At 66.2% G+C, this 57,115-nt stretch carries 46 protein-coding genes (1 of these 46 cut by a window edge); 22 read left to right on the top strand and 24 right to left on the bottom strand.

Going from position 1 to position 57,115, the window contains the following annotated elements; all coding sequences use genetic code 11:
- Positions 1-186: 186 nt before the first annotated feature.
- Both ACFPU0_RS17190 and ACFPU0_RS17195 read right to left on the bottom strand, forming a co-directional pair.
- Complete coding sequence (locus tag ACFPU0_RS17190) at positions 187-951, bottom strand: VacJ family lipoprotein (protein WP_377694452.1); 765 nt, start codon at positions 949-951, stop codon at positions 187-189.
- The gene (locus ACFPU0_RS17195) at positions 944-2,239 is read right to left on the bottom strand and encodes a serine/threonine protein kinase (protein WP_377694453.1); all 1,296 of its coding nucleotides are present in this window, start codon (positions 2,237-2,239) and stop codon (positions 944-946) included. Before ACFPU0_RS17195 ends, ACFPU0_RS17190 begins: the two co-directional genes overlap by 8 nt.
- 261 nt (positions 2,240-2,500) lie before the next feature.
- Between ACFPU0_RS17195 and ACFPU0_RS17200 the strand changes: the two genes are divergently transcribed.
- Complete coding sequence (locus tag ACFPU0_RS17200; RefSeq protein WP_377694454.1) at positions 2,501-2,884, top strand: hypothetical protein; 384 nt, start codon at positions 2,501-2,503, stop codon at positions 2,882-2,884.
- 135 nt (positions 2,885-3,019) lie between these two features.
- Here the strand turns inward: ACFPU0_RS17200 and ACFPU0_RS17205 are convergent, their stop codons facing one another.
- Together ACFPU0_RS17205 and ACFPU0_RS17210 are read right to left on the bottom strand one after the other, a co-directional pair.
- Positions 3,020-4,570 (bottom strand): glycosyl hydrolase family 17 protein, encoded by a 1,551-nt coding sequence (locus tag ACFPU0_RS17205; RefSeq protein ID WP_377694455.1) that lies wholly within the window; start codon positions 4,568-4,570, stop codon positions 3,020-3,022.
- Between the two features lie 100 nt (positions 4,571-4,670).
- A complete protein-coding gene (locus tag ACFPU0_RS17210) occupies positions 4,671-4,895 on the bottom strand; it encodes a DUF2061 domain-containing protein (RefSeq protein ID WP_377694456.1) in 225 nt (74 codons plus the stop codon).
- A gap of 224 nt (positions 4,896-5,119) precedes the next feature.
- Between ACFPU0_RS17210 and ACFPU0_RS17215 the strand changes: the two genes are divergently transcribed.
- The gene (locus ACFPU0_RS17215) at positions 5,120-5,428 is read left to right on the top strand and encodes a DUF485 domain-containing protein (protein ID WP_377694457.1); all 309 of its coding nucleotides are present in this window, start codon (positions 5,120-5,122) and stop codon (positions 5,426-5,428) included.
- The gene (locus ACFPU0_RS17220) at positions 5,428-7,086 is read left to right on the top strand and encodes a cation acetate symporter (protein WP_377694458.1); all 1,659 of its coding nucleotides are present in this window, start codon (positions 5,428-5,430) and stop codon (positions 7,084-7,086) included. The genes ACFPU0_RS17215 and ACFPU0_RS17220 overlap by 1 nt, the downstream gene beginning before the upstream one ends.
- A 64-nt stretch (positions 7,087-7,150) precedes the next feature.
- Here the strand turns inward: ACFPU0_RS17220 and ACFPU0_RS17225 are convergent, their stop codons facing one another.
- The gene (locus tag ACFPU0_RS17225; protein WP_377694684.1) at positions 7,151-7,303 is read right to left on the bottom strand and encodes a DUF3309 family protein; all 153 of its coding nucleotides are present in this window, start codon (positions 7,301-7,303) and stop codon (positions 7,151-7,153) included.
- Between the two features lie 138 nt (positions 7,304-7,441).
- Between ACFPU0_RS17225 and ACFPU0_RS17230 the strand changes: the two genes are divergently transcribed.
- The 5 genes from ACFPU0_RS17230 to cls all read left to right on the top strand — a co-directional run bounded on the left by ACFPU0_RS17230 (position 7,442) and on the right by cls (position 11,410).
- Positions 7,442-7,810 (top strand): DUF2784 domain-containing protein, encoded by a 369-nt coding sequence (locus ACFPU0_RS17230; protein ID WP_377694460.1) that lies wholly within the window; start codon positions 7,442-7,444, stop codon positions 7,808-7,810.
- 104 nt (positions 7,811-7,914) lie between these two features.
- Complete coding sequence (locus ACFPU0_RS17235; protein ID WP_377694461.1) at positions 7,915-8,727, top strand: SDR family oxidoreductase; 813 nt, start codon at positions 7,915-7,917, stop codon at positions 8,725-8,727.
- Positions 8,728-9,002: 275 nt separating this feature from the next.
- Positions 9,003-9,431 (top strand): hypothetical protein, encoded by a 429-nt coding sequence (locus ACFPU0_RS17240; protein ID WP_377694462.1) that lies wholly within the window; start codon positions 9,003-9,005, stop codon positions 9,429-9,431.
- A gap of 46 nt (positions 9,432-9,477) precedes the next feature.
- Entirely contained in the window at positions 9,478-9,810 is a 333-nt protein-coding gene (locus ACFPU0_RS17245) for a YnfA family protein (protein WP_377694463.1), read from the top strand.
- Between the two features lie 205 nt (positions 9,811-10,015).
- Positions 10,016-11,410 (top strand): cardiolipin synthase, encoded by a 1,395-nt coding sequence (gene cls, locus ACFPU0_RS17250; protein WP_377694464.1) that lies wholly within the window; start codon positions 10,016-10,018, stop codon positions 11,408-11,410.
- Positions 11,411-11,451: 41 nt separating this feature from the next.
- Here the strand turns inward: cls and ACFPU0_RS17255 are convergent, their stop codons facing one another.
- Positions 11,452-11,748, bottom strand: a complete 297-nt coding sequence (locus ACFPU0_RS17255) for a hypothetical protein (protein WP_377694465.1) — start codon at positions 11,746-11,748, stop codon at positions 11,452-11,454.
- A gap of 869 nt (positions 11,749-12,617) precedes the next feature.
- Between ACFPU0_RS17255 and ACFPU0_RS17260 the strand changes: the two genes are divergently transcribed.
- Complete coding sequence (locus tag ACFPU0_RS17260; protein ID WP_377694466.1) at positions 12,618-14,078, top strand: multiheme c-type cytochrome; 1,461 nt, start codon at positions 12,618-12,620, stop codon at positions 14,076-14,078.
- 121 nt (positions 14,079-14,199) lie between these two features.
- Here ACFPU0_RS17260 and ACFPU0_RS17265 read toward each other — a convergent pair whose 3' ends face one another.
- From ACFPU0_RS17265 to mnmC, 7 genes are all read right to left on the bottom strand, one after another.
- Positions 14,200-14,430, bottom strand: coding sequence for a YheU family protein (locus ACFPU0_RS17265; RefSeq protein ID WP_377694467.1), 231 nt, complete (start codon positions 14,428-14,430; stop codon positions 14,200-14,202).
- Positions 14,431-14,480: 50 nt separating this feature from the next.
- Positions 14,481-17,258: a hybrid sensor histidine kinase/response regulator gene (locus ACFPU0_RS17270; RefSeq protein WP_377694468.1), complete on the bottom strand. Its 2,778-nt coding sequence runs from the start codon at positions 17,256-17,258 to the stop codon at positions 14,481-14,483.
- A gap of 63 nt (positions 17,259-17,321) precedes the next feature.
- Positions 17,322-18,515: an osmoprotectant NAGGN system M42 family peptidase gene (locus ACFPU0_RS17275; RefSeq protein ID WP_377694469.1), complete on the bottom strand. Its 1,194-nt coding sequence runs from the start codon at positions 18,513-18,515 to the stop codon at positions 17,322-17,324.
- A 143-nt stretch (positions 18,516-18,658) separates the two neighbouring features.
- Complete coding sequence (ngg, locus tag ACFPU0_RS17280) at positions 18,659-20,398, bottom strand: N-acetylglutaminylglutamine synthetase (protein WP_377694471.1); 1,740 nt, start codon at positions 20,396-20,398, stop codon at positions 18,659-18,661.
- A 4-nt stretch (positions 20,399-20,402) separates the two neighbouring features.
- Positions 20,403-22,172: an N-acetylglutaminylglutamine amidotransferase gene (locus tag ACFPU0_RS17285; protein WP_377694472.1), complete on the bottom strand. Its 1,770-nt coding sequence runs from the start codon at positions 22,170-22,172 to the stop codon at positions 20,403-20,405.
- A gap of 119 nt (positions 22,173-22,291) precedes the next feature.
- Complete coding sequence (locus tag ACFPU0_RS17290; protein ID WP_377694473.1) at positions 22,292-23,041, bottom strand: sulfite exporter TauE/SafE family protein; 750 nt, start codon at positions 23,039-23,041, stop codon at positions 22,292-22,294.
- Between the two features lie 2 nt (positions 23,042-23,043).
- Positions 23,044-25,011: a bifunctional tRNA (5-methylaminomethyl-2-thiouridine)(34)-methyltransferase MnmD/FAD-dependent 5-carboxymethylaminomethyl-2-thiouridine(34) oxidoreductase MnmC gene (mnmC, locus tag ACFPU0_RS17295; RefSeq protein ID WP_377694474.1), complete on the bottom strand. Its 1,968-nt coding sequence runs from the start codon at positions 25,009-25,011 to the stop codon at positions 23,044-23,046.
- Between the two features lie 168 nt (positions 25,012-25,179).
- Here mnmC and pap point away from each other — a divergent pair, with 168 nt between their 5' ends.
- Together pap and ACFPU0_RS17305 are read left to right on the top strand one after the other, a co-directional pair.
- On the top strand, positions 25,180-26,667 hold the full coding sequence (pap, locus tag ACFPU0_RS17300) for a polyphosphate:AMP phosphotransferase (RefSeq protein ID WP_377694475.1): 1,488 nt from the start codon (positions 25,180-25,182) through the stop codon (positions 26,665-26,667).
- 104 nt (positions 26,668-26,771) lie between these two features.
- Positions 26,772-27,956 carry a thiolase family protein gene (locus ACFPU0_RS17305; protein WP_377694476.1) on the top strand — a complete coding sequence of 395 codons (1,185 nt, stop codon included), beginning with the start codon at positions 26,772-26,774 and terminating at the stop codon, positions 27,954-27,956.
- A 188-nt stretch (positions 27,957-28,144) separates the two neighbouring features.
- Here ACFPU0_RS17305 and ACFPU0_RS17310 read toward each other — a convergent pair whose 3' ends face one another.
- Positions 28,145-28,354, bottom strand: a complete 210-nt coding sequence (locus tag ACFPU0_RS17310) for a DUF6316 family protein (protein WP_377694477.1) — start codon at positions 28,352-28,354, stop codon at positions 28,145-28,147.
- 216 nt (positions 28,355-28,570) lie between these two features.
- On the opposite strand from ACFPU0_RS17310, the gene ACFPU0_RS17315 reads away from it, so the two are divergent.
- Complete coding sequence (locus ACFPU0_RS17315; protein ID WP_377694478.1) at positions 28,571-29,539, top strand: DMT family transporter; 969 nt, start codon at positions 28,571-28,573, stop codon at positions 29,537-29,539.
- A 55-nt stretch (positions 29,540-29,594) separates the two neighbouring features.
- On the opposite strand, the gene ACFPU0_RS17320 is transcribed toward ACFPU0_RS17315, so the two are convergent.
- The 5 genes from ACFPU0_RS17320 to ACFPU0_RS17340 all read right to left on the bottom strand — a co-directional run bounded on the left by ACFPU0_RS17320 (position 29,595) and on the right by ACFPU0_RS17340 (position 36,983).
- Entirely contained in the window at positions 29,595-30,293 is a 699-nt protein-coding gene (locus ACFPU0_RS17320; protein ID WP_377694479.1) for a transglutaminase-like cysteine peptidase, read from the bottom strand.
- Between the two features lie 297 nt (positions 30,294-30,590).
- Entirely contained in the window at positions 30,591-30,890 is a 300-nt protein-coding gene (locus tag ACFPU0_RS17325) for a hypothetical protein (RefSeq protein WP_377694481.1), read from the bottom strand.
- A gap of 374 nt (positions 30,891-31,264) precedes the next feature.
- The gene (adeC, locus tag ACFPU0_RS17330) at positions 31,265-32,698 is read right to left on the bottom strand and encodes an AdeC/AdeK/OprM family multidrug efflux complex outer membrane factor (RefSeq protein WP_377694482.1); all 1,434 of its coding nucleotides are present in this window, start codon (positions 32,696-32,698) and stop codon (positions 31,265-31,267) included.
- A complete protein-coding gene (locus tag ACFPU0_RS17335) occupies positions 32,695-35,829 on the bottom strand; it encodes an efflux RND transporter permease subunit (RefSeq protein WP_377694483.1) in 3,135 nt (1,044 codons plus the stop codon). The genes adeC and ACFPU0_RS17335 overlap by 4 nt, the downstream gene beginning before the upstream one ends.
- Before the next feature lie 11 nt (positions 35,830-35,840).
- The gene (locus ACFPU0_RS17340) at positions 35,841-36,983 is read right to left on the bottom strand and encodes an efflux RND transporter periplasmic adaptor subunit (protein ID WP_377694484.1); all 1,143 of its coding nucleotides are present in this window, start codon (positions 36,981-36,983) and stop codon (positions 35,841-35,843) included.
- Positions 36,984-37,184: 201 nt separating this feature from the next.
- Here ACFPU0_RS17340 and ACFPU0_RS17345 point away from each other — a divergent pair, with 201 nt between their 5' ends.
- The 4 genes from ACFPU0_RS17345 to ACFPU0_RS17360 all read left to right on the top strand — a co-directional run bounded on the left by ACFPU0_RS17345 (position 37,185) and on the right by ACFPU0_RS17360 (position 42,676).
- A complete protein-coding gene (locus ACFPU0_RS17345; RefSeq protein WP_377694485.1) occupies positions 37,185-37,826 on the top strand; it encodes a TetR family transcriptional regulator in 642 nt (213 codons plus the stop codon).
- A gap of 418 nt (positions 37,827-38,244) precedes the next feature.
- On the top strand, positions 38,245-39,981 hold the full coding sequence (locus ACFPU0_RS17350) for a type I secretion system permease/ATPase (protein WP_377694486.1): 1,737 nt from the start codon (positions 38,245-38,247) through the stop codon (positions 39,979-39,981).
- Positions 39,982-40,047: 66 nt separating this feature from the next.
- Positions 40,048-41,331 (top strand): HlyD family type I secretion periplasmic adaptor subunit, encoded by a 1,284-nt coding sequence (locus tag ACFPU0_RS17355; RefSeq protein ID WP_377694685.1) that lies wholly within the window; start codon positions 40,048-40,050, stop codon positions 41,329-41,331.
- A 1-nt stretch (position 41,332) separates the two neighbouring features.
- The gene (locus ACFPU0_RS17360) at positions 41,333-42,676 is read left to right on the top strand and encodes a TolC family outer membrane protein (RefSeq protein WP_377694488.1); all 1,344 of its coding nucleotides are present in this window, start codon (positions 41,333-41,335) and stop codon (positions 42,674-42,676) included.
- A 127-nt stretch (positions 42,677-42,803) separates the two neighbouring features.
- Here ACFPU0_RS17360 and metR read toward each other — a convergent pair whose 3' ends face one another.
- The gene (metR, locus tag ACFPU0_RS17365) at positions 42,804-43,721 is read right to left on the bottom strand and encodes a transcriptional regulator MetR (protein ID WP_377694489.1); all 918 of its coding nucleotides are present in this window, start codon (positions 43,719-43,721) and stop codon (positions 42,804-42,806) included.
- Positions 43,722-43,830: 109 nt separating this feature from the next.
- On the opposite strand from metR, the gene metE reads away from it, so the two are divergent.
- Positions 43,831-46,137, top strand: a complete 2,307-nt coding sequence (metE, locus tag ACFPU0_RS17370; protein WP_377694490.1) for a 5-methyltetrahydropteroyltriglutamate--homocysteine S-methyltransferase — start codon at positions 43,831-43,833, stop codon at positions 46,135-46,137.
- Between the two features lie 150 nt (positions 46,138-46,287).
- A complete protein-coding gene (locus ACFPU0_RS17375) occupies positions 46,288-47,277 on the top strand; it encodes an alpha/beta fold hydrolase (RefSeq protein WP_377694491.1) in 990 nt (329 codons plus the stop codon).
- Positions 47,278-47,469: 192 nt separating this feature from the next.
- Here ACFPU0_RS17375 and glpD read toward each other — a convergent pair whose 3' ends face one another.
- Together glpD and ACFPU0_RS17385 are read right to left on the bottom strand one after the other, a co-directional pair.
- Positions 47,470-48,999, bottom strand: coding sequence for a glycerol-3-phosphate dehydrogenase (gene glpD, locus ACFPU0_RS17380; protein ID WP_377694492.1), 1,530 nt, complete (start codon positions 48,997-48,999; stop codon positions 47,470-47,472).
- A 135-nt stretch (positions 49,000-49,134) separates the two neighbouring features.
- Positions 49,135-49,893: a DeoR/GlpR family DNA-binding transcription regulator gene (locus ACFPU0_RS17385; protein WP_377694493.1), complete on the bottom strand. Its 759-nt coding sequence runs from the start codon at positions 49,891-49,893 to the stop codon at positions 49,135-49,137.
- A 102-nt stretch (positions 49,894-49,995) separates the two neighbouring features.
- Between ACFPU0_RS17385 and ybaK the strand changes: the two genes are divergently transcribed.
- From ybaK to ACFPU0_RS17400, 3 genes are all read left to right on the top strand, one after another.
- The gene (gene ybaK / locus ACFPU0_RS17390) at positions 49,996-50,466 is read left to right on the top strand and encodes a Cys-tRNA(Pro) deacylase (RefSeq protein WP_377694495.1); all 471 of its coding nucleotides are present in this window, start codon (positions 49,996-49,998) and stop codon (positions 50,464-50,466) included.
- Positions 50,467-50,490: 24 nt separating this feature from the next.
- Complete coding sequence (gene glpK / locus ACFPU0_RS17395) at positions 50,491-51,978, top strand: glycerol kinase GlpK (RefSeq protein WP_377694496.1); 1,488 nt, start codon at positions 50,491-50,493, stop codon at positions 51,976-51,978.
- A 153-nt stretch (positions 51,979-52,131) separates the two neighbouring features.
- Positions 52,132-52,914, top strand: coding sequence for a PhzF family phenazine biosynthesis protein (locus tag ACFPU0_RS17400; RefSeq protein WP_377694497.1), 783 nt, complete (start codon positions 52,132-52,134; stop codon positions 52,912-52,914).
- A 262-nt stretch (positions 52,915-53,176) separates the two neighbouring features.
- Here the strand turns inward: ACFPU0_RS17400 and ACFPU0_RS17405 are convergent, their stop codons facing one another.
- Together ACFPU0_RS17405 and argF are read right to left on the bottom strand one after the other, a co-directional pair.
- Complete coding sequence (locus ACFPU0_RS17405; RefSeq protein WP_377694498.1) at positions 53,177-54,286, bottom strand: ABC transporter ATP-binding protein; 1,110 nt, start codon at positions 54,284-54,286, stop codon at positions 53,177-53,179.
- The gene (argF, locus tag ACFPU0_RS17410) at positions 54,283-55,200 is read right to left on the bottom strand and encodes an ornithine carbamoyltransferase (protein ID WP_377694499.1); all 918 of its coding nucleotides are present in this window, start codon (positions 55,198-55,200) and stop codon (positions 54,283-54,285) included. The genes ACFPU0_RS17405 and argF overlap by 4 nt, the downstream gene beginning before the upstream one ends.
- A 429-nt stretch (positions 55,201-55,629) precedes the next feature.
- Here argF and ACFPU0_RS17415 point away from each other — a divergent pair, with 429 nt between their 5' ends.
- Positions 55,630-57,115, top strand: the 5' portion of a protein-coding gene (locus ACFPU0_RS17415) for a molybdopterin oxidoreductase family protein (protein ID WP_377694500.1). It continues 623 nt past the right edge of the window; 1,486 of the gene's 2,109 nt are visible here — the first part of the coding sequence; it begins with the start codon at positions 55,630-55,632; its stop codon lies off the right edge, out of view.

The following is a 57,115-nucleotide window of genomic DNA, read 5'->3' on the forward strand; positions in this document are numbered from 1 at the left end:
ACAGCGTACCCCGCTGCGTTGATGCGAACCCTCAAGTCCGAATCGGCGGAGCAGCCCTTGACACCGAGAGCTTCATAGAAGGGGCGAATTCATTCGCCAAGGGCAGCGCAGCTGCCCCCTGGGGCCTAGCAGGGCAGACCTGCGGCCTGCTTGGCGAATGAATTCGCCCCTACAAGAGCGGAGCCCTTACTCGGCGATCTGCAACCTGCGCGACTGGGTGTAGACGTAGCGCAGCTTCTCGTATTCGAAGGGGGAGTTGAGCTGGCCGTAGCGGAAATTGGTGGTGTAGCGCTTGTCCACCATGCGCAGGACGGTGATCTCCGGGTGGTCGCTGGCGACTTCCGGCACGTTGAGGAAGTTGATCTGGTAGTCGGCGACGTAATCCACTACCAGCCCGCCGGTATCCCGCAGGTTGGACGGTCCCAGGATCGGCAGCATCAGGTAGGGACCTTCGGTGAGGCCGTAGTAGCCCAGGGTCTGGCCGAAATCCTCGGTCTGCTTGGGCAGGCCCATGCGGGTGGCCGGGTCCCAGAGACCGACCACGCCAATGGTGGTGTTGAGCAGCAGGCGACCGGTGATTTCCATGGCGCGCCTGCCCTTGAACTGCAACGCGCTGTTCAGCAGGTTGGGCACGTCGCCCAGGTTGCTGAAGAAATTGCTCACGCCGCTGCGCACGAAGCGAGGGGTGACGTACCGGTAGCCGTGCACCACCGGCAGGAACACCCATTCGTCGAAGCGGTAGTTGAAGTGGTAGACGCGCCGGTTCCAGGACTCCAGGGGATCGTAGACGTTCAGCGCGTCCAGGGTGGAGCGCTCGAACTCACGCTGGTCCAGGCCGGGGTTGAACTTCAGGTCCTTGAGCGGCTGGGTGAAGCCGTCCTTGTCGGGATCCTGGGCCTGGGCCAGGTGGCTTGCCAGCAGCAGGGCGATCAAGAGTGCTTTCTTAGCCACGGAAGAACTCCAGCATGGCGTCGCCGTTGACGCGGTAGTTGAGGTTGCCGCAGTGCCCGCCATGGGGGTACAGGGTGAGCCGGTCGCCGAAGGTGCGGCGCAGGAAACCGAGATCGCCGGGGCCGAGGATGAGGTCGTCGGCGTTGTGCATCACGGCGATCTTGCCGTTCCCCTTGAGGTAGTCCTCCAGGGCGTAGAGGCTGACCTGGTTGATCAGCTGGGTCAGGCTGCCGCCGTCGTAGCGGGCGCGCCAGTAAGGAATCAGTTGCTCGGTGATGTAGCAGTCGAAGTCGCACTGCAGGGCGCGCTTGTAGAAGGGCGTCAGGCTGGTGCCTTCGTTGATCGGGTATTTCACCGGGGTGATCAGGCCGCGGCGGTTGATCAGGTCCGAGGTGAAGGCGATGTCCGAGGAGGAAAAGCGGAAGGCGGTGCCGATCAACATCGCCATCTGCTCGTTGGACAAGCGCTGCCTGGAGTCCTGGAAGTCGAACAGCAGGGCGTCGTTGAGGTCGATGTAGCCCTTCTGCTGGAAGTAGCGGGTCAGCTTGCCGAGCACCACCTGGTAGAAGGTGGTGGTGTCGTCGATGCCCTTGACCCGGGTCTGCACCAGGCGGTCGAGATTGGTCACCGAGGTGTACAGGTTCACCGGCGGGTTGAGCAGCAGCACGCGCTTGAAGTTGAAACTGCGGCGGGTCTCGTCCAGGTGGCTGACGAAGGCCGCCTCCAGGGCGCCCAGGCTGTAGCCGGTGAGGTAGAAGTCGGTGATCGGCAGGCCAGGGTGCTGGGCGCGCACCGCCTGCATCACCCGGTACAGGTCGTCGGCGTCTTCGGCCGAGAGCCCCGGCGTGGCGTGGCGTGAGGCGGCGGCCATGAAGTCGTAGCTGGTGGGCGAGGACAGCTGCACCACGTGGTAGCCGGCGCCGTAGAAAAGCTTCTTGAGATTCTCGGCGTGGCTGCTGGCGTAGTGGCCGCCGGTGCCGGCGATAACGAACACCAGGGGGGCCGGCCCCTTCTGACGGGCCAGGCGGTAGCGCAGCTTCTTCACCGACCAGAAGTTGTCGGGCAGGGCGTTCTCCCGCTCAGGGCGCAGTTTGAGGTCGTAGTCGGACTGGTCGATGTCATCGTCCGCCGGGACTTCGCTGCGCAGGTCCGGCGGCGTGGTGGCGATGGTCGCTTCGAAGGGGTTGGTGATCGGAAAGCCGTAGCTGTTCGCATCCAGGTCCGCGGCCAGCACTTGAGCGCAGAAGGTCAGGCTGCCCAAGAGGGCGGCGAGGCGAAGACGGAGCATAGGAAAGGGTTCCTGTTCGGTTCTGGCGGAGGCCCGGGTCCCCTTGCACGGGCACCAGCCATTTGCCTGGCATGGCTGTGGGGCCGCCGGTTCGCGTTCCTTATAAGTGAACGTCATGAGTGAATACCGAGGCTATGACAACTGCAAGCCCTTCGAGTGCGGGCCGTATGTCAGACCGGCGCACACCGGATCGGTGGAAGGTTCTTGCATGGCGCGAACGGGGGGGTATCCTTGGCGCCGCTTACCCATTCGGAGAAAACCATGTCCAGCCGTTCGTCCATCATCCTGCTGCTGATCCTGCTGCCGCTCTGGCTGGCCGCCAGCTACGGGGTCCGATTCGCCCTGATGGAAGACGGCCAGTGGGTCGGCCTGTGCGTCGACCAGGCAGAGCGCTGGGAGTGCCAGGTGCGTGCTGGCCTGGGCCTGCTGATCCACTTCCGCATCATTGCCTGGATCGCGCTGGTGGCTGCCCTGGCGGCGTTCTTCGTGCGTGGCCGCCCGGGTTGGCGCCTGGCCTTGCTGGCGCTGCTGTTCGCCCTGCCGGCCCTGGTGCTCTACACCGCGAGCCTCGCCGTATTCGCCTGCGTGATCGCCGGCCTGCGCCTGGTGCGCCGCCAGGCGGAGCCGGTTACCGCCCACGCCTGAGGTTTCGCCAGGCATGAAAAAAGGACGCATCGAGCGTCCTTTTTTGTTGGTGGGGCCTCCGTAGGGTGCGCTGCGCGCACCGGACGCCCTATGCCAAGCTGGTGCGCACGGCGCACCCTACCGTCGAATCCGTACTCAGGCCTTGACCCGCAGGCTGCGCCACAGTGCCGCCAGCAGCAGGGCGCTCACCGCGGCCCAGCCGATGGCCTGGACGTTGCCCAGGGTCTCTTCGTAGAGCTGCGGGGCGATACCCGCGCCGATGAGTACGGCCATCAGGGCGATTTCGCGGCGCGGGGCGGCCACCGGGCGGAACAGGTAGACCAGCGCCGGCAGCAGCAGGGCCGCGCTGGGGAAGCTGCGGTAGCGGGCATCGAACACCAGGGCCAGCATCAGCACCGCACCGGCGAAACCGGAAGCGGCCAGCCACCAGCCGCCACGGGCGTCCAGCCAGGCGAACAGGCGTTCGCGCAGGCCGCCGCGAGCGGAAAGCGCCAGGGCGCCATGGGCCAGGACGATCAGGTTGAGGCCCACCAGGAAGGCCGCCCAGAGCCATTCGCCGACGAAGCGGCTGGTGACCCGTGCCAATTCGCCCCAGAGACCGATGCAGGCGGCGCCGACGGCGGCCAGCAGGGGCAGCGCCAGGGCTGCGCGGGTCGAGGCCGGGCGACCGGCGAGCACCAGGGTGGCGAGGAAGATCAGGCCGGAGATGCCCAGCCACATGGGCCAGTAGGGCAGGTTGGTGACCGGGCCGGCGAGCACGCCTTTTTCCTGGCGGTCGGCGTCGAACAGGCCCCAGTAGCCGCCTACCGCGCCTTCGCTGGCACGCTTCCAGGGCTGGTCGAAGGCTTCGATCAGGTTGTAGCCCCAGCCGTTCTGCTCGGCCATGGCGACGAAGCCGCGGATGAAGCGGGCCTCGTTGACCCGGCTCGGCACGGCGGTTTCACGCTGGCGGCCTTCGCTGGGCCAGCCGGTCTCGCCGATGAAAATGTCCTTGGGGGCGAAGCGGTTGCCGAACACCTGGCGGATTTCGGCGACATGGCGCAGGGCCTGGTCGATGCCGGCGGGGTCGTCTTCCCAGTAGGGCAGCAGGTGAATGGTGAGGAAGTCCACCGCCGGCGCCACTTCCGGGTGCTGCAGCCAGAACTCCCAGACGTCGGCGTAGGTCACCGGCTGCTGCACCTGGGCCTTGACCTGTTCGATCAGCTTGGCCAGTTGGGCGCCCGTGACTTCCTTGCGCAGCAGGGTCTCGTTACCCACGATCACCGACTGCACCACGTCCGGGTTGGCATTGGCGGCCTTGACCAGGAGGTCGATCTCCTTCCGGGTATCCACCGGATTGCCGTTCACCCAGGCGCCCAGCATCAGCTTGAGGCCGTGCTTGCGGGCCAGCTCCGGAATGGCTTCCAGGCCGGTCATGGAGTAGGTGCGCACGCAGTGGAAACGGGTCGCCAGCAGGGCCAGGTCGGCGTCCATGCGCTCGGGACGCAGCACGAAGGGCTGGTCGAACGGCGACTGGTCCTTGTCGAAGGGGCTGTAGGAGGCGCATTGCAGCTTGTGGGTGGGCGTGGCGGCGTCCGGCAGGATCACCGGTTTGCCGAGGCCATACCAGAGGCCGGCGAGGGCGACGACGGCAACCAGGAAAGACAGCAGATAGGGGAGTGCAGGGAAACGGGCGTTCTGACTCATGTTCATGCGTGCTTGCGTGAGGGCAAAGCCGCGCATCTTAGCGGATTAGGTCCTCTCGCTCCTACGGCCCGCCGTGGAAAATCCGTACAGCGGGTTGCCGTCACGCATGGTGATGCAGCCAGGCATGCTTCGGGATCTCCGGCTTCGGCTCGTCGCCCTTCTCGAAGCGCTTCCAGATCTTCTCGTGGAAGTAGAAGCCCACCGAATTGCACAGCGGCTCGACCGCCGCCACCAGACCGCCCACCGCCACGCTGCCGGTCAGGGCATAGGCCACGCTGAAGGCGATGCAGAAGTGCATGATGGTGAAGGTCACGGTCTTGAGCATGGTGCACCTCGTTAATGAGAATGATTATTCGATGTGCTCAGCCTAGGGCTGCCGCTCCATACATGGAAATGCGCATCGGCCATAGTGCCGATAGATTCGCTGTATGGAATGACTACGACCTTGGTCGAGAATCGCCCGATGTACGACTAAGGTCGTCTGTTGTGCTTGTATGACGGTTCTATTGTTGGCTCCACCAGCAACCCGCGCTGTGGAGGACAACAACAATGAACGACAGCACCTACAAGCGGATTCAGGAGAATCCGCGCTTTCAGGAACTGGTTTCCAAGCGAGAGCGCTTCGCCTGGATACTCTCTGCCATCATGCTCGGCCTCTATCTGGCCTTCATTCTCCTGATCGCGTTCGAGCCGCAAGTGCTCGGCGCCCGCATCAATCCCGACTCTCCCATCACCTGGGGTATCCCGCTCGGTGTCGGCCTGATCCTGTCGGCCTTTGTGCTGACCGGTGTCTACGTGCGCCGTGCCAATGGCGAGTTCGACCGCCTGAACCAGGAAATCCTCAAGGAGGTCCAGTAATGATCGCGCGCATCCTTGCCGTGCTCGGCCTGATGGTCGTGGCACCCGCCCTCTGGGCCGCCGGTGCCATCGAGGGCGATGTCCAGCGCCAGCCGCTGAACACCTCCGCCATCGTCATGTTCGTCGCCTTCGTCGGCTTCACCCTCTACATCACCTACTGGGCCTCCAAGCGCAGCAAGTCGGCTGCCGACTTCTACACCGCCGGCGGCAGCATCACCGGTTTCCAGAACGGCCTGGCGATCGCCGGTGACTACATGTCCGCGGCGTCCTTCCTGGGTATTTCCGCCCTGGTGTTCACCTCCGGCTACGATGGCCTGATCTACTCCATCGGCTTCCTGGTGGGCTGGCCGGTGATCCTCTTCCTGATCGCCGAACGCCTGCGCAACCTCGGCAAGTACACCTTCGCCGACGTCGCCTCCTACCGCCTGAAGCAGAAGGAAATCCGCACCCTGTCCGCCAGTGGCTCGCTGGTGGTGGTGGCCTTCTACCTGATCGCCCAGATGGTCGGTGCCGGCAAGCTGATCGAGCTGCTGTTCGGCCTCAACTACCACGTCGCCGTGGTCCTGGTGGGTATCCTGATGGTGCTCTACGTACTGTTCGGCGGCATGCTGGCCACTACCTGGGTGCAGATCATCAAGGCCGTGCTGCTGCTCTCCGGCGCGTCCTTCATGGCGCTGATGGTGCTCAAGCACGTCAACTTCGACTTCGCCACCCTGTTCAGCGAGGCCATCAAGGTCCACCCGAAAGGCGAGGCCATCATGAGCCCCGGCGGCCTGGTGAAGGACCCGATCTCCGCGATCTCCCTCGGCCTGGCCCTGATGTTCGGCACCGCCGGCCTGCCGCACATCCTGATGCGTTTCTTCACCGTCAGCGACGCCAAGGAAGCCCGCAAGTCGGTGTTCTACGCCACCGGTTTCATCGGCTACTTCTACATCCTGACCTTCATCATCGGCTTCGGCGCCATCCTGCTGGTCAGCACCAACCCGGTCTTCAAGGACGCCGCCGGCGCGCTGCTGGGCGGTAACAACATGGCGGCGGTGCACCTGGCCAATGCCGTGGGCGGCAGCCTGTTCCTCGGCTTCATCTCCGCCGTGGCCTTCGCCACCATCCTGGCGGTGGTGGCCGGCCTGACCCTGGCCGGCGCCTCGGCCGTGTCCCACGACCTCTACGCTTCCGTGTTCAAGAAGGGCAAGGCGAGCGAGAAGGACGAGCTGCGCGTATCGAAGATCACCACCGTGATCCTGGGCGTCGTCGCCATCGGCCTCGGCATCCTGTTCGAGAAGCAGAACATCGCCTTCATGGTGGGCCTGGCCTTCTCCATCGCCGCCAGCTGCAACTTCCCGGTGCTGATCCTCTCCATGTACTGGAAGAAGCTGACCACCCGCGGCGCCATGATCGGCGGCTGGATGGGCCTGGTGACCGCGGTGGGCCTGATGATCCTCGGCCCGACCATCTGGGTGCAGATCCTCGGCCATGCCACCCCGGTCTACCCCTACGAGTACCCGGCGCTGTTCTCGATCCTGGTGGCCTTCGCCGGTATCTGGTTCTTCTCCATCACCGACAAGTCCGCCGCTGCCGACGAGGAACGTGCCCGCTTCTACCCGCAGTTCGTGCGTTCCCAGACCGGCCTGGGCGCCAGCGGTGCCGTAGCGCACTGATCCGATCCATCCACTTGCATGACTTGGGCAGCCTTCGGGCTGCCCTTTTTGTTGACGCGCCCGGCTAGATCCTGCCGAACAGGACCAGCACCACCACTATGACCAGGAGCATCCCGACCATGCTCGACGGGCCGTAGCCCCAGTTGCGCGAGTGGGGGAAGATCGGCAGGCCGCCGATCAGCAACAGGATCAGGATGATGAGCAGCAGAATGGTGATCATGAACGGTGACTCCTCGATGACTGTGGAGGCCCGGGCACGGCCGTCAAGGTCGACGGCGGCTTGATCATGCCTGTTGTTACCGACCGACCCCCTTTCGTGATGGTTCAAGGAAATGGACTCTATGGACGTTTCACCATGAGCTACCGGATCGCCGCCGACGCGGTGCTGCTACTGCATTTGGCCTTCATCCTCTTCGTGGTGGTGGGCGGGGTGCTGGTGCTGAAATGGCCGCGCCTGGCGCTGCTGCACCTGCCGGCGGTGGCCTGGGGGGCAACGGCGGAATTCCTCCACCTGATCTGCCCACTGACGCCCCTGGAGAACCAACTGCGCCGGGCGGCGGGAGAGCAGGGCTACAGCGGTGGTTTCATCGAGCATTACCTGCTGCCGCTGATCTACCCGGCGGGACTGACGCCGGGCATCCAGCTCTGGCTCGGGACCCTGCTACTGCTGCTCAACCTGGTGCCCTATTGCATGCTGGCCAGGCGCCTGATGCGGCGCCACTAGCCGTGTTTATCCCCATCATTCAGCACCGTGATTCAAGGGTGGTGGGACTATGGTCTTCGCTACACTGCGGCTCATCTACCGCACAAGCAGAAAGGCACCTCACCATGCACAACCGCATCATGATCACCGGCGCCGGTTCCGGGCTCGGCCGCGAAATCGCCCTGCGCTGGGCGCGCGAGGGCTGGAAGCTGGCCCTGTCCGACGTCAATGACGCCGGCCTGGCCGAAACCCTGAAGCTGGTCCGCGAGGCCGGCGGCGATGGCTTCACCCAGCGCTGCGACGTCCGTGACTACAGTCAGCTCACCGCCCTGGCCCAGGCCTGTGAAGAGAAGTTCGGCGGCATCGATATCATCGTCAATAATGCCGGGGTCGCCTCGGGCGGCTTCTTCGAGGAGCTGTCCCTGGAGGACTGGGACTGGCAGATCGCGATCAACCTGATGGGGGTGGTCAAGGGCTGCAAGGCCTTCCTGCCGCTGCTGCAGAAGAGCAAGGGCCGGATCATCAACGTCGCCTCCATGGCGGCGCTGATGCAGGGGCCGGCCATGAGCAATTACAACGTGGCCAAGGCCGGCGTGGTGGCCCTGTCCGAGAGCCTGCTGATCGAGCTGAAGGAAGAGGGCGTGGGCGTGCACGTGGTCTGCCCGTCCTTCTTCCAGACCAACCTGCTGGACTCCTTCCGTGGCCCGACCCCGGCCATGAAGCAGCAGGTGGGCAAGTTGCTGGAAAGCTCGCCCATCAGCGCCGCCGACATTGCCGACTACATCTTCCGGGAAGTGGCCGCCGGGGCCTTCATGATCCTGCCCCACGAGCAGGGCCGTATGGCCTGGGCACTGAAGCAGCAGAACCCGCAGGCGCTCTACGACGAGATGGCCGGCATGTCCGCCCGGATGCGCGCCAAGCACCAGGGCAGCGCCTGAGAGGGCTGATCGACCGGTCAGGCTTCGCATCTTTCAGGGGGGCGGCGGTGGACCGGGGGAGTAGGGGGTCTCCCCCGGCCTGACCCTCAACCTGGATAGACCCACCGTGAAGCCCCTGTTCCGCGCTGATGCTGTTCGCCGGTTACAGCCTGGCCAGACTCACACCCGTCCTCGCCGGTCTCGGCCGCGGCCGGCGCTGAGGACTTCGACGCATTTCCTTTTTCCCGTGGCGGTCCTGTGTTAGAAGGCTGCCACTGTTTTGCTGGAGTGCCTGCGTGGAGTCCGAATCCGTCGTCTATGGCTGCATCCGCTCCTGGCCGTCGCTCGACGGCCAGGAGCATCACCTGCGCCGCGAGACCAACCGCCGCGTTCTGGACCGCCTGCCCAGCGGCGAGGCCTGGCCCTTCCTCGGCCGCGAGATGTTCTCCTGCTGCGAGCAACCGGGGGCAGGCCTGTTCCGCACCCAGGTCATCCACTTCGGCGCCAGCTACCCGGCGGTGGAATACGAATGGAATCTCTGGGTCAGGGAATTCGAGGCCCTGCTCAAGCAGCTCTACTGGAGCAGCGCCGTGGTCCACCTGGAAACCGAACTCAACGGCATCCATACCTTCCGCTGGGAAAGCGAGCAGGGCCTGCACAGCCCTCGGGAAGACAACCTGCGCGTGCGCTGTGCCTGGGAGCGCGAAGGTGGCGTACGCGGCTGATCCGCCCTCGATTCACACTGTCTTTCAGGCCCAAGGGAATGCCTCGATGCTCAACTACCTCTGGTTCTTTCTTGCCGCGCTCTTCGAAATCGCCGGTTGCTACGCCTTCTGGCTCTGGCTGCGGATGGGCAAGAGCGCCTGGTGGATCGCCCCCGGGCTGCTCAGCCTGGCGCTCTTCGCCCTGCTGCTGACCCGCGTCGAGGCCGCCTACGCCGGGCGTGCCTATGCCGCCTATGGCGGTATCTACATAGTCGCTTCGCTGCTCTGGCTGGGCCTGGTGGAACGCACTCGCCCGCTGGCCAGCGACTGGCTGGGCGCCGCCCTCTGCGTGCTGGGCGCTACCGTCATCCTCCTGGGGCCGCGCTTCTCGCAGAGCTGACCCGATGCAAGGCGGCCCTGCTGGAGCCGGACGCGCTGCTGTGCGTCAGTCCGGGCAATAGCGCGGTGCTCGGACGGTAGGTACGGCAAATTCCCTCAACCATTCGCCAGGTGGTGCGGTCGAACTGGCATGACAGCCCGAAAGCAGCCGCCAAGCTGGCGACGTGCTTTCCAGGCACCGAACCTCCCGCTCAGGAGGATGCTGGATGAACCTGCCGTCATCAGGGACCGTGGCGCGTGTCCTGGTGGCGCTCTATTCATCGCTCCTCCTGGCCTGCACCTCGCTGCCGCGCATCAATCCCGACATGATCCATTCACCGGTCGCCCAGGTGCAGCTGGACGGCACCCACGGGCCGCTTCCGGAGGCGCGCAGCAAGGCGATTCTCGACCGCCTCAAGGTCCCGGGGATGCAGACCAACATCTTCGACCTGCACCTGGCGATCGAAGAAGCGCTGGTGGGCAGCCCGCTGACCGCTGGCAACAAGGTGGACCTGCTGCAGGATGGGCCGGATACCTACGCGGCCATGTTCGAGGCCATCGACGGCGCGCGCGATCACATCAACATGGAGACCTACATCCTCGAAGGCGATGAAGTGGGGCAGCGTTTCGCCGATGCGCTGATCGCCAAGCAGCGTGCCGGCGTGCAGGTCAACCTGATCTACGACAGTGTCGGCACGCTGGGCACGCCTCCGGCGTTCTTCGCACGGCTGCGCGAGTCCGGAATCCGGCTGGTGGAGTTCAATCCGGTCAATCCCATGACCGCCAGGGCCGGCTGGGATGTGAACCAGCGCGACCATCGCAAGCTGCTGATTGCCGACGGTCGCATCGCCATACTCGGCGGGGTGAACATCAGCAGTGTCTATTCCAGCGGTTCCGTCGCTTCGGGACGCCAGGGGCGACCACGCGGCGATTTGCCCTGGCGCGATACCGACATGCGCATCGAAGGCCCGGTGGTGGCGGACCTGCAAAAGCTCTTCATCACCACCTGGGATCGGCAGAAGGGCGGGCCCCTGGTGGCGCGCCACTACTTTCCGCCCCTGCAACGCAAGGGCAACGAGGTGGTGCGTGCCATCGGCAGTTCACCCGAGGAGCCCTACAGCCAGATCTACGCCACGCTGATCTCGGCGCTGAACAGCGCACAGAGTGAAATCTGGCTGACCAGCGCCTACTTCGTGCCGGATCCGCAATTGCTGGATGCCCTCAAGAAAGCCGTGGCCCGCGGTGTCGACGTGCGCCTGGTGATCCCCAGCAGCACCGATTCCTGGCTGGTGTTCCATGCCGGACGGGCCTATTACACCGAGCTGCTGGAGGCGGGGGTCAGGTTGTACGAACGCCGGGATGCCTTGCTCCACGTGAAGGCGGGGGTGATCGACGGCGTCTGGTCCACGGTGGGCTCCACCAACCTGGACTGGCGCAGCTTCCTGCATAACCAGGAGGTCAACGTGGTGGTGCTCGGCGCCGATTTCGGCCAGCGGATGCGTGAAGCCTTCCTGGAAGACGTGCAGGGCTCGGAAGAGCTGACCCTGGAAGGCTGGCAGCGTCGACCGATCCGGGCCCGCGTGAGCGAGCGGGTAGGGCGTGTCTGGGAATACTGGCTCTAGGTCGACGGGGGAGGGGCGGGGCATGGTGCCCGCCCCACCGCTCAGCCATTCGGCTCGCTCGACACCCGGGGTTGTTCTTCCTGCGCCCGCACGAATGCTGCCTCGTGCAGCGCGCGGGCGTCGGCCAGGAGCAGCCCGAGGGCCGCGGCGAGGCGGGCGGTTTCCTGGGGCAGGAAGGTGAAACGGGTGCCGTTCTCCAGCATCTGCAGCAGGTCGCCGAGGGCGGCCATGCGCTGGCTGGCGGCTTCGAAGAGGTGGGCCGAGGGAGCCCGGGTGTTGACGAAAAGGATGTCGTCGTAAGGCTGGGACTCTGGCGGGAGGGGTTTGAACTCGGTCATGGCCGGCCTCCGGGGTGACGCCGGCACGGGGCCGAATGGGGCGGGTAATGCATATCCTTGCTTCCTCGCGTGAAGGTGCGACCGCCACCGGCCTTTACGCAAGGAATGGGTGGCGGGCCGTGCAGGGGTCGCAAACCGGTCACGTGAGGAAACCCGGTAAGGCCGAGGCCTTCCCCGCACGGCCCGCCATGGACCTGAATAAGCATCCGGCAAACCGTGGCTCGCGTGAGTCCGGGTTGCGACACCCGGCCGCGGTTGTCACCGCGACGGCGCGACTCTAGCGAGGGACTTTGTAGGCGCTCAAGGCAAAAGCCGTGTACGAAACATCCTGTCAGACGGTGGTCATTTCGCTTGCACGGAAAGCGGATGCCGCAACCCGGGGAAGTTCCGGGAGATGCCCGGGTTAGAGCGGCTTCTTGAAAGTTCGGGGAAATTGCCGACGAATGGCTCGGGTTTTCCAGTGTTTTGTCATCCCTTCGTCATCTGGCGACTACACTCTGACAGCAGAGTCTATTGGTGCTCTGTGCTTTGTTTAGGTCGCCGTCTGGCGGCCTTTTTTGTGCCCGCCCGTTCGTCCGGCCAGGCTGTCGCTGGTACGGATTTATCGTCACTTCATCGCCTGCTTCGCCGTATCCCGAGATAGACAACTCCATTGAGTTCAAGCGGATAGCTTCGTTGTTCTGGCGCGGGAGGCTTGCGTCCGGGTTTTGACGCTGCCCTGCCTGGCATCTACTACTGACTAACACCCGCAGAAGCGGGGATCAGACCCCATTCCGGTCAGATGTGCTGAAGATGCAGGATTTTACCCGGATCTTGCGGGTTTCCTGCGTCTTCGGCTCGGCCAGCTCCATCCTGGCGAGGCAGCGAAAATGGATGATCCGGCACATCGGTCCACGGCTCGATCGAATCTCGGCCAATCGACTTTCCTGCTGCTTGCCTGCCTCCTGACCACCCTGCTGGTGGCGCGCAGCGTGCCGGCCGAAACGCCCCAGCTCGACGCCAAGTGGCTGGAGCCGGCGCGTTCCAGGCTCATGCAGGACCGCAGCGGGCTACCGTTCTTTCCCCACCGGGCCAACACGCCGAACAATGCCCTGCTCAATGCCGCGGACTTCGATGATGCCCAGGTCTGTGGAACCTGCCATACCGAGATCTACCAGCAGTGGCGTACCTCGATGATGGCCCACGCCTGGGAGGAGCCCATCTACCGGGCCCTGCTGCGCCACGCCAGCGAAGCCACCGAGGGGCGGGTGGACAACTTCTGCACCGGCTGCCACACCCCCATCGGCCTGACCACCGGACGCATCAACTCGGCGGTCAATCGCGCTTCGGTGGAGTTCACCGCCAGGAACAACCCCATGCCCGGCGTGGATTGCGAGACCTGCCACAACATCAGCGCGCGCACCGGGCTGGACAATGGGGCCTATGTGCTGAGCCCGCGTGCCCACGGCAAGCCGACCAAGTTCGGCCCGCGCGAGGATGGCGTTTCGCCCTACCACGACACCGTCTATTCCAGCCTGCATACCCGCTCGGACTTCTGTGCCACCTGCCACAACGTGACCCATCCCTTCAGCACCGTGGCCGTCGAGCGGACTTATGACGAATGGCTGGAGAGTCCCTACAGCTTCAATGGCCAGACGTGCCAGAGTTGCCATATGCCGGGCTTCGCCGGCAAGGCGGCGATCATGGGGCCGGATCGCGCCGACGTGGCCTCCCACTGGTTCACCGGGGCCAACGCGGCGGTGCTCGAGTATCTGGGGCAGAAGGAGGCGGCCCAGCGTGCGCGGGAGAACCTGGCGAAGGCGGCGGAGATCAGCTTCGAGTCGATCCCGGCGAACCTGCTGCCGGGCCAGGAGGTATCGGTGCGGGTGAAGGTCGCCAATGTCGGCGCGGGGCACAAGCTGCCCACCGGATTCCCTGAGGGCCGCGAGGTCTGGATCGATTTCCGCGCCGTGGATGGTGCCGGCCACGAGATCTACCGCCTGGGGGCGATCAAGGACGGCGCCACCGAACCGGATACGCGCAACTTCAAGGTGCACCTTGGCGACAAGGACGGCAAGGAACTGGATATCGAGGTGTGGAACGCCACCCAGATCCTTTCGGACAACCGCATCCTGCCCAAGGGCTATGACGTTCGCGAGTTCACCTTCGAGGTGCCGAAGGATGTCGTCGGCCCGGTCACCCTGACGGCGGAGCTGAATTACTGGCCCTTCTCGCAGCGCCTGGTGGATTACCTGCTGGGCAAGGACAAGCTGAAGGTGGAGGTCACGCGGATGGCCCACGTGACCCGGACGCTCGCCCTTGGGCAGCTGGCACAGGCGGCGGGGCGCTGAGGGTTCCGACTGGCGGCAGGGCGGGGCATGGTTGCTGTGGGGGCGATTGCAATCGCTGGGCGAACCGCAGGTTCGTCATTCGCTCCTCCACAATTATCGCCCCAAGGCATCCAGGGCTGGCCTATTCCTCCAGCCATTCCCTGGGCACGTCCAGCTTGAGCATGAGCTGGCACTGCTGGCTGTCGGGGTCGTAGACGATCACCGCCTCGCCCTTGCGGAGCGCCTTGCGTACCCGTTCGACGCGGGTTTCCAGGGGCGTGTCGTCGCCATTGTCGGTGCCTTCGCGGGTGACGAAGTCTTCGATCAGGCGGGTCAGGGTGTCGGCTTCGAGCAGATCAAAGGGAATCAACATGAAGGGGGTCTCCGGCAGCGGCGAGATGCTACAGCCGCCGGCGCACGCCGTCACCCGCCCACGCTCTGGCGCAGGATGAAACGCTCCAGGGTGCTGAACAGCAGGGCGCTGTCCAGGGGTTTGCCGAGGAAATCGTCCATCCCGGCGGCGGCACCGGCCTGGCGGTGTTCTTCGAGTATGTGCGCAGTGAGGGCGACTATGGGGACCGCCGGCCAGTTGCGGCTGCGCTCGAGCCGGCGGATCTGCCGGGTGGCCTCGAAACCGTCCATTTCCGGCATCTCGCAATCCATCAGGATCAGCTGGATGCCTTCCGGGTCGCGCTCGTACTCATCCACCGCCGCCACGCCATTGGCCACGGTGCGCACCAGGTAACCGCGCTTCCTGAGGAATCCCTGGACCACCATCTGGTTCACCGGGTTGTCCTCGGCCACCAGGATGCAGGGTGTGGCGCTGACCCGGCGGCGTTCTTCCTGCTGCTGGGTGCGTTCCTCCAGGCGGCGTTCGCGGTACAGCTCCTGCAGGGTTTCCCGCAGGCGTCCCAGGGTGAGCGGCTGGGCCATGGCGCGCAGGCGCAGGCCGGCCCCCGGCAGCAGCTGCTGGCAGTGTTCCGGCGGGCAGATCAGCATCACCCGCTGGCCGCGCTCCAGTCGCGGGCGCAGTCTCTCCAGCCAGTGCGCCGGCGTGCCGGGCCAGGGCGCCTGCAGCACCAGCAGCGGCGGTACGGCGAAGTCGTCCAGCTGTTCGAGCAGCCGCTCCGGGGCCTGGCAACGCTCGCAGCGCATGCCCCAGCGTCCGAGCAGGCGGCCGAGGGCGTCGAGGCCGTGGGCGTCCTCGCAGGCCAGCAAGGCAGTGCGGCCATCCAGCAGCTGGTTCAGGCCGTCGGTCTCGAACTCGCCCGGCTGCAGCGGGATATCGAAACTGAAGCGGGTGCCCTGGTTGAGGGTGCTCTGCACGTCGATGCGGCCGCCCATCATTTCCACCAGCTCCTTGCTGATGGCCAGGCCCAGGCCACTGCCACCGTAGCGGCGCGGAGTGCTGGAGTCGCCTTGGGCGAAGGAGTCGAACAATTGGGTCAGGGCCTCGGGACGGATGCCGATGCCGCTGTCGCTGACGCTGAACACCAGGTGCGCCACACCTTCGGCGTTGCGGCGCAGGCCGAGGTCGAGGGCGACGTGGCCCGCGGCGGTGAACTTGAGGGCGTTGCCCAGGAGGTTCATCAGCACTTGCTTGAGCCGCGTCGGGTCGCCCTGGATGCGCCGGGGAACGCCGGCGTCCAGGCTGAGGTGCAGGCCCAGGCGTTTGTCCATGGCCTGGGCGGTGAACAGGCCGAGGGTTTCGGAAACCAGGTCTTCCAGGTCGAACTCGATGTTCTCCAGTTCCAGCTTGCCGGACTCGATGCGGGCGAAGTCGAGGATGTCGTTGATCACCGCCATGAGCGCCGTGCCGGAGCTGGATATGGTGTCGACGTAGAAGCGCTGGCTGCGGTCCAGCGGGGTTTCCCTGAGCAATTGCAGCATGCCCAGCACGCCGTTGAGGGGGGTGCGGATCTCGTGGCTCATGGTGGCCAGGAAGCGGCTCTTGGCCTGGTTCTCGAAGTGGGCCTGCTCGGCCGCCTGGCGTGAGCGGAAGCCTTCTTCCTTGAGGGTGTTGATGCGGTCGGCGAGGCCGATGGAGAGGGTGATCAGTTCGATGGTGACGCCGATCTTCACCACGGTGGCGCCGAACAGCCCCAGTACTTCCACCCCCAGCGAACCGGTGGTGATCTGGATGAAGGCGAACAGCAGTACGCCCCAGGCCAGGATGTAGTAGGAGCCGTAGCGCAGGCCCTTGCGCCAGACATAGAAGCCGGTGAGCAGGAGGAAGGCGGAAATGCCCGACACCGTCAGGCTGGCCAGGATGTTCCAGGCCTGCAGGCCGATCAGTGGGAAGGAGAGAAAGGCCGCCAGGGTGGCGACCATCAGCCAGCGCAGCACCCGGTCCAGGCGCGGGAAGTGCAGGCCGGTGTGGAGGAAGTGCCGGCTGAACTGCACCGCGGCCAGGCAGTGCAGGTACATGAAGATGTAGATGGCAACCGACTGCAGGCCCACGTGTTCGGGCAGCAGCTTGAACAGCATGCCGTCGAAGCAGGCGGCGAGCAGGCCGACATTGAGGTTGTAGACCAGGTACCAGAGGTAGGCCGGTTCACGCAGCGACAGGTAGAGGAACAGGTTGTAGAAGAACATGGCGAACAGCACGCCATAGAAGGCCCCGTTGAACCCCATGAAGTTCTCCTGGGCGGCGGCGCTGGCGTCGTAGGTGCTGAACACCAGCGGTACGAAGAGCGTGCTGGTGCTCTCGACCCGCAGGAACAGGGTGCTCTGGCCCGGTTCGATGCCGAGGGGGAACCAGAAGTTGCGCACCTGCACCGGCCGTTGGGCGAAGGCGAAGTGGTCGCCGGTTTCCTGGGCCTGCACACGGCCGTCGGGGGTGAGGTAATAGACGCGGATATCGTCCAGCAGCGGATAGTTGGCTTCCAGGTAGCCGCTCAGGGCGTGGGGCCGGCTGTTGTCCAGGCGTACCTTGAACCACCAGACCGAGCGGTTCTTGCCGAGGTTGGCGTGCTCGCCCTTGACCGGCTGGAAGGCTGGATCGGGCAGTTTGCGCACCTGCGCCAGGTCGAGCACGCCCTGCGGATCTTCCAGGTAGCCGACCCACTGGCCCAGCGAAATTCGCAGTTGGTCACGGTCGAGCGGCGCCACCTCCAGGGCGAGGGCTGGCCTGCAGAGCCAGAACAGCAGAAAGGCCAGACCGAGTGCTGCAGTTTTCACACAGCCTGAAAGGTGAAGCATGGGCGACCACCCGTATTGTTATTGCGTCCCTGGGTGGCACTTTGCTCTTACATGTCGGACGCTTCAAGCGTTGCCTTCACCCTTTCCTACAAGACTTTCCACGGTCGGAACGCGAGTCTCGCTCTCCATCTGCGCGTCATGCTCCAGCTGGTGACTGAAGGGTTCCAGGGACTGCTGGCTGGAAACCGCGTCGGTGGCGAATACCGGCGGGCTCATCAGGTAGGCGCCGAGCAGGCGGCTCAGGGCTTCCAGGCTGTCGATATGGGTGCGCTCGTAGCCGTGGGTGGCGTCGCAGCCGAAGGCCAGCAGGGCGGTGCGGATGTCGTGGCCGGCGGTGACCGCCGACTGGGCGTCGCTGTGGTAGTAGCGGAACAGGTCGCGGCGCAGCGGGATGGCATGCTCCTCGCCGAGGCGCAGCAGGTGCCGCGAGAGGTGGTAGTCGTACGGGCCGCCGGAATCCTGCAGGGCCACGCTGACGGCATGCTCGCTGGATTGCTGGCCGAGGGCGACGGGGGCGATGTCGATGCCGACGAACTCGCTCACGTCCCAGGGCAGCGCGGCGGCCGAGCCCGAGCCGATCTCCTCGGTGATGGTGAACAGCGGGTGGCAGTCGATGGGCGGCACCAGGCGCGCTTCGGCTATGCCCTTGAGTGCGGTCAGCAGGGCCGCCACGCCGGCCTTGTCGTCCAGATGGCGGGCGCTGATGTGGCCGCTCTCGGTGAACTCGGGCAAGGGGTCGAAGGCGACGAAGTCGCCGACCGCCACCCCCAGGGTCTCGCTGTCGGCGCGCGTCGCGCAGTAGGCATCCAGGCGCAGCTCGACGTGGTCCCAGCTGATGGGCAGGCTGTCCACCTGGGTGTTGAAGGCGTGTCCCGAGGCCAGCAGGGGCAGCACGCTGCCCCGCAGCACCCCGTTGTCGCAGAACAGGCTGACCCGGCTGCCCTCGGCGAAACGGCTGGACCAGCAGCCCACGGGGGCCAGGGCCAGGCGGCCGTTGTCCTTGATCTCGCGGACGATGGCGCCGATGGTGTCCAGGTGCGCCGACACCGCGCGGTCCGGGCTGCTCTGGCGGCCCTTGACGGTGGCGCGGATGGTACCGCGGCGGGTGAGTTCGTAGGGAATGCCGATCTCGTCGAGGCGCTCGGCGACGTAGCGCACTATGGTGTCGGTGAAGCCGGTGGGGCTGGGGATGGCGAGCATCTCCAGCAGCACCCGCTGGAGGTAGGCGAGGTCGGGTTCGGGGAGTCTCTGGCTCATGGCGTCTCCTTCGATCGAGGGCCTGAGGTTGGCGCGTGATGGGTATCGCTCCGCTCCACCCATCCTGCGGGGCGAGAGGCCAACGCCGTGGATCGGCTGTGGGAGCGAATTCATTCGCGAATGAATTCGCTCCCACAGGCATGTCAGGGCGTGCGGCTCAGCGGGAACAGCAGGTCGATGAAGCGCTCCGCCGTGGGTTGCGGCTGGTGGTTGGCCAGGCCGACCCGTTCGTTGGCTTCGATCAGCACGTAGTCCGGCTGGTCGGCGCCGGGCACCAGCAGGTCCAGGCCCACTACCGGTATTCCCAGCGTCCGCGCGGCGAGGATGGAGGCCTCGGCCAGGGCCGGGTGCAGGGTTGCGGTGACGTCTTCCAGGGTGCCGCCGGTGTGCAGGTTCGCGGTGCGCCGCACGGCCAGGCGGGTACTGGCGGGCAGTACATCGTCATAGCCGTAGCCCGCCGCGCGCAGGGTGCGCTCGGTTTCACCATCCATGGGGATACGGCTTTCGCCCTGGGTGGCGGCCTGGCGTCGTCGGCTCTGGCGTTCGATCAGCTGGCGCAGGGTGCGATGGCCGTCACCCACCACCTCGGCGGGGCGGCGGATGGCGGCGGCCACCACCTCGTAGTTGATCAGCACCACCCGCAGGTCCAGGCCCTGGTGGCAGCTTTCCAGCAGCACGCGGCTGTCGAAGTGCTCGGCATTGGCGATGGCGGTCTTCACCTCGTCGAGGCTACGCAGGTCCACCGCCACACCCTGGCCCTGTTCACCATTCACCGGCTTGACCACCAGGCTGCCGTGCTCGGCGAGGAAGGCGGCATTGTCCTCGTCCGTGCCGGCCAGGCGCTGGGCCGGCTGGCGGATGCCGACCCGTTCCAGGGCACGGTGGGTCAGGCGTTTGTCCTGGCAGAGGGTCATGCTCACGGCGCTGGTGAGGTCGGAGAGGGATTCCCGGCAGCGGATGCGCCGGCCACCCTGGCTCAGGCTGAACAGCCCGCCTTCGGCGTCGTCCACCTGCACCTCGATGCCACGGCGCAGGGCTTCGTCGACGATGATGCGGGCGTAGGGGTTGAGCTTTTCTTCCAGGCCGGGGCCGAGGAACAGGGTCTGGTTGATGCTGTTCTTGCGCTTCACCGTGAAGGTGGCCAGGTCGCGGAAACCCAGCTTGGCGTAGAGCGCCTTGGCCTGGCGGTTGTCGTGCAGCACCGAGAGGTCGAGGTAGTTGAGCCCGCGACTCATGAAGTGTTCCACCAGGTGGCGTACCAGGGCCTCGCCGACGCCGGGACGGCTGCACTGCGGGTCCACCGCCAGGCACCAGAGGCTGGAGCCGCCCTCGGGATCGTCGAAGGCCTTGTGGTGGTTGAGGCCCATCACGGCGCCGATCACCTTCACGTCGCGCTCGTCTTCGGCCAGCCAGTAGACCGGGCCGCCCAGGCGGCGCGGCGTGATGGCGTCCTGGTCCACCGGCAGCATGCCGCGGCAGCGGTAGAGATCGTTGACCGCCTGCCAGTCGCTTTCGCTCAGGACGCGGCGAATGCGGAAGCCGCGAAAGGCCCGGTGCGCCGGGCGGTAGTCGGGAAACCAGAGGCGCAGGGTATCGGACGGGTCGAGGAACAGCTGTTGCGGCGCCTGGGCCAGCACCTGATGGGGGGCCGCGACGTAGAGGGCGATATCGCGCTCGCCGGGCTGCTCTTCCAGCAGCTCGCGGGCCAGGCTCTCCGCGTCGGGGAAGGTGTGGCCGAGGAGCAGGCGGCCCCAGCCGCAGTGGAGGATCTGCGGCTCTCCGTGGGGTTCGAGGTGACCCTCGGCCAGGCGCGCCTGGAGGCGCTGGTAGGAAGGCGTCTGGCCACGCAGCAGGCGCTGGCTGTGCAGGGTATAGGCTTTCATCGTTTCAGAGTCCCTGTTGATTGAGCCAGAGGTTGAGGGCGGCCATCTGCCAGAGCTTGGAGCCGCGCAGCGGGGTGATGTCCTCCGCTGGGCTCTGCAACAGGCGTTCGAGCATGGCCGGCTGGAACAGCCCGCGATCCTGGCTCGGGTCCAGCAGCAGTTCGCGCACCCAGTCGCGGGTGCGGCCGTCCAGATACTTGAGGCCGGGAACCGGGAAGTAGCCCTTGGGACGGTCGATAACCTCATTGGGGATGACCTGGCGGGCGGCGGCCTTGAGCACTTCCTTGCCGCCGTCCCCGAGCTTGAAGCGCGAGGGGATGCGCGCCGAGAGTTCGGCCACCCGGTAGTCGAGGAAGGGCACCCGCGCCTCCAGGCCCCAGGCCATGGTCATGTTGTCCACCCGCTTCACCGGGTCGTCCACCAGCATCACCGTGCTGTCCAGGCGCAGCGCCTTGTCCACCGGGTCGAGGGCGCCGGGGCGCTCGAAGTGCTGGCGCACGAAGTCGCCGGCCAGGTCGTCGGCGAGCCAGGCCGGTTGCACCGTGGCCTGGTACTCGGTGTGGCTGCGGTCGAAGAAGGCCGCGCGGTAGCTGTTGACCGGGTCGGAGGTATCGGCCAGTGGCGGGTACCAGTGATAGCCGCCGAACAGCTCGTCGGCGCCCTGGCCGCTCTGCACCACCTTGCAGTGCCTGGAAACCTCGCGGGAGAGCAGGTAGAAGGCGATGCAGTCGTGGCTGACCATGGGTTCGCTCATGGCGGCGAAGGCGGCCGGCAGTTGCTCCAGCACCTCGTGCTCGTCGATGCGCAGTTGCTGGTGGCGGGTGCCGTAGTGGCGGGCGATCAGGTCGGAGTATTCGAACTCGTCGCCGCGCTCGCCGCCGGCATCCTGGAAGCCGATGGAGAAGGTGGCCAGTTGCTCGATGCCGGTTTCCGCCAGCAGCCCCACCAGCAGGCTGGAATCCACCCCGCCGGAGAGCAGTACACCCACCTCGCGGGCGGCCCGCTGGCGAATCGTCACGGCAGCGCGCAGGCTGGCCAGCAGCAGGTCGCGCCAGTCTTCCAGGCCAAGCACCTGTTCGTCTTCGCGGGGCCCGTATTCCAGTTGCCACCAGGTGCCCTGGCTGCTGTTGCCGTCGGCGTCGATCTGCATCCAGCTGGCCGGCGGCAACTTCTCCACACCCTTCACCAGGGTTCGCGGCGCCGGCACCACGGCGTGGAAGTTGAGGTAGAAGTTCAGCGCCTCCGGGTCCAGCGAGGTATCCAGGTCGCCACCCTGGAGCAGGGCCGGCAGGCTCGAGGCGAAGCGCAGCCGCTGGTCGTTGCGTGACAGGTACAGCGGCTTGATGCCGAGGCGGTCGCGGGCGAGGAACAGGCGCTGGCGATCACGCTCCCAGATGGCCAGGGCGAACATGCCGTTGAGTTTCGGCAGCATGTCCTTGCCCCAGGCGTGCCAGGCCTTGAGCAGGACTTCGGTGTCACCGTCGGAATGGAAGCGATAACCCAGGGCCAGCAGCTCCTTGCGCAGTTCCGGGTAGTTGTAGATGGCGCCGTTGAACACCATGGCCAGGCCCAGTTCGGGGTCCAGCATGGGCTGCCCGGAGGCTTCGGCGAGGTCCATGATCTTCAGCCGTCGATGGCCCAGGGCGATCGGTCCCTGGCTGTGCAGGCCCCAGGCGTCGGGGCCGCGGGGGGCGAGGTGGTGGGTTATTCGGTCGAGGGCGGCCAGGTCGGCCGGTTGCTTGTCGAAGCGCAGTTCTCCAGAAATGCCGCACATAAGTCCTTACCGGTGTTGCCGTTGGGGAGTGGGTGCCTGGAAACAGCGCACCTAGGGGTCCGACCCCCGGGGGCTTCCGTGAGTTTTATATCGATTGGGTATATGGCGCGGTGCGATTGTCAGGCCAGCAGTTTCTGCGCTGCCAGGGACAGGCTCACCGCCACCAGCATCAGGGCGAACAAGCGTTGCAGGGTGGCACCGCGCAGTCGCACGGCCAGCAGGTTTCCGCAGAGCACGCCGATGGCTCCGCCGGCTGCCAGGCCGCCGAGCAGGGCCATGGGCGGTTGGGCGCCAGTGAGATAGAGGAGGAAGCCGCCGCCCGAGACCAGGGCGATCACGGCCATGGAGGTGGCGGTGGCGGCCAGCATCGACAGCGGGGTGTACCAGAGCAATGCCGGCACGACGAGGAAGCCGCCCCCCACGCCCATGACCCCGGACAGCAGTCCCACGCCGGCTCCAATGGCCACCAGGGGCGCGCTGCGCAGCGGGCCGCACTTGCCCTGGGGCAGTCCCGCCCCGCGCCACATGCGCCGGGCCGACCAGAGCACCAGCAGGCAGAAACCGAGGATCAACGCGAACTCGGGGATGAATCGCCCGAGCCACTGGCCAACGGCATTGCCCGGCAGGCCGGCCAGTGCCAGCAACAGCACCGGGCGCCAGGCCACCAGGCCCTGGCGGGCGCGGGGAATGGCGCCGATGGCGGCGGACAGCGCCACGGCACCGAGGCTCACGCCAATGGCGTCGCGCAGGGGCAGGTGCAGGCTGAGCAGCAGGGGCAGGGCCACCAGGGAGCCGCCGGCGCCGGTCAGGCCCAGCAACAGGCCGAGCACGGCGCCGATCGCCAGGGCCTCGATGAGCAGTAGTTCCATGGTCAGGCGTTCTGGCCGCGGATCAGGCGGCGCAAGGCGAAGCGGTTGGGGTGGCAGGCCTCGGCCACTGCGCGTGGCACGGGCAGCGGCTCGTTTTCCAGCCAGGCGGCCAGCAGTTCGCCCGACAGGGGCGCGGTGATCAGCCCGCGGGAGCCGTGGGCGCTGTTCACATACAGGCCGTGGAGCCAGGGGGCCGGCATGTCGGGTGCCTGGCGGGCGTCCTTGGCCAGCACGGCGTAGGTTTCGGCGAAGGCGCCGGAATCCGCCAGGGGGCCGACGATGGGCAGGTAGTCCGGGGTGGTGCAGCGGAAGGCGGCGCGGCCTTCCAGCCGGGCCGGGTCCAGCCCGGCGGCGTGCAGGCGATGGCCGAGGTCGGGGGATATTTCTTCCAGCAGCTGGAGGTTGCCGGCGTGCTCGGCGGCAGTGGGGTCCAGGTCCGTGCTGTGGAAGTCGAAGCTGGCGCCCAGGGTATGTTCGCCATCACGGGGTGGTGCCACATAGCCCTCGGCGCAGAGCACGGTGCCCAGGCCCGCGCTCCCGGCGGTGGCCGGCAGGCGGCTGATCTGCCCGCGAATGCGTTTGAGCTGGAGCCCGGCGGTCTGCGGGAAGCGCAGCACCTCGGCGGCGCCGGCCAGGACGGCCACCGGTGCAGCGGAGAGGCAGGTGTCGGCGGAGAAGGCACACCAGCGATCGCCCTCGCGGCGCAGCTCCAGGGCTTCGCTGTGGGGCAGCAGACGGATATTCGGATGATCGGCCAGCAGGCGGCAAAGCGCCGGCGGGTGGACCCAGCCGGCCTCGGGGTAGAACAGGCCGCCGGCCGGCAGGGCGACGTGGGCCAGGGCCTCGGCCTGGGCCTTGTCCAGGGGGTGCAGCAGATCGGCGGGGAAGGCTTCGGCCAGCTTTTCCTGGCGCTGCGCCTCCTTGGCGTCGAAGGCCAGCTGCAGCACGCCGCAGGCTTGCCAGTCATGGCCCTGTTCCAGCCGCTGCAGCAGCCGGCGGGTGTGGCCGAAACCGCTGAGGATCAGCCGCGACAGCGGCGTGCCATGGGCCGAAAGCTTGAGGTAGAGCACGCCCTGTGGATTGCCCGAGGCCTCGCGGGCCGGCGCGTCGTGGCGTTCCAGCAGGGTTACCTGCCAGCCGCGGGCGGCCAGGCTGGCGGCGCTGGCGCAGCCGGCCAGGCCGGCGCCTATCACCAGGGCTTCGCGGCGCTGCGGGACGAAGCGCGGGCGCGCGAACCAGGGTTTGCTGTCGTCTCGGGCCTCACCTTCGAACAGCCCGCGGCTCATCTCCCACTTCTTGCCGAAGCCCGGAATGCGCTTGATGGCGAAACCCACCTCTTTCAGGCCACGGCGCACGAAACCGGCAGCGGTGAAGGTGGCCAGGGTGGTTCCGGGGGCGGACAGCCGCGCCAATTGGGCGAAGAGGGCGGGGCTCCACATGTCCGGGTTCTTCGCCGGGGCGAAACCGTCGAGGAACCAGGCGTCGATGCATGCGTCCAGCTCCGGCAGGCAGTCCAGGGCATCGCCCAGCAGCAGGGTCAGCATCACGCGGCCACCGGCCAGGCAGAAGCGCTGGAAGCCGGGGTGGACCGCGACGTACTGGTCGATCAACTGGGCCGCCAGGGGCGCCAGTTCCGGCCAGAGCGCCAGGGCGCGCTGCAGGTCGTCACGGGTGAGGGGGAATTTTTCCACGCTGACGAAGTGCAACCGGGCATCGGCCGGCGCGCAGCGCTCGAACAGCTGCCAGGCGCAGAGGAAGTTCAGCCCGGTGCCGAAGCCGGTTTCGCCGATGGTGAAGCGCCCGCCCGCCGGCAGCTCGGCGAAGCGCCGGGCCAGGTCGTTGCCGGCGATGAACACATGGCGGGTCTCGTCGATGCCCGAAGCCGGGGAGAAGTAGACGTCGTCGAACTCCCGCGACAGCGGTTGGCCCTGTTCGTCCCAGTCGAGCTGGGCGTGGTGGAAATCGGACATGGGGGTTCCCGTGACTGCGAAGCGCGAATGGTAGCCGATTGGACGCCCGCATCGAACCGTAGGAGCGAGCTCTGCTCGCGAAGCGGTTCTTCGAGATTTTCGCGAGCAGAGCTCGCTCCTACGGACAGGTGTCCGCTACCTTTTCCCCATTACACCAAGGAGGTCTGCATGTTCGAATCCGCCGAGATCGGCCATTCCATCGACAAGGAAACCTATGAGAAGGCCGTGCTGGAGTTGCGCGAGGCCCTGCTGGACGCGCAGTTCGAGCTCAAGCAGCAGGCGCGCTTCCCGGTGCTGATCCTGATCAACGGCATCGAGGGGGCCGGCAAGGGCGAGACGGTCAAGCTGCTCAACGAATGGATGGACCCGCGCCTGATCAACGTGGAGAGCTTCCTGCGCTCGACCGACGAAGAGCTGTCGCGGCCGCCACAGTGGCGCTACTGGCGCAAGTTGCCGCCCAAGGGGCGGATCGGCATCTTCTTCGGCAACTGGTACAGCCAGATGCTCCACGCCCGGGTCGAGGGCGATATCAAGGACGCCCGCCTGGACCAGGCCATCAACGACGCCGAAGGCTTCGAGCGCATGCTCTGCGACGAGGGGGCGCTGGTCTTCAAGTTCTGGTTCCACCTGTCCAAGAAACAGCTCAAGGAGCGCCTCAAGGCCCTGGAGAAGGACCCCCAGCGCAGCTGGCAGCTCAACCCGCTGGACTGGAAGCAGAGCGAGGTCTACGACCGCTTCGTGCGCTTCGGCGAGCGGGTGCTGCGCCGTACCAGCCGTGACTACGCGCCCTGGTACGTGATCGAGGGCTTCGACGAGCGCTACCGCAGCCTCAGCGTCGGCCGCATCATCCTCGAAGGCTTGCAGGCCGCCCTCAAGCAGCAGGGCCGACCCAAGCCGCAGCCCCACGCGGCGCCGCTGATGTCCAGCCTGGACAAGCTCACCCTGCTGGACAGCCTCGACCTCGGCCTGAAGCTGGACAAGAACGACTACAAGGAACAACTGGCCACCGAACAGGCGCGCCTGAACGGCCTGATGCGCGACAAACGCATGCGCGGCCACGCGCTGATGGCGGTGTTCGAAGGCAATGACGCCGCCGGCAAGGGCGGCGCCATCCGCCGTGTCACCGGGGCGCTGGACCCACGCCAGTACCGTACCGTGCCGATCGCCGCCCCCACCGAGGAAGAGCGCGCCCAACCCTACCTCTGGCGTTTCTGGCGGCATGTGCCGGGACGCGGCCAGTTCACCATCTTCGACCGCTCATGGTACGGCCGCGTACTGGTGGAGCGGGTCGAGGGCTTCTGCTCCGAGGCCGACTGGCTTCGGGCCTACGGCGAGATCAACGACTTCGAGGAACAGTTGCACAACTACGGCATCGTGCTGGTGAAGTTCTGGCTGTCCATCGACAAGGACACCCAGATGGAGCGCTTCAAGGAACGCGAGGCGGTGTCCTTCAAGCGTTACAAGATCACCGAGGAAGACTGGCGCAATCGCGAAAAGTGGGGGCTCTACGTGGACGCCGTGGACGACATGGTGGACCGCACCAGCACCGAGATCGCGCCCTGGACCCTGGTGGAAGCCAATGACAAGCGCTACGCCCGGGTCAAGGTGCTGCGCACCATCAACGAAGCCCTGGAGGCAGCGTTCAGGAAAGACTGAGCAGAGGATGGGCGCGCATACGCGGGATGAATGATCGTAGTGTCCTCGCATGGACAGCAATTATGCTCGCCGCACTTTCACTCCCAACAAGAACGAGGTGCGTCATGCGTGAAGTGGTGATCGTCGACAGCGTGCGGACTGGCTTGGCCAAGTCCTTCCGCGGCAAGTTCAACATGACCCGGCCGGACGATATGGCCGCCCACTGCGTGAACGCGCTGCTTTCGCGCAACGACCTCGACCCGGCGCTGGTGGACGACTGCGTGGTCGGTGCCGGTTCCAACGAAGGCGCCCAGGGCCACAACATCGGCCGCAACGTGGCGGTGCTCTCGGGCCTGGGCGTCGGCGTCGCCGGCATGACCCTGAACCGTTACTGCTCCTCGGGCCTGCAGGCCATCGCCATCGCCGCCAACCAGATCGCCTCCGGCTGCAGCGATGTGATGGTGGCCGGCGGCGTCGAGTCCATCACCCTGACCCTGAAGAGCATCAACCAGGACAACTTCGTCAACCCGCGGCTGCAGCTCGAACACCCCGGCATCTATTACCCCATGGGGCAGACCGCCGAGATCGTCGCCCGTCGCTATAACGTGACCCGCGAAGCCCAGGACCTCTACGCCCTGCAGAGCCAGCAGCGCACCGCCCGCGCCCAGGCCGAAGGCCTGTTCGCCGACGAGATCGTGCCGATGAGCGTGAAGTACTTCGTCGAAGACAAGGCCACCGGCCAGAAGCAGGTGCTGGACGGGGTGGTCGACCGCGATGACTGCAACCGTGCCGACACCACCCTGGAAGGCCTGAATTCCCTGAAACCGGTGTTCGCCGAGGATGGCTCGGTCACCGCCGGCAACTCCTCGCAACTTTCCGACGGTGCTTCCATGACCCTGCTGATGAGCCTGGACAAGGCCCTGGAGCTGGGGCTCAAGCCCAAGGCGTTCTTCCGCGGCTTCACCGTGGCCGGCTGCGAGCCGGACGAGATGGGCATCGGCCCGGTGTTCTCGGTGCCCAGGCTGCTCAAGGCCAAGGGCCTGTCGATCGACGACATCGACCTCTGGGAGCTCAACGAAGCCTTCGCTTCCCAGTGCCTCTACGCCCGTGATCGCCTGGGGATCGACAACGAGAAGTACAACGTCAACGGCGGCTCCATCTCCATCGGCCACCCCTTCGGCATGACCGGCTCGCGCCAGGTCGGCCACCTGGTGCGCGAACTGCAGCGGCGCGGCAAGCGCTTCGGCATCGTCACCATGTGCGTCGGCGGCGGCATGGGCGCCACCGGCCTGTTCGAGGCCTATCGCTGAGTCTGGGCGCCGCTCTCACAAGGACTTTGTGGGGGCGAATTCATTCGCAATGGGCAGCGCAGCTGCCCCCTTCGATGCAGCAAGGCGGACCTGCGGTCCGCTTGGCGATTGAAATCGCCCCCACAGTGTTTCGAGTCCCCGAAAAGGAAAAACCCGCGCCTGGCGCGGGTTTTCTCATATAGGGGCGCTTATCGGCCCCGATACGCGAGTATGGCGTTGGATAGTTTCATGCGCCGGATATACAGCGCGATTTCCCGCTCCGCATCCACGCGGGTGAAGAAGGGCCCCTCCAGGGTGCCCTCCCGTGTGGAGAAGAAGTACTGCCCGTTCACGGCGCTGACCCGCTCACTGCGATAGTGGGTGCCTGCAGCCATGTCGGATGCACGTCTACCGAACATCGGACCACCTCCGTAACCCATTGGCTCTTTGAGTCTAACCAGCGCTGCCGGCCTTGCGCCGGGGCTCGACAAGCGGCGGAGTACCGAGGGCGACAGGTACAGTTTCGCCACCGACAGGCAGGAAACTGTTCCTGTGCCCCGGGAACCGGCACTCCTAGAATGGCGTCTCTTGTCCTGCCCGCGCAGACACCGCCGGGCTTGCCCGCAGAGGTCCCCATGCACATCTCCTCCGGCCGTTGGCTCTACGGCCTGTTCCTCGCCCTGGTCACGGCCGTGCTCTGGGGCGTCCTGCCCATCTGGCTGAAGGAAGTCCTGCAGACCATGGACCCGGTGACCGTGACCTGGTACCGGCTGGTCGTCGCGGGCTCGCTGCTGTTCCTCTATCTGGGCGCCAATCGCCGCCTGCCGGCCCTCCGGCCGCTGGGCGCGCGTGGTCGCTGGCTGGTGGTCCTGGCGGTGGGAGGGCTCACCGGCAACTACGTGTTCTACCTGATCGGCCTGAAGATGCTCAGCCCCGGCACCACCCAACTGGTGATCCAGGTGGCGCCGATCCTCTTCCTGCTGAGCAGCCTGTTCGTCTTCAAGGAGAGCTTCAGCCGTGGGCAGGCCTTCGGCCTGCTGGTGACGGTCCTGGGCTTCGGCCTGTTCTTCAACCAGCGCCTGGAAGAGCTGCTCACCTCCATGAGCCAATACACCCTGGGCGTGCTGGTGATCCTGCTGTCGGCTTTCGTCTGGACCTTCTACGGCCTGGCGCAGAAGCAGTTGCTGAGCCACTGGAGTTCGGCCCAGGTGATGATGGTGATCTACCTCGGTTGCGCTGCGCTGCTGACACCCTGGGCGCAGCCCATGGAGTTGTTGTCCCTGAGCCCGCTGCAGGGCTGGCTGCTGCTGGCCTGCTGCCTGAATACCCTGGTGGCCTACGGCGCCTTCGCCGAGGCCCTGGCCCACTGGGAGGCGTCCAGGGTCAGCGCGACCCTGGCCATCACGCCGCTGGTGACTTTCGCCAGCGTGGCCATCTGCGCCAGTCTCTGGCCGGACCATGTGCAGCCCGAGGAGGTCAACTGGATCGCCTATGCGGGGGCCCTGTTCGTCGTGCTGGGTTCGGCCCTGACCGCCCTGGCGCCGTCGCTGTTGCGCAGCTGGCGGGAGCGACGGGAGGCAGCACCCCTGGCCACTGGCGAGTGAGAGGCGGGCGGCGCGGTTTGCCGATGGCCAATGCCCGGTCCCGGCGGGGACCGGCCTAGAGGGTGAAGCCTTCCCTTTCCATCCGCGCCAGCAGGCCCTGCCACACCGGCAGCTTCGCGGTGTCGCCGACGCGCTTCGGGGCGCCGCCCTTCAGGCTGTAGAGCCCCTGGGCATCGAAGGCATAGCGCAGGGCCAGGTCCTGGCGCCGTGAGGCGGGGACAACCTCGTCCAGCAGGTTGTCCAGCACCAGGGGCTCGGCGTCCGGGGTTTCGTAATAGGTCACCACCATGTGCGCCTGATTCAGTTCCAGGGCCCTGGCGTAGGTGATGCGCAGCTTTTCCCGGGCGATGCCCAGCTGCAGCAGGGTGAAGTACTTGGCCAGGGCAAAGTCCTCGCAGTCCCCAGCGCCCCTGGCCAGGGTTTCCAGCGGGGTGGCCCAGTAATCCCGGCGCTGCCACAGGGCGCTGTCGTCGCTGAAGCGCACCTGGTGGTTGATCTGGCGATTGACCGCCAGTAGTTGCTCGCGCTCGGTCATCCGGCTGCCGCTTTCCAGCAGGTCGCGCCAGGCGTGCAGGCGATGCCTGGCCGGGCCGCTGCGGCCATAGCGCTTTTCCGCCTTGCGCATGACCGGGTCGAGGCTCCAGGCAGCCTTGGCGTCGTCGGCGCCCAGCAGCAGGCTGCCGCTGAAGGTGACGATGGCCAGCATGAACCAGGACAGGGATACGCCGAAGCGGCGGGAGGCAGGCTTCTGCAACGGGTCGATACTCCAGGGGAAAGCGGCCGCAGCCGGGTTCAGCGGTGAATCAATCCGTTGAGCAAGTCGCTGGCACAGGGCGAACCTTCCGCCAGCGTGGGATGTGGGCACACTAGGGGCAGTGCGGTCGTCGCCGCAAGATGCAGGGGATGCGCGGCAGCCCGGAGAAGTGGAGGATGGCTGCGCGATGGCTCTGGAGCGGGCTTGAGCGGCCTGGACCGGCCGTCGGAAAGGTGGCGTTGTACTGCCCGCCGGGTGCGCAGTCTGGTCGCGCATCCGACGGGCGGTCATTTCGGGTCATTTCCCGAATTCGACCTTTTGTTGATGGATCAGGGACTGGTATTTCGGCATTTGCCGTCCGCTGGCACTCGTTTCGTCGTCCTCGGGCTGCCACCCGGCTGCGGTAGGTTGTGCCTCGACGATGCTGGTGAAGCTCTCGCTGGAGTCTTCCCGCATCTGCAGCAGCTGCTGGTTGCGCATCCGGTACTCGTCCAGGCGATCGCTTCCATTCTCCGCGAGGACCGGGCCCGGTCCGGTTGTCACCGCCAGGGCCAGAAGCAGGCCGCTGAGGGTCGTCATGTTGAGTGTCGATTTCATCGTCGTGTCCTCTTGTTCCCCACTCGCCTCCCCACGAGTTGGATGAATAGGATCGGCCATTGTTACAGGCCGTGGCGCCGGCCTGACAGGTGGCAAGAAAAAGGACCGGCGGGCCGTCGCAAGCCTCTGAGTGGCATGGAGATTTCCGGGTTTGCTGCTCGTTTTCGGTGTTCCGTCGCCAGTTTTACGTGTCGGTGATGGCGGCAAGGGGGGCGATCGCAAGGGCTTCTCGTTCCAGCGCGAGTCACCCCTCTCCACTTCAGGGAGAGGGGGCGGGCCGCGGTCGGATGAAGGAGGTGTCAGGCGGCACGCAGGCCTGAAAGGCCCCTACTAGAAGTTTCTAGTCGGTTCCGCTTTCCGCCGTCGCCGGCGGATCAGGCCTTCGGGGTGGTTTCCCCCTGTTCCTTCCAGCCGCCGCCGAGGGCCTTGTACAGGTTCACTTCGCTGGCCAGCTGGTTGAGACGGTCGCCGATCAGCTGCTGGCGCGCGCTGAACAGCTGGCGCTGGGCGTCGAGCAGGGTCAGGTAGCTGTCGACGCCGGTGCGGTAGCGGCGTTCGGCGAGGCGGTAGTACTCCTCGGTGGTCTTCACCAGGGCGCGCTGGGAATCCAGTTGCTGCTGGTAGGTGGTGCGGGCGGCGAGGCCGTCGGCGACTTCCTGGAAGGCCACCTGGATGGCCTTTTCGTACTGCGCCACCTGGATGTCCTTCTGCAGCTCGCTGTAGTCGAGGTTCGCCTGGAGACGGCCAGCGGTGAAGATCGGCAGGCTGATGCTCGGCTGGAACAGCCAGCTGCCGGAACCGGCGTCGAACAGGCCGGAGAGTTCGTTGCTCATGCTGCCGGCGTTGGCGGTCAGGCTGACGCTGGGGAAAAAGGCCGCGCGCGCCGCGCCGATATTGGCGTTGGCGGCTTTCAGCAGGTGCTCGGCCTGGAGCAGGTCGGGACGGCGCTGCAGCAGGTCGGACGGCAGGCCGGCCGGCACTTCGGCCAGCAGGTCGGCGTCCAGGGCCAGGCCTTTGGGCAGGTCCGCCGGCAGGCCGGTGCCCACCAGCTGGACCAGGGCATTGCGGTCCTGGGCCACCAGGCGGCTGTACTGGGCCAGGCTGACCTGGGCGCTTTCCACCGCGGTGCGCGCCTGGCTCAGGGCCAGGGCGTCGGCGACCCCCACGTCGAAGCTGCGCTGGGTGAGGGCGTAGCTTTCCTGGTAGGTCTTCAGGGTATCCCGGGTCAGCTGCAGCAACGCCTGGTCGGCCTGCCAGTCGAGATAGGCGGTGGCCACCGCGGCCACCAGGCTGATCTGGGTGCTGCGGCGCGCCTGTTCGGTGGCGAAGTACTGCTCCAGGGCCTGCTCGTTCAGGCTGCGCAGACGGCCGAAGAAGTCCAGTTCCCAGGCATTGGTGCCGAGGGTGGCGCTGTAGGTGCTGCTGGTGTCGGCCTCGCCGCTCTGGTTCATGATCCCCGGCATGCGCTGGCGGGTGGCGCCGCCATCGGCGGAAATGCTGGGGAACAGCTCGGAGCGCTGGATGCGGTGGAGCGCGCGGTAGGCCTCGACGTTCAGCGCGGCGGCGCGCAGGTCGCGGTTATTGTCCAGGGCCAGCTGCACCAGCTGGTGCAGGGCCGGGTCCTGGAAGAACTCGCGCCAGTCGAGGTCGGCGGCGGCGGTGGCCACCTGCGCCTCGTCCTGGGCGTAGGCCTCGCCCTGGGGCCAGTCGGCGTCCACCGGCGCTTCCGGGCGCTGGTAGTCGGGGATCATGGAGCAGCCACCGAGCAGGGTTGCGGCGATGGTCAGGGATATCAGGGAACGCCTCACTGCAGGGCCTCCTTCTTGATCGCGGCGCGGCTCGCCTTGTCCTTGAACAGCGAGCAGACCAGCACGTAGAACAGCGGTACCCAGAAAATGGCCAGGACGGTGGCGGTGAGCATGCCGCCGATCACGCCGGTACCGATGGCGTGCTGGCTGCCGGAACCGGCGCCATTGGAGACGGCCAGGGGCACCACGCCGAGGATGAACGCCAGCGAGGTCATGATGATCGGGCGCAGGCGCATGCGGCAGGCTTCCACGGCGGCGTCGAACAGGCTCTTGCCCTGTTCGTGCAACTCCTTGGCGAACTCGACGATGAGGATCGCGTTCTTCGCCGAGAGGCCGATGGTGGTGAGCAGGCCCACCTGGAAGAACACGTCGTTGGACAGGCCGCGCAGGCTGGTGAACAGCAGCGCGCCGATCACGCCCAGGGGCACTACCAGCATCACCGAGAAGGGGATGGACCAGCTCTCGTAGAGGGCCGCCAGGCAGAGGAACACCACCAGCAGCGACAGCGCGTAGAGGGCCGGGGCCTGGGAACCGGACAGGCGTTCCTCGTAGGAGAGGCCGGTCCAGGAGTAGCCGACGCCGGCCGGCAGCTGCCTGGCGATCTCTTCCACCGCGGCCATGGCTTCACCCGAGCTGTGGCCCGGAGCGGCCTCGCCGAGGATTTCCACCGCCGGCACGCCGTTGTAGCGGGACAGCTTGGGCGCGCCGTAGGTCCATTCGCCGCTGGCGAAGGCGCTGAACGGCACCATCTGGCCCTGGTCGTTGCGCACGTACCACTTGTTCAGGTCTTCGGGGTTCATCCGCGCTTCGGGCTCGCCCTGCAGGTAGACCTTCTTCACCCGGCCACGGTCGATGAAATCGTTGACGTAGCTGGCGCCCCAGGCGATGGATACGGTGTTGTTGATGTCGGCGAGGGACAGGCCGTGGGCGCGGGCCTTCTCGTCGTCGATCAGCAACTGGTACTGGGGCTCGTCGCGCAGGCCGTTGGCACGCACGCGGTTGAGCACCGGGTTCTTCGCCGCCAGTTCGAGGAACTGGTCGCGGGCGGCGTTCAGCGCTTCGTGGCCGATGCCGGCGCGGTCCTGGAGGAAGAAGTCGAAGCCGGTGGCGTTGCCCAGCTCCATCACCGCCGGCGGGGCGAAGGCGAAGACCATGGCATCGCGGAAGCTGAAGAAATGCTTCTGCGCGCGCTGGGCCAGGTCGAACACGCTCTGGCCTTCGGCGGTGCGCTCTTCCCAGGGTTTGAGCATGATGAAGGCCATGCCCGAGCTCTGGCCGCGGCCGGCGAAGTTGAAGCCGGTGACGGTGAACACCGATTTCACCGTGTCCTTCTCTTCGTCCAGCAGGTATTCGCGCATCTGGTCCACCACCGCCTGGGTCCGTTCGGCGCTGGCGCCGGCCGGGGTCTGCACCTGGGCGAAAAGCACGCCCTGGTCTTCCTCGGGAAGGAAGGCGGTGGGGATGCGGGTGAACAGCCAGCCCATGGCGACGATGATCACCAGGTAGAGGGCGAGGTAGGGTGCCTTGCGCTGGAGGATGCCGCGCACGCCGCGCTCGTAGCCCTCTACGCCGCGCTCGAAGGTGCGGTTGAACCAGCCGAAGAAGCCGCGCTTCTCATGGTGGCCCTTCCCGACGGGCTTGAGCAGGGTGGCGCAGAGCGCCGGGGTGAAGATCAGCGCCACCAGCACCGAGAGCGACATGGCCGCGACTATGGTGATGGAGAACTGCCGGTAGATCACGCCGGTGGAGCCGCCGAAGAAGGCCATCGGCAGGAATACCGCCGAGAGCACCAGGGCGATGCCCACCAGGGCGCCCTGGATCTGGCCCATGGACTTGCGCGTGGCTTCGAGCGGCGAGAGGCCTTCCTCGGCCATCACCCGCTCGACGTTCTCCACCACCACGATGGCGTCGTCCACCAGCAGGCCGATGGCCAGGACCATGGCGAACATGGTCAGGGTGTTGATGGTGAAGCCGAACATCGCCAGCACGCCGAAGGTGCCGAGCAGCACCACGGGCACCGCCAGGGTGGGAATGATGGTGGCGCGGAAGTTCTGCAGGAACAGGAACATCACCAGGAACACCAGGACGATGGCTTCGCCCAGGGTGTGGATAACCCCTTCGATGGAGGCGGAGACCACCGGGGTGGTGTCATAGGGGAAGACCACTTTCATCCCGGCGGGCATGAAAGGCTCCAGCTCGGCGACGGTGGCGCGGATCGCCTTGGCGGTATCCAGGGCGTTGGCGCCGGTGGCCAGCTTGATCGCCATGCCCGAGGCCGGTTTGCCGTTGAACTGGGCGCTGATGCTGTAGTTCTCGCCGCCCAGTTCGATCTTGGCGACGTCGCGCAGGCGCACCTGGGAGCCGTCGCGGTTGACCTTGAGCAGGATCTCGCCGAACTGCTCGGGGGTCTGCAGGCGGGTCTTGCCGATGATGGTGGCGTTCAGCTGGGTGCCGGGGGAGGCCGGCAGGCCGCCGAGCTGGCCGGAGGAGATCTGCACGTTCTGCGCCTGGATGGCGCTCTTCACGTCCACCGGGGTCAGCTGGTAGTTGTTCAGCCGCGCCGGGTCCAGCCAGATGCGCATGGCGTACTGGGCGCCGAATACCTGGAAGTCGCCCACGCCCTTGGTCCGCGAGATCGGGTCCTGGATGTTGGAGACGATGTAGTTGGCCAGGTCGTTCTTGTCCATGCTGCCGTCTTCGGAGACGACGCCGATGACCAGCAGGAAGTTCTTCACTGCCTTGGTCACGCGGATGCCCTGCTGCTGCACTTCCTGGGGCAGCAGGGGGGTGGCCAGCTGCAGCTTGTTCTGCACCTGCACCTGGGCGATGTCAGGGTTGGTGCCCTGCTCGAAGGTGGCGGTGATGGTCATGCTGCCGTCGGAGTTGCTCTCCGAGGAGATGTAGCGCAGGCCGTCGATGCCGTTGAGCTGCTGCTCGATGACCTGCACCACGGTGTCCTGCACCGTCTGCGCCGAGGCGCCGGGGTAGCTGACCTGGATGCCCACCGCGGGCGCGGCGATGCTGGGGTACTGGTTGATCGGCAACTTGAGGATGGACAGGCCGCCGGCGAGCATGATCACCAGGGCGATCACCCAGGCGAAGATCGGGCGATCGATGAAGAATCTCGACATCTATGCGCTCCTCAGTGGCTCTTGGCCAGGCCGTCGCCCGCAGGCGCCTGGGCGGCCACATTGGTCGCGGGGGCAACGTCCACTTCCAGGCCCGGGCGGACGAACTGCAGACCCTCGGTGATCAGGCGGTCGCCGGGATCGAGGCCCTCGCTGACCAGCCAGCGGTCGCCGACCGTGCGCTCGGCCTTGAGCTGGCGCAGCTCCACCTTGTTCTCGGCGTTCACCACCAGGGCGGTGGCCTGGCCCTTGAGGTCGCGGGTCACGCCTTGCTGCGGCGCGAGGATGGCTTGCTGCTTGACCGCCGAGCCGAGGCGAGCATGGACGAACATGCCCGGCAGCAGGGTGTGTTCCGGGTTGGGGAACACGGCGCGCAAGGTCACCGAGCCGGTGCCTTCGTCCACCGAGACTTCGGAGAACTCCAGGCTGCCCTTGTGCGGGTACTCGCTGCCGTCTTCGAGGAGCAGGGACACCTTGGCGCCGCTGTCGCCGGCCTTCTCCAGCTGGCCTTCGGCCATTTCCCGGCGCAGGCGCAGCAGGTCCTTGGTGGACTGGGTGACGTCGACGTAGATCGGGTCCAGTTGCTGGATGGTGGCCAGGGCGGCGGCCTGGCCGTTGTTCACCAGGGCCCCTTCGGTGACGGTCGAGCGGCCGACGCGGCCGGAGATGGGCGCCAGCACCTTGGTGTAACGCAGGTCGATCCTGGCTTTCTCCAGAGTGGCTTCGGCCTGCAGGCGGGCGGCCTGGGACTCGTCATAGGCCTGCTTGCTAACCGCCTGGTCGCTGACCAGGTCCTTGTAGCGCGCCGCCAGGGACTGGGCCGAAGCCAGGCTGGCCTGGGCGCTCTTGTAGGTCGCGGTGTAGACGGACGGGTCGATCTGGTAGAGCTGCTGCCCGGCCTTGACCTCGCTGCCTTCGGTGAACAGGCGCTTCTGGATGATGCCGTCGACCTGCGGACGGACTTCGGCGATGCGGAACGCGGCGGTACGGCCCGGCAGCTCGGTGGTCAGGGTGAAGCTCTGGGGCTGCAGGGTGACGACGCCGACCTTGGGCGTCTGGGCCGGTGGTGGAGCCGAGGCTTCCTGGCAGCCGGTGAGGCTGAGCGTGGCCAGTGCGATGGCGGAAACCAAGGCGGCAAAGGCTGGCTTCATGGGCATCTGAAGGGACCTCATGTTTCTGGAGGGACGGCCCTGGATAGAGGGCGTTGCAAGGCAGGTTCTGGATTGTTGCGAAGGTGAATGAATATACTTACATGCGTGAATGTTTGTAAATCGAATCTTCTTTGGCCGATGTCAGATTTTGTTTCGGCGGCACGAAGGTTTTCCCTTTCATAGCAACCACATAGGTTCCAGTGGCGAATGGCCAGACGTACCAAAGAGGAAGCCGAAGAAACCCGGGTGCAGATACTCGACGCCACCGAACAGGTGTTCCACGCGAAAGGGGTTTCCCGTGCCTCTCTGGCGGAAATCGCGGCGGCCGCCGGGGTGAGCCGGGGCGCGATCTACTGGCATTTCGAGAACAAGACCGACCTGTTCCAGGCGATGCTGGAGCGCATCCGCATGCCGATCGAGGAACTGGCCCGCGCCAGCGAGAGCGAGGATGAGCCGGACCCGCTCGGGCGCATGCGCCAGTTGCTGGTGCGCCTGCTGAGGCGCGTGGAGCTGGATCCGCAGAGTCGGCGTATCCACGAGATCCTGCGGCACAAGGTGGAGTACACCGGGGAACTGGGCGACCTGCGGCGGCAGATGGAAGAACTCAGCGTCGAATGCGACCAGCGCATCGCCAGGGCGTTGCGCAACGCAGTGAGCCGCGGCCAGTTGCCGGCGGACCTGGACTGCGGCCGCGCGGCCATCAGCCTGCATGCCTACATGGAGGGGCTGCAGACCAACTGGCTGCTGGTGCCGGACGGCTTCTCCCTGGCGGAGGAGGCGGACAAACTGGTCGACGCCCTGATGGATATGCTGCGCTTCAGCCCTGCGTTGCGGGTCAGGGACAACTGACCGGGGAAGTGGGGCGGCGATTCGGCGCTGGCGTCGCCCGAAACCGGGCCAAGTGGCCCGGCGGGTCGCATGCCGGGTTTCAGGCACGGCCATTCCGCTGGCGCGGTGCGTCATTAATCCGGCGCCAACTCGGCCTTCGCGCCGGCCATCATTTCGCCTCCGAATCAGGCGCCGAGCCGTCTGGGACGGGTCTTTCGGCTTTAATGAGAACCACTCTCCCTTGGCCGGCCATGACGCTGGTCGGGTTAATTCCGCAGCCGTCCGGCAAGAGTGGGTCTTCACTGGCGAGTGGGAATAGTCTCGACTAAGGATGTGTGTAGGCTTCTGTGGGGCGGCGCCATTCTCCTCCACGGACTCGAACTATAAGAAGGCGGTCGGAGATTGGCCGCTCCCATCACTCAGCCAGTGGAGCGTCGAGATGAAGAGTTTCTCGCAGCCCCGTTCCGAGTTGTCCGAAGCCCTGAATCGCTTGCGTCACACCTTCTATGTGGTCGGTGGTTTCAGCGGGGTCGTCAACCTGCTGATGCTGGCGCCCGCGCTCTACATGCTGCAGGTCTACGACCGCGTGCTGGCGAGCAGCAACGTCACCACCCTGGTCATGCTCACGGTGCTGATGCTCGGGCTCTACGTGCTCATGTCGCTGCTGGAGGTGGTTCGCTCGACGGTGTTGATCCGCCTCGGCAACCGCCTGGACATGAGCCTGAACAGGCGCATCTTCAATGCCTCCTTCGAGCGCAACCTGCGCCGCGCCGGCGGCAACCCGGCCCAGGCGCTGCAGGACCTGGCCCAGGTTCGCCAGTTCCTCACCGGCAACGGCCTGTTCGCGTTCTTCGACGCCCCCTGGACACCCATCTACCTGCTGGTGATCTTCCTGGTGCATCCGATGCTGGGCATCATCACCCTGGTGGGTTCGGTGATCCTGTTCTGCCTGGCCCTGCTCACCGAGATGGTTACCCGTGGCCCGCTGCTGGAGGCCAACCAGGCGTCCATGTCGTCCGGCACCTTCGCCAACAACAACCTGCGCAATACCGAGGTGATCGAGGCCATGGGCATGCTGCCGGCGATCCGTGAGCGCTGGTACGGCAGTCACCAGCGCATCCTCGAGAAGCAGACCCTGGCCTCTGACCGCGCCGCCTACATCAATGGTGCGAGCCGCTTCGTGCGCATCACCCTGCAATCGCTGATCCTCGGTACCGGCGCGTGGCTGGCGATCAAGGGCGATATCACCGCCGGGATGATGATCGCCTGCTCCATTCTCAGCGGCCGCGCCATGGCACCGGTGGAACAGGCGATCGGGGTCTGGAAGCAATTGCTCTCCGCTCGGGGTTCCTGGGAGCGCCTGTCCAAGCTCCTGCAGGACTTCCCGGCACGAAACGACGCCATGTCGCTGCCCAAGCCACAGGGTGTGCTGTCGGTGGAGCAGGCCATGACTGCCGCGCCCGGCGGCGTGGTCACCATCCTGCGGGGGATCAACTTCAGTCTGGCGCCCGGCGAGGCACTGGGCATCATCGGCCCGTCGGCGGCCGGCAAGTCCACGCTGGCCCGCCTGCTGGTGGGCGTCTGGCCGGCGCAGAGCGGCAAGGTGCGCCTGGACGGCGCCGACATCTACCAGTGGAACAAGGAAGAGCTCGGGCCCTGGATCGGCTACCTGCCCCAGGATGTGGAACTGTTCGAAGGCACCATCGCCGACAACATCGCCCGCTTTGGCGAGCTGAACAGCGAAGAAGTGATCCTGGCGGCCAAGCGCGCCGGGGTGCACGAGATGATCCTGCGCTTCGAGAAAGGCTATGACACTCCGCTGGGCATCGATGGCAGTCCGCTCTCCGGCGGGCAGAAGCAACGTATCGCGCTGGCCCGCGCCATCTATGGCGACCCCTCGATGATCGTGCTCGACGAGCCCAACGCCAACCTCGATGACCTGGGGGAGGCCGCGCTGGTGGAGGCCATCCTCGACCTGAAGAAGCGGGGCAAGACGCTGATCCTGATATCCCATCGCCCCAGCGTGCTCAGCACGGTGGACAAGGTCCTGCTGCTGCGCGACGGCGGCATGCAGCTGTTCGGTCCCCGCGAAGAAGTCTTCGCGGCGCTGCGCCAGGCCAGCGTCATGCCCTCGGTGGGCACGCCCAACCTGGCGTCAATGCGGGCTAAGGAGTAATCGATCATGCAAGCGGCAAGCGAAAGCAAGGCCCTGGTAAAGGTCGAACAACCGGCTCAGGTGGACATGGACGATACCCGGCCCGCCCGTTGGGGTATCTGGATGGTGCTGGCCGGGTTCGGCGGGTTCCTGGTGTGGGCGATCCTGGCGCCACTGGATGCCGGCGTGGTGGCCAACGCCACGGTGAACGTCACCAATGCGCGCAAGACGATCCAGCACCTCACCGGCGGAACGGTGGATGCCATCCTGGTGCGCGAGGGCGACAAGGTCCGCGCTGGCCAGGAACTGGTGCGGCTGGACCCGACCCAGGCGATCGCCGAGCAGGGCGCCCTGAGTTCCCAGTACATAGTGGCCAAGACGGTGGAAGACCGCCTGGTGGCCGAGCGCGACGGTGCCGACTCGGTGACCTTCAACCCGGCGCTGCTGGAACGTTTCGCCGGTGATCCGCGCCTGCAGGAGGCCATCGCCCTGCAGCAGCGCCTGTTCCACACCCGGCGCAGGGCGCTGCTGGGCGAGATCTCCATCCTGCATGAGAACCTCAACGGCGCCGAAGAGCAGCTCAAGGGCCTGCGCCAGGTGCAGGCCACCCGCTCCAGCCAGTCGAACCTGCTGGGCCAGGAGCTGGAAGGTGTGCGCAGCCTGGCCGCCGAGGGCTACATCCCGCGCAACCGCATGCTCGAACTGGAGCGCAATGCCTCCGAGCTGAACGGCTCCATGGCGCAGAACATCGCCGACATCGGCCGTACCCGTAACCAGATCGCCGAACTCAAATTGCGCATTCTCCAGCGTGAGCAGGACTTCCAGAAGGAAGTGGAGTCGCAGCTGACCGACGTGCAGAAGGAGGTCACTTCCCTGGCCGAACGCCTGCGCTCCGTCGACTACCAGGTGGAGAACACCGTGATCCGTTCACCCATCGACGGCATCGTCCTGGGCCTGAACATCGCCACGGTCGGCGGCGTCATCCAGCCCGGGGCGCGGATCATGGACGTGGTGCCGGACAAGGAGCCCCTGCAGGTGGATGCCCAGGTGCCGGTGCAGGCCATCGACAAGATGGTGCCGGGCCTGTCGGTGGATATCACCTTCCCGGCCTTCAACCACGCGCAGACCCCGAACATTCCCGGTCGTGTGCTGACGGTGGCCGCTGACCGCCTGGTGGACGAATCCAGTAAGCAGCCCTATTACCTGGCTCAGGTGGAAGTGACGGAAGAAGGCATGAAGATGCTCGGGCCGAACAATATCCGCGCGGGCATGCCGGCCACCGTCACCATCAAGACCGGGGAGCGCAGCCTGATGAGCTACCTGATGAAGCCGCTTATGGGGCGCGTCGAAACCGCATTCAAGGAGCAGTGACATGAGAGCACGGATGGCCATTGCCGGATTACTCGGTGCCGTCGCCCTGCCTGTGTCCGCCATGGACCTGAGCGAAGCCTGGAACACCTACCAGGTCCAGGGCCCCACCTACCTGGCCTCGGTGCATGAGCGCCAGGCCGGGCAGGAGTTCAAGGAGCTGGGCAAGGCGGGCGTCCTGCCGACCATCAGCGCCAGTGCCTTCTGGAAGCGGGTGGATGGGACCACCGAGCAGGACAACGCCCTGGGCCGTAGCGTCGAGAGCGATCTGGATTTCGATTCCAAGGCGGGAGTCGTGGAGCTGCGCCAGCCGCTGTTCAACAAGCAACGCATGGCCGAGTACCGCCAGGGAAAGCAACGCACCCTGTTCAGTGACGCGGTGTTCGACTCCAAGACCCAGGATTCGGCGGTCAGCCTGGCCAGTCGATATTTCGCCGTGCTGCTGGCGCTGGAAACCATCGACCTGGCCAAGATCAAGCTGAAGAATCTGGAAAACCAGGTGATGGCCGCCAAGCGCCGTTTCGAGCTGGGCGATGGCACGGTGATCGATATCGACCAGGCCTCCGCGCGGCGCGACCTGGCCCAGGCCGAACTGATCGAGGCGGAGGACAACCTGCTGGTGGCGCGGCGCCTGCTGCAGGAACTGCTGGGCGTGCTGCCGGAGGAAATGTCCACCTTGCGCACCGAGTTCCCCACGCCGCCGCTGGAGCCGCCGACCCTGCAGGACTGGATCGACGATGCGCGGGCCAACAACCCCACCATCATCGCCCGCAGGCGCGGTGTGGATATCGCCGAGGAAGAGGTGAAGCGGGCCAAGGCCGGACACTGGCCGACTCTGGATTTCGTCGCCGCCTACAACGATACGGAAAGCGACTCGGTCTCCACCCAGAACCAGACGAACAAGTATGGCTCCGTGGGCGTGGAGTTGCGGATGCCGATCTTCGCCGGCGGCGCCACCAGTGCCCAGGTGCGCCAGGCCGCGGCCAACCGCGAGTTGGCCAATGACCAGCTCAACTCCAGTCGCGAGGAGGTCCTCTCCGGCACCACCCGCGAGTTCCGCGGGGTGCAGAGTGGCGAACAGCGGGTGCGCGCGCTGGAGAAGGCTGTGGAATCCAGCGAGCGGGCCCAGGACTCGGCGCGCAAGGGCTTCCAGGCCGGCACCAGTACCAATCTGGACATCCTCAATGCCGAGGAGCAGGCCTTCATCGCCCGCCGCGACCTGCTGGAGGCCAAGCTGCGCTACCTGCTGTCGCGGCTGCGCCTGGCGGCCGCGGTGGGGTCGCTGGGTACGGACGATATCCAGCAGGCCAACGACTACCTGGGGCCATCGCTGCCGCTGCGCCCCTGAGAAGGGGCGGAGTCCCCTCCCAACCTCTTCCGCAAACCTTCACACCTTGAAAATGCATCAGGATTGCGTAGTTCGATCAGGCGTGAGCCACCCCTCTCCAGGGAGAGGGGCCGGGGGAGAGAGCCGTTCACCGCGCCGCACTGACCCCTTCCAGCGTGGCGAACGACGTGTCCTTGGCTGTCAGCAGGAAGTCGCGCATGAAGGGGGCGTCCAGCATATCGGCGCGGATCGCGGCGAACAGCGTGCAGTACAGACCCTTCTCGCCCAGTCGCCTGGCGGTGACGTAGCCCCGCGAGCTGTACTCGTGCAGCGCCCAGTTGGGCAGGCAGCAGACGCCGCGGCCGCTGGCCACCAGTTGCATCATCATCACCGTGAGTTCCGAGGTGCGCACCTGGGCCGGCTCCACGTCGGCGGGTTCGAGGAAGCGGGTGAAGACGTCCAGGCGGTCACGCTCCACCGGGTAGGTGATCAGGGTTTCATTGGCCAGGTCCTCCGGCACCACGAAGGGGCGGCTGGCCAGGGCGTGCTGGTTGGCCACCGCCAGCAGCGCCTCATAGGTGAACAGTGGCACATAGGTGATGCCGGCCAGGTCGATGGGGTCGGAGGTCACCACCAGGTCCAGGTCGCCCCGGGCGAGGGCGGGCAGGGGAGCGAAGGAGAAGCCCGAAGCCAGGTCCAGCTCCACCTCCGGCCAGGCATCGCGGAACTGGTCGATGGTGGGCATCAGCCACTGGAAGCAGCTGTGGCACTCGATGGCCATGTGCAGCCGTCCGGCGGTGCCGCCGGCCAGGCGCGCCAGGTCGCGATCGGCGCTGCGTAGCTGCGGCAGGACGCTGTCGGCCAGTTGCAGCAGGCGCAGGCCGGCACTGGTGAAGCGCACCGGCTTGGTCTTGCGCACGAACAGCGGTAGCCCCAGGCGCTCTTCCAGTTCCTTGAACTGGTGGGACAGGGCGGACTGGGTGAGATGCAGGCGTTCGGCGGCTTCCACCAGGCTGTCGGCTTCGCGCAGGGCGTGCAGGGTCTTGAGGTGGCGCAGCTCGAGCATGGGATGGCCTCTATGAGTAAAACTTGAGATCAACACGAATTTGTTGAGTTTGTCTCAAGTGGCAATGGCTGTCGACAATGGCTCCATTACTTTGATGGAGATTCGACACATGGCCCTGTCCCATTCCCTCGGCTTCCCGCGCATTGGTCGCGACCGTGAACTGAAGAGGGCCCAGGAGGCCTTCTGGAAGGGCGAGCTGGATGAAGCCGGCCTGCGTGCCGTGGGCCGCCGCCTGCGCGCCGAGCACTGGCAGCTGCAGAAAGACGCCGGCATCGAGTTGCTGCCGGTGGGCGACTTCGCCTGGTACGACCAGGTGCTGACCCATTCCCTGACCTTCGGCGTCATTCCCGAGCGCTTCCGTCCCCATACCGGCAAGCCGGGCCTGGAGACCCTGTTCGCCATGGCCCGTGGCGCCAGCGACGGCTGCTGTGGCGGCGCCCATGCCCAGCCCCTGCTCGCACAAGAGCTGACCAAGTGGTTCGATACCAACTACCACTACCTGGTACCCGAGTTTTCCGCCGACCAGCAATTCGCCCTCGGCTGGGAGCAGCTCTTCGAGGAAGTGGAAGAGGCCCGGTCGCTGGGGCACAGCGTCAAGCCGGTGCTGATCGGCCCGCTGACCTACCTCTGGCTGGGCAAGGCCAAGGGTGAATTCGACAAGCTGGACCTGCTGGAGCGCCTGCTGCCGGTCTATGGCGAAATCTTCCAGCGCCTGGCCGCCCAGGGCGTGGAGTGGGTGCAGATCGATGAGCCGATCCTGGTGCTGGACCTGCCCCAGGACTGGAAGAATGCCTTCGAACGCGCCTACAACCTGATCCAGCGCGAACCCTTGAAGAAACTGATCGCCACCTATTTCGGCGGTCTGGAAGACAACCTCGGCCTGGCTGCCGGCCTGCCGCTTGACGGCCTGCACATCGACCTGGTGCGTGCACCCGAGCAGTTTCCCGGCATCCTTGACCGCCTGCCGGCCTACAAGGTGCTGTCCCTCGGGGTGGTGAACGGCCGCAACGTGTGGCGCTGCGACCTGGAAAAGGCCCTGGCCGTGCTGCGCCATGCCCATGAACGCCTGGGCGAACGCCTCTGGGTGGCGCCGTCCTGCTCCCTGCTGCACAGCCCGGTGGACCTGGCCCGCGAAGACCAGCTGGATGCCGAGCTGAAGGGCTGGCTGGCCTTTGCCGTGCAGAAATGCGAGGAAGTCGCCCTGCTGTCCCGCGCCCTCGCAGCACCGGAAGTTCCCGAGGTGCTGAAGGCCCTGGCTGACAGCCGCGCCGTGCAGGCCGGCCGCGCCGCGTCGCCGCGTATCCACCGGGCGGAGGTCCAGGACCGTGTCGCCGCCCTGCGACCGGAGGACAGCCAGCGCGCGTCGCCCTTCGCCGAGCGCATCGAGAAGCAGCGTGCGCGGCTCGACCTGCCGGCTTTCCCCACCACCACCATCGGCTCCTTCCCGCAGACCCCGGCCATCCGCCTGGCGCGCCAGGCATTCAAGCAGGGCGAGCTGTCGCAAGCCGAATACACCGAGGCCATGCGCCGCGAGATCCGCCACGCCGTGGACGTTCAGGAGCGCCTGGGCCTGGATGTGCTGGTGCACGGCGAGGCCGAGCGCAACGACATGGTGGAGTACTTCGCCGAGCAGCTGGACGGCTATGCCCTCACCCGCTTCGGCTGGGTGCAGAGCTACGGTTCCCGCTGCGTGAAGCCCGCGGTGATCGTCGGCGACTTGAGCCGCCCGCAGGCCATGACCCTGGAGTGGATCCGCTACGCCCAGGACCAGACCGCCAAGTGGATGAAGGGCATGCTGACCGGCCCGGTGACCATGCTGATGTGGTCCTTCCCGCGCGAGGATGTATCCCGCGAGGTACAGGCCAGGCAGCTGGCGCTGGCCATCCGGGACGAGGTGGTGGACCTGGAAGAGGCCGGCATCCGTATCGTGCAGATCGATGAAGCCGCCTTCCGCGAAGGCCTGCCGCTGCGCAAGGCCGGCTGGCAGCACTACCTGGACTGGGCCACCGAGGCCTTCCGCCTGAGTGCCAGCGGCGTGAAGGACGAGACCCAGATCCATACCCACATGTGCTACAGCGAGTTCAACGATGTGATCGAATCCATCGCCGCCATGGATGCCGATGTCATCACCATCGAGACCTCGCGTTCGGACATGGAGCTGCTGGATGCCTTCGAAGCCTTCGCCTATCCCAACGAGATCGGCCCTGGCGTCTACGACATCCACTCGCCGCGTGTGCCGGACAGCACCGAGATGGCCAAGCTGCTGCGCAAGGCCGCCGAACGCATTCCCGCCGAGCGGCTGTGGGTCAACCCCGACTGCGGCCTGAAGACCCGCGCCTGGCCGGAAACCGAGGCGGCGCTGGCGAACATGGTGGCGGCCGCCCGGCAGCTGCGCGGGGAATTCGACTGTCGTTGACGCGCACGCCCGTGAAGGGACCGCTGTTCTTCACGGGCGCCATGACCGTTCGGCGATGGTCATCAAATTGTCATGGTTCTGTGGCAGAGCGAAACACTGGAATTCATCAGAATCGCGTTTGACTGGGGTTTTGCGTTCTGGATTTCCAACATGCGTGTGCTCATTCTGCTCGCCGCGCTCATTTGCGGCCTGCCTTCCTTTGCTTTCGCCCGCTGCGACCTGACCGTGCCGACGGAGACCGTCGACCTGGGCGAGGTGCGCCTGGCGTACCAGAGCGTGGGGCGTGAGCGGGACCCGGCGCTGCTGCTGATCATGGGGCTGGGCGGGCAGTTGATCCACTGGCCGGACGAGGTGGTGCAGCGGCTCTGCGAAAGCGGTTTCCGGGTGATCCGCTTCGACAACCGTGACGTCGGACTGTCCGCCTGGACCGGCACCGAACCTTCGGTGAACCTGCCTTACGAGGTGCTGCGCTACCGCCTGGGCCTACCGGTTTCGGCGCCTTATGGCCTGCGTGACATGGCGCTGGATTCGTTGCGCCTGCTGGATGCGTTGCATGTCCGGCACGCCCATGTGCTGGGCGCCAGCATGGGAGGGATGATCGCCCAGTACCTGGCCGACATCGCCCCGGAAAGGGTGCTGAGCCTGACCCTGGTGATGACCAGTTCCGGCGCCGAGGGCCTGCCCGCACCCAGCCCGGCCCTGCTGGAACTGTTGGCCCGGCGTGAGGCGCCGAGCCGGGACGTGGCCATCCAGCAACAGGCGGACCTGCTGGCGGCATTGGGCAGTCCGGATGTCGCCGATGACCGCGGGCAGTTGCTGGAACAGGCGGCCAGGGCCTATGACCGCTCCTTCAACCCCGAAGGTGTGCAGCGGCAGATGCTGGCGATACTCGCCGAGCCCAGCCGCGTCGACCTGCTCAACCGCCTGCGGGTGCCCACACTGGTGGTGCACGGCACCGCCGATCCGCTGCTGCCGGTGATGCACGGCGTGCACGTGGCGGCCCATATCAAGGGTTCGGAACTGAAGCTCATCCCCGGCCTCGCCCATCGCTTCCAGGAGGCCTTCAAGGAGCCGTTGCTCTCTGCGGTGCTGCCACACCTGATGGCCCACCGCGCCGAAGGGCACGTGGCGCAGCTCTGACCGGGTCGTTTCGAGGGTTTTCTCTATCTGTGGGAGCGAATTCATTCGCGAATGAATTCGCTCCCACAGCCGTGTAGGGTGGAAACCCCTTTGGGGGTTTCCACCATCGGCGTCTTGCACGGCTTCGCTGGTGGATTGAAAAGCGCTATCCACCCTACACGGCTGCTTGAGCCTCCCACCTCTGTCCCGCTATCAAGCCGCATCCGCCCGCGGCCGGCGCGGATGTTCGGGATTCAGATAGTGGGCCAGGCGTGCCTGCTGGCTGCTGCTCATGAACAGCCCGAGCTTGGTGCGGCGCCAGAGAATGTCTTCGGCGCTGACCGCCCACTCATGCTGGCAGAGGTAGTCCACTTCCCGCGCATAGAGGCCGGCGCCCAGGTGTTCGCCGAGATCGGCCAGCTCGTGCACACCACGCAGCAGGTGCCAGCTGCGGCTGCCGTAGAGATTGGCCCAACGCCGGGCGATGTGGGTGGGCAGCCAGCCGAAGCTGGCGCAGAGTGCTTCCACCAGGGCGCTGCGGCTTTGCATCTGTTCGCCGCCGGGCAGGGGGGCGCTGGCCGTCCAGGACCCCTTGGCGAAAGGGAACCAGGGTGACAGTTGCTGCAGGGCGGCTTCGGCCAGCTTGCGGTAGGTGGTGAGCTTGCCACCGAACACCGAGAGCAGCGGCGCATCGCCCGGGTGGGCGGACAAGGCCAGGGTGTAGTCGCGAGTCACTGCCGACGGGTCGCTCGACTCGTCGTCGCACAGCGGGCGCACGCCGGCATAGCTGTGGAGGATGTCGTGCTCGTCCAGCTGGCGCTTGAAGTGACGGTTGACCACATCCAGCAGGTAGCGGGTTTCCTCGGGGGTGATCGCCACGTCGGCGGGATTGCCGTGGTACTCGCGATCGGTGGTGCCGATCAGGGTGAAGCGTTCGAGGTAGGGGATGGCGAAAACGACGCGCCGGTCCTCGTTCTGCAGGATGTAGGCCTGCTCGCCGTCATGCAGGCGCGGCACGATGATGTGGCTGCCCTGGATCAGGCGGATACCGTAGGGCGCCACCTGCTTGAGGTCCTGTTCGATGAAGCGTGCCACCCAGGGGCCCGCGGCATTCACCAGGGCGCGGGCACGAATCGACAGCAGGCTGCCATCGGTGCGTTCCAGGTGGATATGCCAGAGCCCCTTGCTGCGCCGGGCGCTGACGCAGCGGGTGCGGGTGTGCACGTGGGCGCCGCGCTCGCGGGCGGCCATGGCGTTGAGCACCACCAGGCGGGCGTCGTCCACCCAGCAATCGGAATACTCGAATCCACGGGTGATCTCTGGCCTGAGCGGGCTGCCAGCGCCGAAGCGCAGGCTGCGGGACGCGGGCAGGCGCTTGCGCTTGCCGAGGTGGTCGTAGAGGAACAGGCCGGCACGGATCATCCAGGCCGGGCGCAAGTGCGGCCGGTGCGGCAGGATGAAGCGCAGTGGCTTGACGATGTGCGGCGCCTTGGCGAGCAGCACTTCGCGCTCGGCCAGGGCTTCGCGTACCAGACGGAATTCGTGGTGTTCGAGGTAGCGCAGGCCGCCATGGATCAACTTGCTGCTGGCCGATGAGGTGTGCTGGGCGAGGTCGTCCTTCTCGCAGAGGAATACCGACAGGCCCCGACCGGCCGCATCGGCGGCAATGCCGACGCCGTTGATACCGCCGCCGACGACGGCGAGGTCATAGACTTCGGCGATGGGGGAGTGGTTGTGGTTCATGGGCAGGCACCGAAGTCGATATCGAACTTTCAATGTTCATTTTCGAAAATAGCCTAGTCGAGCGAACACGAGATGACCAGCCCGATGCGCGGTTTCGCGCCGGGTGGTCATGGAAAATTCATGCAGGGGATGGGGTCAGACCCGCTCCAGGTGCACCTTGTGCTCGGCCAGCAGGCGGGCCAGGGCGGGGGAGGGCTGGTGGTCGGTGAACAGCCGGTCGACCAGGGCGATCGAGCCCAGGCGTACCACGGCGTTGCGGCCGAACTTGCTGGAGTCGGCGGCGAGGAACACCTGGCGGGCGTTGTCGATGATGGCCTGGGAGACGCGCACTTCCTGGTAGTCGAAATCCAGCAGGCTGCCGTCTTCATCTATGCCGCTGATGCCCACCAGGGCGTAGTCCACCTTGAACTGCCGGATGAAGTCCACCGCCGCCTGGCCGACGATGCCGCCGTCGCTGCGTACCGTACCGCCGGCCACCAGTACCTCGAAGTCCGGCTTGTCGGCCAGTTGCGCGGCCACGTGCAGGTTGTTGGTGATCACCTTCAGGCCCTTGTGGCTCATCAGCGCACGGGCAATGGCTTCGGTGGTGGTGCCGATGTTGATGAACAGCGAGGCGTGGTCGGGAATGTACTCGGCGATGGCCTCGGCTATGCGTTGCTTTTCGTCGCGGTTCTGCCCGGCGCGCATGGCGTAGGCAGTGTTCTGGACGCTCGAGGATTCGCTGGCCGCGCCGCCATGGGTACGCCGCAGCAGGCCGTGCTCGGCGAGCTGGTTGATGTCGCGGCGGATGGTCTGTGGCGTCACGGCGAAGGCCTGGGCCAGTTCGTCGATGCTGACGTAGCCGCGCTCGCGGGCGAGGTCGAGGATGTCTTGTTGCCGTGGGCCCAGGTTCATGCTGGCTCCTTGTTTAGCGCGGCATTATAGCGGTGGGCTGTCGAATGACGGCTTTTCCCGTTAAGGTACGCCGAATCTGTCGCAGGATTTTCATAATCGAACATGACACCCGCCATCGATCTGCTGAAGAAAGCCAAGGCTGAGCACAAGGTGCACAGCTACACCCATGATCCCAAGGCGCCATCCTACGGCCTTGAGGCCGCCGAGAAGCTCGACCTGGACCCGGCGCGGGTCTTCAAGACGTTGCTGGCCACCACGGAAAAGGGTGAGCTGCTGGTGGCCGTGGTGCCGGTGGCGGGTAGCCTGGACCTCAAGTCCCTGGCCCAGGCCGCTGGCGCGAAGAAGGCCGAGATGGCCGACCCCAACCAGGCCCAGCGTGCCACCGGCTACCTGGTGGGGGGCATCAGCCCGCTGGGACAGAAGAAGCGCCTGCGCACCTTCATCGACACCACCGCGCGCAATTTCCCAAGCATCCATGTCAGCGCCGGTAGACGCGGGCTGGAAGTCGAACTGAGTGCCGACACCCTGGCCACCCACACCCAGGGCCTGTTCGCCGATATCGGCCGACCTTAAGACCAATAACAAGGAAGCATCGCCATGGCCCATTACCTGCTTGCCATCGACCAGGGCACCACCAGCAGCCGTGCCATCGTCTTCAGCGCCCAGGGCCTGCCGGTGGCGCGCGCCCAGCAGGAATTCAAGCAGTATTTCCCCAAGGACGGCTGGGTGGAGCACGACGGCGAGGAGATCTGGCTGACTACCCTCAAGGTTTGTCGCGAAGCCCTGGAGCAGAGCGGCCTGAACCCGGCCGAGATCGCCGCCATCGGCATCACCAACCAACGCGAGACCACCCTGGTGTGGGACGCCGTGACCGGTACCCCTGTCCATCCGGCCATCGTCTGGCAGGACCGCCGCACCGCCGACTACTGCGCTTCGCTCAAGGCCGCCGGCCATGAGGCGGATGTGGCCAATCGCACCGGCCTGCTGATCGACCCTTATTTCTCCGCCACCAAGCTGCGCTGGATACTGGAGAACGTGCCCGGCGCGCGCGACCGGGCCGAGCGTGGGGAGTTGCGTTTCGGCACGGTGGACTGTTTCCTGCTCTGGCGCCTGACTGGTGGCAAGGTGCATCGGACCGACGCCACCAACGCCTCGCGCACCCTGCTGTTCAACATCCACGAGCAACAGTGGGACGACGAGCTGCTACGGCTGTTCGACATCCCCGCCAGTCTGCTGCCGGAGGTGCTGGACTGCGCCGCCGAGTTCGGCGATACCGAGGCCGGACTGCTCGGCGCGAGCATCCCGGTGCGCGGCATGGCCGGCGACCAGCAGGCGGCACTGATCGGCCAGGCCTGCTTCCAGCCGGGCATGGTGAAGAGCACCTATGGCACCGGTTGTTTCATGATCCAGAACACCGGCGAGCAGCCGGTGGCCTCCCGCAATCGCCTGCTGACCACTGTGGGCTATCGCCTGAACGGCAAGGTGAGCTACGCGGTGGAGGGCAGCATCTTCGTCGCCGGCGCCGCTGTGCAGTGGCTGCGCGACGGTATCAAGCTGATCAGCCATGCCCGCGATACCGAAGCCCTGGCCGAGCAGACCGGCGATGCTTGCGGCGTCTATCTGGTGCCGGCCTTCACCGGCCTCGGCGCCCCTTACTGGGATCCGCGCGCCCGCGGCGCCATCTTCGGGCTGACCCGCGATACCGGCATCAAGGAAATCGTCACCGCCGGGTTGCAGTCGGTCTGCTACCAGACCCGTGACCTGCTGGAGGCCATGGCCCAGGACGGCGCCGCCGCGCCCAGCGCCCTGCGGGTGGACGGTGGCATGGTGGAGAACAACTGGGTGATGCAGTTCCTCGCCGACATTCTCGGGGTTCCGGTGGAGCGCCCGGAAGTGACCGAGACCACCGCCCTGGGCGTGGCCTACCTCGCGGGCTTGCAGGCTGGCCTGTACCGTGACCTGGACGAGGTGGCCAGCCACTGGCACCGCCAGCAGCGTTTCCTGCCGCGCATGGCCGAAAACCACCGGCAGAAGCTCTACGAGGGTTGGCTGGATGCGGTGAAGCGGGTGCGCAGCGAGGCCTGACGGGGCCACGCCGGCGCGCCGGGCGCCATGTCCGCCCTCCGCTAGACTGAGCAGGCTGTACCTCCGATCACGGCTGGCTACTGTACGGCGCGCGGGGCGCCTCTGGCTGGCATGCTGGATTAACGCCGTTTCCCACCTTCCCAGGAGCTCGTCATGCAGCTGGACTTCCATCAGGTCGATGCCTTTACCCAACATCCATTCGGCGGCAACCCGGCGATGGTGTATCGCCTCGACGCCTGGCTCGACGAGCAGCTCATGCAACGTATCGCTGCCGAGCACAACCTGTCGGAAACCGCCTTCCTGGTGAAGGAGGGCAGCGCCTGGCATATCCGCTGGTTCACGCCCAAGGCCGAAGTGCCGCTTTGCGGCCATGCGACCCTGGCCAGCGCCCATGTGCTGTTCGAGCTCTACCAGGAACCGGGCGACCGCCTGGAGTTCATCAGCAAGTCCGGCGAATTGCGCGTGAACCGCGAGGAGGAGGGAAGGCTGGCGCTGGATTTTCCCGCGCAGGTGCCCCAGGAAGTGGGGGTGACCCTGGAGTTGGAACACGCGCTCGGCGTCGCCCCGGTGGATGCCCTGGGCGCCAACTTCCTGCTTGCGGTGCTGGAGTCGGAACAGGCGGTACGTGATTGCGCGCCCGACCTCAGGGCCTTGGCCAGGCTGCCCTGGTCAGGGGTGATCATCACGGCGGCGGGGATGAAGCATGATTTCGTCTCGCGCTTCTTCGCCCCGGTGATCGGCATCGATGAAGATCCGGTGACGGGCGCTGCCCACTGTGCCCTGATTCCCTACTGGGCGAATCGCCTCGGCAAGTCCGTATTGCGCGCCGAACAGTGTTCCTCCCGCAGTGGCGACCTATGGTGCCGGCTGGATGGCGACCGGGTGAGCATCGCCGGGCATTCGGTGCTGGTGGCCAGCGGGCGGTTGTGGATTTAGTGCGGGGGCTGAGGGTGGTTCGCAACGGCCGCCCATGTGGAGATTCCATGTCAATCGGCGCGTAGGGTGGAAATCCCTTTTTGGGATTTCCACCGTCGGTGTATTGCACGGCCTCGTTGGTGGATAGAAAAGCGCTATCCACCCTACACGGTTACCTGACCAGTCTGGGGCATGCTTTTCTGTGGGGACGAATTCATTGGCCAAGCAGCCCGAAGGGCTGCCCGACGGAATCAATCGGGGCCGCTTTGCAGTTCTTTTCGCGTCACAGCGCGCCGCTGATGCGGCGCACTCCTGATTCCTGCGGCGTGTAGTGGGCGGCGACACTGCCCAGGGCGGGGAACACCACCAGGTGATCGGCGGCGATGCGGATGCCGACCTCTTGCCCCGGCTGGTGGTCGGCGTGGCTGGGGAAGATGGATTCCAGCTGGCTGCCGGTGGGCAGTTGCAGGCGATACAGGGTGGCGGCGCCGAGAAAGGTCTTGCCGATCACCTTGGCGCGCAGTTCGCTATCCGGAGCATGCACGATGTCGTCCGGACGCAGCAGCACATCCACCGCCGAGCCCTGGGGCCAGGTGTAGGCGCGGTTGCCGCGGATAGTGCCCAGCTCGGTGTTCACCGCATCGGCGGAGACCAGCTGGCCACGGATGAAATAGCCCTGGCCGACGAAACTGGCGACGAAGGGCGTCAGCGGCTCGTGGTACAGGTTGTAGGGGGTGTCCCATTGTTCCAGCAGGCCGTCGCGGAACACGCCGACGTGGTCGCTGACGGCGAAGGCCTCTTCCTGGTCATGGGTGACCAGGATGGCGCTGGTGCCCCGTGCCTTGAGGATCTCGCGGACCTCCTGACTGAGGCGTCGACGCAATTCTCCATCAAGGTTGGAGAAGGGCTCGTCGAGCAGCAGCAGGCGTGGCTCCGGCGCCAGGGCGCGGGCCAGGGACACGCGCTGCTGCTGGCCTCCGGACAGCTCATGGGGATAGCGCTTGGCCAGGTGGCCCAGCTTCACCAGTTCCAGGAGTTCGCCGACCTTGCGCTCGCCATCGGGCTCCTTGCGGATGCCGAAGGCGACGTTGTCGGCCACGGTCAGGTGGGGAAACAGCGCGTAATCCTGGAACACCATGCCGATACGCCGCTTCTCCGGCGCCAGGGTGAAGCCGGCGCGGGAGATAATGTCGTCGGCCAGCTGGATCTCGCCTTCCAGCACCGGCTCGAAGCCGGCGATGGCGCGCAGGGTGGTGGTCTTGCCGCAGCCCGACGGGCCGAGCAGGCAACCGATGTCACCGGCATTGAGATGGAGGTTCAGACCCCGCACAACCTGCTGGTCGTGGTAACCGCAGCTGAGGTTGCGCAGGCTGAGGAGCGTTTCGCGATTCATGCGTGATGGGCGTGTTCGACCAGCAGTTCGAGCAGGGCCTTCTGGGCGTGGAGACGGTTTTCCGCCTGGTCCCAGGCCACCGAACGCGGATCGTCGAGCAGATCGACGCTGATCTCTTCGCCACGGTGGGCCGGCAGGCAGTGCATGAATATCACGTCTTCCGCGGCCAGGTCGAGCAGCGCCTTGTTGACCTGGTACGGGGCGAAGAGCGCAAGGCGCTTGGCGGTTTCCTCCTCCTGGCCCATGGAGGTCCAGACATCGGTGCTGACCAGGTGGGCGCCGGCGACCGCTTCGCGCGGGTCACGCACCACCCGGACACGGTCACCGGCCCTGGCGAGGAATTCCGGGTTGGGCTCGTAGCCTTCCGGACAGGCGACACGCAGCTGGAAGTCGAACTGGATGGCCGCCTCTATATAGGAGTTGCACATGTTGTTGCCGTCGCCGATCCAGGCCACGGTCTTGCCCTGGATGCTGCCGCGATGCTCGAGGAAGGTCTGCATGTCGGCCAGCAGTTGGCAGGGGTGCAGGTCATCGGACAGCCCATTGATCACCGGCACGCGCGAATGGGCGGCGAACTCGGTCAGTGTGCTGTGGGCGAAGGTACGGATCATCACCGCATCGAGCATGCGCGACATGACGATGGCGCTGTCGCTGATGGGTTCGCCGCGGCCCAGCTGGGTATCGCGCGGGGACAGGAAGATCGCCTGGCCGCCGAGCTGGATCATGCCGGCCTCGAAGGAGAGGCGGGTGCGGGTGGAGGCCTTCTCGAAGATCATCCCGAGCACGCGGCTCTTCAGGGGCTCGTAACGCACGCCTCGGTTGCGCAGATCCTTCAGCTCGCTGCCTCGACGGATCAGGCTGTTCAGCTCCTGGGGAGTACAGTCCATCAGGGAGAGAAAATGCCTAGCGCTCATGGTTACTACCTTTCTTCTTTTGCCACTGGCCGCGTGTCCTGGCCGAGTGTTGCGGGAACAAAGCAGGCGGGACGGGCGGTTGAAGCCGCACGTGGCGACGATTTAGGGGGAAGGCGCGATCTTATAAGGAAATGTCGCGGTTTTCCAATATGTCCCGGAAGCCGCGTCGTCCGCGGCCATGGGGCTGTCGGGGCGGTGTATGCCGAAGCCCGCGACGGGCCGCTGCAGGTTTGCCGTTGCGAACCGGACAGGCGTTGTACAACGAGGCTGGAGGGTCTGGCAACCGTCGCCGAGCGGCAGGGCAAATCGGCAGGCCTGATGGCTGCCGATTCATGGCGCTGACCCTGCTGGCCGCGCGGTGCAACTGGTTCCATAGTCTGGTCTTTGCGACCCGACCGGTCGTCTCGAACAAGAACATGAGGCCAGGCGATGACCAAGACCCTCCACCACCGTGCGTGCCATCTCTGCGAGGCCATCTGCGGCCTGACCATCGAAACCGAAGACCTGGAAGACGGCAGCCGCCGCATTCTCTCCATCAAGGGTGATGCCCGGGACAGCTTCAGTCGTGGCCATGTCTGCCCCAAGGCCGTGGCCTTGCAGGACATCCAGAACGACCCCGACCGCATCCGCCAGCCCATGCGCCGCGCCGGCAACGAGTGGCTGCCGATCGACTGGGACGAGGCCTTCGCCCTGGTGGCCGAACGGTTGGCCGATATCCAGGCGCGCCACGGCAATGATGCGGTGGCGGTGTACCAGGGCAACCCGAGCGTGCACAACTACGGGCTGATGACCCACAGCAACTACTTCCTCGGCCTGCTCAGGACCCGTGGGCGGTTCTCCGCCACCTCGGTCGACCAGTTGCCCCACCACCTGATCAGCCAGCAGATGTATGGCCATGGGCTGCTGATCCCGATCCCCGACATCGACCACACGCAATTCATGCTGATCCTCGGCGGCAATCCGCTGGCCTCCAACGGCAGCATCATGACGGTGCCTGACGTGGAGAAGCGCCTGAAGGCCCTGCAGGCCCGCGGTGGCAAGCTGGTGGTGGTGGACCCTCGGCGCAGCGAGACCGCGGCCATGGCCGACCAGCACCTCTTCGTGCGACCGGGGCAGGACGCGGCGCTGCTGTTCGGCCTGCTCAATACCCTGTTCGAAGAGGGGCTTGGACGAAGCACCCATCTGCAGGTGGAAGGCCTGGAGCAGGTGCGTGATGCCATCGCTCCTTTCACCCCCGAGGCCATGAGCCGGCGCTGTGGTATCGCCGCGGGTCGGATCCGTCAGCTGGCGCGGGACTTCGCCGCCGCCGAGAGCGCGGTCTGCTACGGCCGCATGGGCGTTTCGACCCAGGCCTTCGGCAGCCTCTGCCAGTGGCTGATCCAGCTGATCAACCTGGTTACCGGCAATCTGGACAGCGTAGGGGGCGTCCTCTGCACGGAACCGGCGGTGGACCTGGTGGCCGCGACTTCGGGCGGTCATTTCAATCGCTGGCAGAGCCGCGTGTCGGGGCTGCCCGAGTACGGTGGCGAGCTGCCGGTGGCGGCCCTGGCCGAGGAGATGCTGACGCCGGGCGAAGGGCAGGTGCGGGCGCTGGTGACGGTGGCGGGCAACCCGGTGTTGTCCACCCCGAATGGACGCCGGCTGGAGCAGGCGCTGGATGGACTGGAGTTCATGCTCAGCATCGATCTCTACATCAACGAGACCACGCGCTATGCCGACCTGATCCTGCCGCCCACCGCGCCGCTGGAGCACGAGCACTACGACACCACCTTCAACCTTTTCGCGGTGCGCAACGTCACCCGCTTCAACGAAGCGGTGCTGGCCAAGCCGGCAGGGGCGCTGCATGACTGGGAAATCTTCGTCGGCCTGGCCAGGGCCTTCGCCGCGCGCACCGGCATCGAGCTGAAGCCCACCC

Origin of the sequence: Pseudomonas sp. GCM10022186 (assembly GCF_042656385.1) — a bacterium.
In the GTDB taxonomy this organism is placed as follows: domain Bacteria; phylum Pseudomonadota; class Gammaproteobacteria; order Pseudomonadales; family Pseudomonadaceae; genus Metapseudomonas.

Bases quoted from the DNA above. Each gene is read 5' to 3' on its own strand.
- ACFPU0_RS17195 (WP_377694453.1), bottom strand. From the start codon at position 2,239: ATGCTCCGTCTTCGCCTCGCCGCCCTCTTGGGCAGCCTGACCTTCTGC.
- ACFPU0_RS17200 (WP_377694454.1), top strand. From the start codon at position 2,501: ATGTCCAGCCGTTCGTCCATCATCCTGCTGCTGATCCTGCTGCCGCTC.
- ACFPU0_RS17205 (WP_377694455.1), bottom strand. From the start codon at position 4,570: ATGAGTCAGAACGCCCGTTTCCCTGCACTCCCCTATCTGCTGTCTTTC.
- ACFPU0_RS17210 (WP_377694456.1), bottom strand. From the start codon at position 4,895: ATGCTCAAGACCGTGACCTTCACCATCATGCACTTCTGCATCGCCTTC.
- ACFPU0_RS17215 (WP_377694457.1), top strand. From the start codon at position 5,120: ATGAACGACAGCACCTACAAGCGGATTCAGGAGAATCCGCGCTTTCAG.
- ACFPU0_RS17220 (WP_377694458.1), top strand. From the start codon at position 5,428: ATGATCGCGCGCATCCTTGCCGTGCTCGGCCTGATGGTCGTGGCACCC.
- ACFPU0_RS17230 (WP_377694460.1), top strand. From the start codon at position 7,442: ATGAGCTACCGGATCGCCGCCGACGCGGTGCTGCTACTGCATTTGGCC.
- ACFPU0_RS17235 (WP_377694461.1), top strand. From the start codon at position 7,915: ATGCACAACCGCATCATGATCACCGGCGCCGGTTCCGGGCTCGGCCGC.
- ACFPU0_RS17245 (WP_377694463.1), top strand. From the start codon at position 9,478: ATGCTCAACTACCTCTGGTTCTTTCTTGCCGCGCTCTTCGAAATCGCC.
- cls (WP_377694464.1), top strand. From the start codon at position 10,016: ATGAACCTGCCGTCATCAGGGACCGTGGCGCGTGTCCTGGTGGCGCTC.
- ACFPU0_RS17255 (WP_377694465.1), bottom strand. From the start codon at position 11,748: ATGACCGAGTTCAAACCCCTCCCGCCAGAGTCCCAGCCTTACGACGAC.
- ACFPU0_RS17260 (WP_377694466.1), top strand. From the start codon at position 12,618: ATGGATGATCCGGCACATCGGTCCACGGCTCGATCGAATCTCGGCCAA.
- ACFPU0_RS17265 (WP_377694467.1), bottom strand. From the start codon at position 14,430: ATGTTGATTCCCTTTGATCTGCTCGAAGCCGACACCCTGACCCGCCTG.
- ACFPU0_RS17270 (WP_377694468.1), bottom strand. From the start codon at position 17,258: ATGCTTCACCTTTCAGGCTGTGTGAAAACTGCAGCACTCGGTCTGGCC.
- ACFPU0_RS17275 (WP_377694469.1), bottom strand. From the start codon at position 18,515: ATGAGCCAGAGACTCCCCGAACCCGACCTCGCCTACCTCCAGCGGGTG.
- ngg (WP_377694471.1), bottom strand. From the start codon at position 20,398: ATGAAAGCCTATACCCTGCACAGCCAGCGCCTGCTGCGTGGCCAGACG.
- ACFPU0_RS17285 (WP_377694472.1), bottom strand. From the start codon at position 22,172: ATGTGCGGCATTTCTGGAGAACTGCGCTTCGACAAGCAACCGGCCGAC.
- ACFPU0_RS17290 (WP_377694473.1), bottom strand. From the start codon at position 23,041: ATGGAACTACTGCTCATCGAGGCCCTGGCGATCGGCGCCGTGCTCGGC.
- mnmC (WP_377694474.1), bottom strand. From the start codon at position 25,011: ATGTCCGATTTCCACCACGCCCAGCTCGACTGGGACGAACAGGGCCAA.
- pap (WP_377694475.1), top strand. From the start codon at position 25,180: ATGTTCGAATCCGCCGAGATCGGCCATTCCATCGACAAGGAAACCTAT.
- ACFPU0_RS17305 (WP_377694476.1), top strand. From the start codon at position 26,772: ATGCGTGAAGTGGTGATCGTCGACAGCGTGCGGACTGGCTTGGCCAAG.
- ACFPU0_RS17310 (WP_377694477.1), bottom strand. From the start codon at position 28,354: ATGTTCGGTAGACGTGCATCCGACATGGCTGCAGGCACCCACTATCGC.
- ACFPU0_RS17315 (WP_377694478.1), top strand. From the start codon at position 28,571: ATGCACATCTCCTCCGGCCGTTGGCTCTACGGCCTGTTCCTCGCCCTG.
- ACFPU0_RS17325 (WP_377694481.1), bottom strand. From the start codon at position 30,890: ATGAAATCGACACTCAACATGACGACCCTCAGCGGCCTGCTTCTGGCC.
- ACFPU0_RS17335 (WP_377694483.1), bottom strand. From the start codon at position 35,829: ATGTCGAGATTCTTCATCGATCGCCCGATCTTCGCCTGGGTGATCGCC.
- ACFPU0_RS17340 (WP_377694484.1), bottom strand. From the start codon at position 36,983: ATGCCCATGAAGCCAGCCTTTGCCGCCTTGGTTTCCGCCATCGCACTG.
- ACFPU0_RS17345 (WP_377694485.1), top strand. From the start codon at position 37,185: ATGGCCAGACGTACCAAAGAGGAAGCCGAAGAAACCCGGGTGCAGATA.
- ACFPU0_RS17350 (WP_377694486.1), top strand. From the start codon at position 38,245: ATGAAGAGTTTCTCGCAGCCCCGTTCCGAGTTGTCCGAAGCCCTGAAT.
- ACFPU0_RS17355 (WP_377694685.1), top strand. From the start codon at position 40,048: ATGGACGATACCCGGCCCGCCCGTTGGGGTATCTGGATGGTGCTGGCC.
- ACFPU0_RS17360 (WP_377694488.1), top strand. From the start codon at position 41,333: ATGAGAGCACGGATGGCCATTGCCGGATTACTCGGTGCCGTCGCCCTG.
- metR (WP_377694489.1), bottom strand. From the start codon at position 43,721: ATGCTCGAGCTGCGCCACCTCAAGACCCTGCACGCCCTGCGCGAAGCC.
- metE (WP_377694490.1), top strand. From the start codon at position 43,831: ATGGCCCTGTCCCATTCCCTCGGCTTCCCGCGCATTGGTCGCGACCGT.
- ACFPU0_RS17375 (WP_377694491.1), top strand. From the start codon at position 46,288: ATGCGTGTGCTCATTCTGCTCGCCGCGCTCATTTGCGGCCTGCCTTCC.
- glpD (WP_377694492.1), bottom strand. From the start codon at position 48,999: ATGAACCACAACCACTCCCCCATCGCCGAAGTCTATGACCTCGCCGTC.
- ACFPU0_RS17385 (WP_377694493.1), bottom strand. From the start codon at position 49,893: ATGAACCTGGGCCCACGGCAACAAGACATCCTCGACCTCGCCCGCGAG.
- ybaK (WP_377694495.1), top strand. From the start codon at position 49,996: ATGACACCCGCCATCGATCTGCTGAAGAAAGCCAAGGCTGAGCACAAG.
- glpK (WP_377694496.1), top strand. From the start codon at position 50,491: ATGGCCCATTACCTGCTTGCCATCGACCAGGGCACCACCAGCAGCCGT.
- ACFPU0_RS17400 (WP_377694497.1), top strand. From the start codon at position 52,132: ATGCAGCTGGACTTCCATCAGGTCGATGCCTTTACCCAACATCCATTC.
- ACFPU0_RS17405 (WP_377694498.1), bottom strand. From the start codon at position 54,286: ATGAATCGCGAAACGCTCCTCAGCCTGCGCAACCTCAGCTGCGGTTAC.
- argF (WP_377694499.1), bottom strand. From the start codon at position 55,200: ATGAGCGCTAGGCATTTTCTCTCCCTGATGGACTGTACTCCCCAGGAG.